Source organism: Pseudomonas sp. NPDC089422 (assembly GCF_044749405.1).
Taxonomy (GTDB): domain Bacteria; phylum Pseudomonadota; class Gammaproteobacteria; order Pseudomonadales; family Pseudomonadaceae; genus Aquipseudomonas.
In genome coordinates this window covers 55,096-109,633 of sequence record NZ_JBIVHW010000007.1, presented here as the reverse complement: position 1 = coordinate 109,633, position 54,538 = coordinate 55,096, and the positions used below count along the sequence as shown (strand labels likewise).

The following is a 54,538-nucleotide window of genomic DNA, read 5'->3' as shown; positions in this document are numbered from 1 at the left end:
CCGCCTGCAGGCGCCGGTCGCGGGTGTACTCGACCGGCGTCTGCTGGCAGGCAAATACCGCCAGCTGGCAGCCACGCACAAAGCCTTGCGGGTTTATTGCGGTTCAATCACAGATGCAAACACTCACAACCTGTGCGAGAGCCAGATGTTCAAGATCACCCTGCTCATCCTGTCACTGGCCAGCACCACAGTCCTGGCAAACTCCGACATGACCTCAAGTCCCAATCGCCAATCCTTCAACGACACTCTGCAAAAGGAACTGACCAACCGCGCAACGGCACGCCAGGCCATCGAGGCCATCGCGGCCCAGAGCCTGGAACCGGACGCACGCCTGTTCTGGGAGAGCTACGCAAGGCTTGAAGTACTGAACCTGCAATGGTACACCCCGGTTGCAACTGAACTGCGGCTTGAGCCGAGCGCCTTTTCGGCCTGGCTAAAAGGGCGCTCGGCAGCGCTTTATTACCGCATCACGCCTGAACACATGCTCAAGACCATGGCCAAGGCCACAATCAGCTACTATCAGGCGCTGGAGTACACGACAGCCAAGGTTGCCGCCGACTACCGGCCCTTCTACCAATACGTGCTCGACCAGGAGCGAGCCCAGGTCAAAGCTTTCACACTGGCTGCAGCGGGCGATTACCGTAATGCCAGCGTGCATCTGGACGCCTTCGTGACAACCCACCAACCTGCGCCATGACACAAGCTCGCCGGGGTATACCTGGCGAGCTTTGCTGGGTAACGCGATGTGCATTTCAGCGTTGGTAAGGCAAGCGTAAATCAGCACCACCACCGCGCAGTCGTAACACCTGATCGCAGCCATCCCCTCCGCGCCGAACCGACAGGCATACACGCGCAAGGCTACCAGGCGCCCCGACAGGTCAAACTCAACCATCGCGCCGTAGGTGTAGGCCGACATGAGGCTGAACGAGGCCCGGCCGAGCAACCAAACCCAGGCCCATGCTGCTGGCCAGGCTGTCCAACTGCTGCTCGCCGTAGCCGAAGTACTCGACTACGGCGTCAAACACTGAGTAGCAGTGCCCATCAGCGGAAACCAGGCTTGAGCAATGTAGACGTACAGCGGTGTGACGCGACTTTCCCTAACTCCGGTGGCGCGCCTCAGCGGCGCCCCACCCGGTACGCGTTGAGCTGACGGGCCACTTTGCCGAAACTGCAGATAAGCGCCCGGAAGCGATCCTTGCCGGGGATACGACGGCGCGGTATGGAGCTCATGGCACGCCAAGCAGCTGAGCCACCGGTCATACCGTCGACGATTACTTTGGCGATCACCTGGCTGGGCGTCACGCCAAAGCCTGAATAACCCTGAACATAGAACACATTGTCATGTCCCTCCAGCGTACCGACCTGGGGGAATAGGTTCAGCGTGCAGTCCATCGGACCACCCCAGGCCAAGTCGATACGGGTATCGGCCAGGTACGGAAATAGCCGCAGCAGCTTGTTATGGTTCCATGCCTTGAGGTCGCTCGGGACGTACTCCAGCAGCATGCCGGCGGTGCCATACATCAAGCGATTGTCGGGAGTGATGCGGTAATAGTCGATGATCGGTGTGATGTCGCTGAAGGCGCCGCGGATGGGGCTGATACGCTGAATTAGCTCGTCCGACAACGGCTCGGTCACAGTATTGAACGCATACACATTGATCGCGGTGCTGTCGAGCGAACGATCGAGTTTCTTGAGGAAGGCACCGCAACTGAGTAACAGTTTATCGGCCTTGACCGTGCCCTTGGCCGTGCGCACAGTGACCTTCGGCCCGTACTGAATCTGCAGCACCGGTGACTGTTCATAGATGCGCCCGCCATACAGCTCGGTGAAGGCCTTGGCCTGGCCTAGCAGCAGGTTGAGCGAATGCACCTGGCCATTGCCCATGTGCTTGAGGCCGCAGGTGTAGATGTCGGCGCCGACAATATTACGCACCTCAGCGCCTTCCAGGTAGGTGATCTCCTGGTCTGGATTCAGACTCTGGAAGTCTTTCTCCCAAGCCTGCAGCAGCTTGCCTTGCCGCTTGTTGAAGCCCATATAGCCATAGCCGTGACGAAAATCTGCCTGGATGTCGTATCGGGCGATGCGCTGCTTTATCAGGCTGGCGCCCAGATCGCTGATCTCGAAAATCGCCTTCAAGCCCTCGGGACCGACGTCCTTTTCGATAGTTTCTAGGTCATGTCCAATACCGGCCATGACGTGCCCGCCATTGCGACCGGAGCCGCCGAAGCCCAGGGTGTTCGCCTCGAGCACCACGACGTCGGTAATACCGCGCTCGGCCAGTTCTAGGGCAGTGTTGATACCTGAGAAGCCACCGCCGATGATCACCACCTGCGCTTCGATATCACCTTCTAGGTCACCATAATGAAGATCGTACTTGCGGGTCATGGAGTAGTACGAAGTTGGGTTTTCCAACGAAAGAGACATACAGGCCTACCTTATTGTTGTTGGATACACACCCGCGAGTCTTCAGTTGCGCGCTCGTTGCCTGGTTAGCCGGGTGCCCTTTTGCAAATACAGTGTGCAACGCCCGGCGCGCATCCGGCATGTCTCGGATTGCCGGGCTTTTGGTCGTGGTTGCCAGCACCCATACGACCCGTTCTTTAATGAAGCCCCGCAAAGCCCCGCGGTAGAGGCCGTAAGCCGGTATGATCGTCCTTCTCTGTCGATGAAGACCAGGAAAGCAGACCACGTCAGCCAGACCTCATCCAGCGATGTACCGATCAGGTGCAAGTAACGGAGGCGATACAGTTGGCAAACATCTAACCCAATCCACATTGTAACAACCCCTCGCCTTTCGATCAGGCTTCAGTGGTGTTAGCGACTATCGTTTAGTACCCGGCCCTCATCGAGTACATTCATGTCCTCACCGTGCTCTTGCACGACAAATAGAGGAATGCGCTCGCAAGGCTGTGTTTGTTCATGTGGAGGATTCACGGAGGCTGTCGAGCATCCAGATGAGCACGAGCCACATCCGTCACCACAGGCTCCTGCGCTCGCGGGTTTCAGACGAAGCCAAAGCCTGTGAGCTGCGAAAGCAACAATTAGCGCAACGGTAAGGTATTGCACTATAAGGCTCATGAAGCTGCTCGCATGACATGGTAGGTAACCCAGGCCATCACGTAAGCCACCACAAACATGTATCCGAAAGCCAAGCCAACCTGTCGCCAACTGGCCGTTTCCTTGCGGATCACCGCCAAGGTCGACATGCACTGCGGTGCGAAAGCGAACCACACCATCAATGAAAGCGCGCTGGCTATCGAGACCTGCGCCGAAAGCGCGTGGCTCAGCGATGTCACATCATCAGGATTGGCCACAGCATACACAGTCGCCAATGTGGCCACTGCAGTCTCACGCGCTGCGAATGCAGGAATCAAAGCCAATGTAATTTGCCAATTGAAACCGAGTGGAGAAAACAACGGTTCCAGCGCCTGGCCAAGGTATCCGGCAATGCTGTAATCGATCGAAGCCCCTGAAGCGCCCGCCGGCGGACCAGGAAACACGGAGATGAACCACATGATGATCGTGAGCGCGAGAATGACACCGGTGAGTTTCCTCAGGAACAGATGACTTCGCTCCCATAACCGCAGCGCCAGATCACGAAGCCGTGGCAAGCGATAGGCCGGCAATTCCATCAACAACAGCGGCTGCTCGATGGCCGTTGGACGCAGATATTTGCATACCCAGCCTACGGCCATGGCACCGCAGATACCCAACAAATACAGCCCAAGCAGCACTAACCCCTGCAGAGTAAATACGCCTGCGACGGTTGCGTCCGGAATAACCGCACTGATGAGTAACGCATAGACCGGCAGACGCGCCGAACAGGTCATCAACGGGGCAACCAGAATGGTCGTCAGGCGGTCATAGCGATCGCCGATGCTGCGAGCCCCGATAATTCCCGGAATGGCGCAAGCGAAGCTCGACAACAGCGGAATGAAAGAACGGCCGGTCAGCCCTACCCCACGCATCAACCGGTCGAGGATAAACGCGGCTCGCGGCAGATAGCCCGACTCCTCCAGCACGAATATGAAGAAAAACAGGACGAGGATTTGAGGCATGAAGCCGAGCACTGTCCCCAACCCGCCGATCAAACCGTCGCATAGCAGGCCCTGTAGCGGGCCTGCTGGAAACAATCCGGCCACCAAACTGGCCAATCCATCAGCACCCTCTGCAATTGCATCCGTAATGGGCTTGCCGATCAGGTACACACCTTGGAACACCATGAACATGATGGTGATCAACGCCACCGGGCCCACGATAGGATGGAGCAACCAACGATCAACCGCATCAACTCCCGCATCTGAAAGCTGCAGGTTCTGTACGCATGCTTCAAGTATTTGGCGCACCTGACCGTGCAGATCAGTGTCAGTGGTAAAAGAGGGCGCAGTGTCAGAGGGCGCTGTGGGTGCGTCGTCGAGCATCTTGAGCAATGCCTGGGCGCCATCGCGGTGAACAGCGACAGTCTCGACTACTGGCATGCCCAGCCAAGCCGATAGTTTGAACTTGTCGATGGAAACTCCACGTTTACGCGCAGCATCCGCCATGTTGAGGACGAGGATTATCGGAATGCCAAAACGCCTGACTTCCAGTACCAAGCGCAGTTGAAGTCGGAGATTTGTGGCATCTACGACGCATAGCAAAAGGTCAGGCGAGCGTTCACCTGGGTAAGCACCCTGAAGAACGCGAAGGGTCACGCGCTCATCCTCGCTCATGCTCGATAACCCATAGGTGCCTGGCAGATCGATAACCTGGCAAGTACCTCCCGAAGGCATTCGCAGGGTGCCCTCCTTGCGCTCAACCGTGGCACCTGCGAAATTCGCAACTCTTTGCTTCGCGCCGGTTAACAAATTGAATAATGCTGTCTTTCCGCAGTTGGGCGTACCGACCAGTGCTATACGATTGCCCGCCATCACCCTGCCACCTCAACCAAGACCATCATTGCCTCGCTTTTGCGCAAGGCGAAACGGGTAGCCCCAACCTGAACCAGAATGGGATCCCCGCCCCATGGCGCATGCGCTACCACCGACACAGGTTCACCAGGGACGAGGCCGATGTCCTGAAGCCTCTGGGCAAGTCTTCTCGTGCATTCCGATTGCATGATTTTGCAGACCACCGCTGGTTGTTGACGCTTAAGATCGGATAGATACATTTCGCCCCAAAATGATAATTATTTGGATTTGCGCAAAATGCTAGGCGGGCGGCTTGATCGATGCAATATAAGTGAAGATATCTTCATTTACCGTCATTTTCCTGCGGGAAGACGGCACACTTCTTACTCGCACATTAATCACTGAAGATACGAGAGCATATTAACGCCTGCGCTCGAACGGATTCGCTAGCCGTCCTCCGCTGCCCGCTGTTTCACCCCCATCGGATAGCACAGCAACATCAACACATTCATAAAGCTCATTAATAGAGGGCGAAATATCCGTTTGTAGTGCAGCCTGAGCTCACTGATCATTGATGTACTCGCTGCCTGCCTTCTCACACATTCATGCCGAGGCAGCAAGCTTCAAGCATTTCCGTGATCAGTTTTTTATAAGAGGCCATCCCCCGATGATCGCCCAGCTTCCGACCCGCGCACCTACAGCCGATTACTCCGCTTTCCTCGACGCCCTGCGTACCGCCGGCTTCCGTGGACAATTCAGCGCCGATTACGCCACCCGCACGGTGCTCGCGACCGACAACTCGATCTACCAGCGCCTGCCCCAAGCGGCAGTATTCCCGCTAGACGCAGACGACGTCGCGCGCGTGGCGACGCTGATGGCCGAACCGCGGTTTCGCCAGATCAAGCTGACCCCGCGCGGCGGTGGCACCGGAACCAACGGCCAGTCGCTGACCGACGGTATCGTCGTCGACTTGTCACGGCACATGAACTCCATCCTTGAAATCAACGTCGAGGAGCGATGGGTGCGTGTCCAAGCCGGCGTGGTCAAGGATCAGCTGAACGCAGCGCTCAAACCTCATGGTCTGTTCTTTGCCCCCGAACTCTCGACATCCAACCGAGCTACCGTCGGTGGCATGATCAATACCGACGCCAGCGGCCAAGGCAGTTGCACATACGGCAAGACCCGTGACCATGTATTGGAGCTGGACACCGTGCTGCTCGGTGGCGAGCGCCTTCACACCCAACCGATCGACGACATTGCGCTGGATCATGCGTGTGCCCGTTCCGATCGCGTCGGCGCAATCTACCGCATGGCCCGGGAGATCCAGGAAACCAAGGCTGAGCTCATCGAGTCGATATTCCCTAAACTCAACCGTTGCCTTACTGGGTATGACCTGGCGCACCTGCGGGACGAGCAAGGCCGCTTCAACCTCAACAGTGTGCTGTGCGGTGCCGAGGGGTCGCTGGGCTATGTGGTCGAGGCCAAGCTCAACGTGCTGCCGATCCCCAAGTACGCCGTGCTGGTGAACGTGCGCTACACAAGCTTCATGGATGCGCTGCGCGACGCCAATGCGCTGATGGCGAAGAAGCCGCTGTCAATCGAGACCGTAGACTCGCGCGTATTGATGCTGGCGATGAAGGACATCGTCTGGCACAGCGTTGCCGAATACTTCCCTGCTGACGCCGCCCGTCCGACCTTGGGTATCAATCTAGTGGAGTTTTGCGGTGACGAGCCGGCAGAGGTCAATGCCCGAGTACAGGCTTTCGTCGAGCATTTACAGGCTGACACCAGCGTGGAGCGCCTGGGGCACACCCTGGCCGAAGGTGCCGAAGCGGTAACCCGCGTCTACGTGATGCGCAAGCGCTCGGTGGGCCTGCTCGGCAACGTCGAAGGCGAAGTTCGCCCGCAGCCGTTCGTTGAGGATACCGCGGTGCCGCCAGAGCAACTGGCAGACTACATCGCCGAGTTCCGCGCGCTGCTGGACAGCTACGGGCTGACCTACGGGATGTTCGGGCACGTCGATGCCGGCGTGCTGCACGTGCGCCCAGCCCTGGACATGAAGGACCCGGCCCAGGCAGCCCTGGTGAAACCGATTTCCGACGCGGTGGCGGCGTTGACCCACAAGTACGGTGGCTTACTTTGGGGAGAACATGGTAAGGGCCTGCGCTCGGAATACGTGCCGGACTTCTTCGGTAAGCTGTACCCGTCGCTGCAGGCACTCAAAGGTGCTTTCGACCCTCACAACCAGCTCAACCCCGGCAAGATCTGCACGCCACCGGACAGTGCCGAAGACCTTATCAAGGTTGACGGTGTGACCCTGCGCGGCGATTTGGACCGAACCATCGACGAGCGCGTGTGGCAGGACTTCCCGAGCGCCGTGCATTGCAACGGTAACGGTGCCTGCTACAACTACGACCCCAACGACGCAATGTGCCCGTCCTGGAAGGCCACCCGCGAGCGCCAGCATTCACCCAAAGGCCGTGCCTCGTTGATGCGCGAATGGCTGCGCCTGCAGGGTGAAGCGAACATCGACGTACTGGAGTCTGCCCGCAAGAAAGTGTCCTGGCTCAAGGGGCTGCCGACCCGGTTGCGCAATAACCGTGCTCGTAATCTGGGCCAAGAGGATTTCTCCCACGAAGTCTATGACGCCATGGCTGGCTGCCTGGCGTGCAAATCGTGCGCAGGGCAGTGCCCGATCAAGGTCAACGTACCAGACTTCCGCTCGCGGTTCCTACAGCTGTACCACGGCCGCTACCAGCGCCCGCTGCGCGACTACCTGATTGGTTCGCTTGAGTTCACCATTCCCTACATGGCCTATACGCCTGGGTTGTACAACGCGGTGATGGGTTCGCGTTTGGTCAGCAGGCTGTTGGAAAAACAGGTGGGCATGGTGGACAGCCCGCTGATCAGCCGTTTCAACTTCCAGGCTACCCTCAGCCGTTGCGGTGTCCGTGCCGCAAGTGTAAAGGCGCTGCGCGAGCTGACCCCGGCACAGCGCGAACACAGCATCGTATTAGTGCAGGATGCATTTACCCGTTACTTCGAAACACCACTGCTGGCCGCGTTTATCGAACTGGCCCATCGCCTCGGCCATCGTGTTTTCCTGGCTCCTTATAGTGCCAATGGTAAGCCGCTGCATGTACAAGGTTTCCTGGGCGCGTTCGCCAAGGCAGCAATCCGCAACGCCACTCAGCTCAAGGCACTGGCCGATTGCGGGGCTCCACTGGTGGGGCTGGACCCGGCGATGACTCTGGTGTACCGCCAGGAATACCAGAAGGTGCCGGGCCTTGAAGACTGCCCAAAAGTACTGCTGCCTCAGGAATGGCTGATGGATGTGCTGCCGGAGCAGGCCAGTGTACGCAAGGGGTCGTTCCGCCTGATGGCGCACTGCACCGAGAAGACCAACGTGCCAGCCAGCACCAAGCAGTGGGAACAGGTTTTTGCCCGACTGGGGCTGAAGCTGGTGACTGAGGCAACCGGTTGCTGCGGCATGTCAGGTACCTATGGGCACGAAGCGCGCAATCAGGAAACCTCAAAAATTATTTTTGATCAGTCCTGGGCGACCAAGCTGGACAAGGAAGGTGAAGCGCTGGCGACGGGTTATTCTTGCCGCAGCCAGGTGAAGCGGATGGCGGACAAGAGGCTGCGACATCCACTGGAGGTGGTGCTGGAGTGCGCTAAGGTCTGACGAGCGCCTTGGCGCAGAGTGGCTTGCCTGGTCCACGCGAGCCACGGCCAATTGTCCGCCGTGGACAAGCGCTCATGGCCTGTGACATCGCGGCTTTGCACTGAGCCTCGGACGACGTCGAGTACACCCGTTTCAATTGCAAGGTCACCAGCGGAGAAGCCGACCGGCTGATCCGTGAGCACCTGGAAGACGTCCGCGCAATGCGCAAGGACCTCATCGCGTTTCGCATCGGTGATCCTTGGGTTGATCCGTTCCTGTACGAGATAGGCGAAAGCAAGGGGCAACCCGGCGCCAGCCTCAAAGGCCGTCTGATCTTCATCGAATGGATCAAGGTCGATGGCCAGTTCAGCTAACGTGCGCCCACCCGCGCTGACGGTGACTTCGATCAAGATCAGCCGACTCCGATCGCCTCGCGTAAATCTAACGCAGCCCATCAGTCTGCTTGAGACCGTTTGACTCCAAGTGCAGGCTCTCTCTCGAGCGCCTGCACTCACCTATGTCGGAGGTCGCCATGGAAAGGTTCTGGCTTTGTAGGGGCTGCCTGCTGGCAGTCGCCTACGACGATATCAGCGCACTGTCGCTCTACTACAGCGAGACTGAAGTCGACCAGCGGATCGCCCTGATGCGCACGCAACTGCAAGACCTGCTCTCCCTGAGCGCCGATTTCGATCCCCATACCGGCGCAGGTATCCAGGCCTTCTCTACAACCGTGCGAGGGCTGCCACAGCCCGCTGCACGGTGCGCGTCATCGTTTTACAGGCCTGTAATTCAACTTTCTCATCTGCGTGGGGCACTCCTCCAGGGGGCGCTCCATCTTGTACAGGGGAATTGCCCATGAACACTGCCCAGAACCGGGTCGAGCGTCTCTACCCAGCACGCCGCCACCGGTGCCCATCCCTGCACCACTCGCCCTCGTCCCGGCCTCAGTGGCCAAGTCAAAGTCCCCGGTACCCGCCTGGGTCTTACAGGACCGCTACACCTTAGCCAGCACCCGGCCAACGCTGGAGCAGCGACACCGCTGTATCAGCTGATCGACGTCCAGATCGCCCCCTCGCTGCACGCGACGGTCGGTGAGGCACTGCACCACGTGCTGCAGTGCTCCGGCTACTCGCTCTGCACAGAAAGTCCCGCCGTGGCGCGGTTGTTCCGCCGCACCTTGCCTGCCGTGAATCACGACCTCGGACCAATGTCGCTGCTGGATGCCTTGACCGTCATCGACGGCCCTGCTTGGCGACTCGATATTGATCGGGTCGAGCGGAGTATGTGCTACGCATTGCGCCAGCCAACATCCAAACCACCTTTATCGACACTGGAGACCGCACCATCAAGGCTCATCATTTTCAAGCCTTGGTAATTGGCGCCCTGTGCCTAGAAGCTGCTGTCCTCGCGGCCGAAACCTACAGCTAACACCACCAACTGACTGAACTGCAGACCGCCGAAAGCAATGCGCCGGTCGAGTCTAGCCCCTCCTGCGCCGCGACTTAGGCGAGTTGTGCACCGCGCTTACCACGCTAGGGGGGCACCTCTCCCGCCGGGAAGATCTGCGGGGCGCAGGTGGCGCAGGCGCTATCGATGAGGATGTCATCCTCGACCTGAAAGCCGCAGGTCTGGGCGAGTTCCGCGTTAGTCTGCATCCGGATTTTGAGGAGCGGACCAGGCTTGATCGTCGTCAACTGCACCTGCAACTGGACATACACGCCGTTGGCGGCATGCAGCGCTTGGCCCAATAGCTCAGCGACGCGCACCCGTACGCGCCAGCAGCTGCGCTTGCGCTTCGATGAGCGTCACCCAGCAGCCACGCTGGCTGACGGCTCCGGCAACTTCAAGACAGGTTTGAACCGTAGGCCATCAGGTAACCCGCCCCACCCCAGTTCAAAGTGCTCGATGGCCTGGGCGTAGCGGCACGCAGTATTGGCCCGACGCGCCGCCTGCTGATACAGCCCTACTTCGCTCACCTGACCTCCCATGTACCGCGTTCAGGCGTAAATTCGGTCAGGAGGCCTGTCACGTTCGAAAAATCCGTATTCTCGTGCTTCATTTCATTGCCCAGATATAACCGATTCATGCATAAACGATATCTGTGAGCTCATATCCGCACTACGGTACGAAATAGTCGGAGCAAAAGCCTTGTCGTTCCGGCTTCAACAATGCACTGGTGCAAGGGATGCGGGATACCCATGCACGCATGGGACGAGCACCCGGTAGGTGAGGTTAAAACTGGGCAACAGATTCGATAACGAAGTGTGGCGATTCATCGTTAGGCTGGGCCCGCGCCAGCTTATCCGCAGCGGAAAGTCAGATCCTAGCAACGTCATTACCTGCAGAATTCCCCTTGAACCGCGCCACGCTACGAAACTTGGAGTTGAGTGTCGCCTGACGCCCGCCGCTCGATTGCGCCGAATAATTTATTGACAAATACTGTCAGAATCTACCGAGTACTTTGTACGAAAAAAAGCCCTTCAGCAATTCAGAAAATCACTACCACATACATAAATCTATCGGCCGCTCATCAATTTTTTCCAAATAAAACAATACACTATAGAACTGGAGTAGAATTGGCCTACTCCTTAACCTGCAAGTACCCTATTCTTTCCGACCCAATGAAATCTTAAAGCCCCACCATACCATTTGCTTTGTCCAGCGCGAAAAAACTGAGCATCTAAAGATAAATGCCATTCTTTCTGCTACCAATATATTCAGCAAAATTATCCAATCCGGACATGTGCTTATTCGTATTTCCTGCAGCCCAATAGCGACGAATGGAGCTGAATGCCAGGCACAACTCAGTAGACGCCAGCAGACGTCAAGGAGACTCAAATGGTACAGCCGCCACAGACCGTCATTTACGACACCGAGCATCGCATCCTTCGCCGGCCCGACGTGGAGCGCAAGACTGGCTTCAAGCGTGCGCATATCTATGCGCTGATCGCCCAAGGCAAGTTCCCCAAACCTATCAAGCTCGGTGCACGTGCGGTCGGCTGGGACTCCCAGGAGGTCGAACGTTGGCTGATCGACCGTGTTTCACCGCGCGACTGAGGGCCGCCGCTATGCATGTGACCGCAATCATCTCGACCAAGGGCGGGGTGGGCAAGACCACGACTGCCGCCAACATCGGCGGCTTGGCTGCCGATGCCGGGCTGCGGGTTCTGCTGCTCGACCTTGATGTGCAGCCCACTCTGTCCAGTTACTACACCCTTCCAGTTCGGGCCCCGGCCGGATGCTATGAATTGCTGGCGTACAACGAATGTAGGCCGTCGCAACTGATTTGCAAGACTGCCATCAGGGGGTTGGACCTTGTGGTATCGAATGATGCACAAGGCCAGTTGAATACTCTGCTCCTGCATGCGCCCGATGGGCGACTCCGCCTTCGCAACCTGCTACCCCTTTTCCGGCCTCACTACGATTTGTTGTTGATCGATACCCAGGGCGCCCGCAGTGTGCTGCTGGAAATGGCGACGCTGGCGGCCGACCAGTTACTGTCGCCAGTCACCCCTGAAGTCCTTGCAGCCCGAGAGTTGCGCCGAGGCACAATACAGCTGCTCAAGGACCTCGCCCCGTACAGTCATCTCGGCATCGTTCCGCCGCCCATGCAGCTGCTCATTAACCGCGTCCATCCAGTATCCAGTAACGCCCGCGCCGTACAGGGTGCACTGCGCCAGGTTCTGGCCGGTGAGCCCGGCATCAGCGTGCTCGACACCAGCGTGCCCGCCATCGAAGCCTACCCACGCGCGGCAACGGCGGCCTTGCCCGTACATCGGGAGGAGTATCGTCGTCCTTCGGGCCGACAAGCACCCGCTGCATTGGACACCATGCGCGCTCTGGCCAGTGAACTGTACCCTCAATGGCGTGATCGCTTCGCCCTTGTGAATGGGAGGCTAACTGATGCCACCTGCTGACGACCTGGCCAACAAACTTTTAGCCGATGCATTTCCCCGGTCCGGGCCAGCAGCTGATTCGTTGAGCGATCCGCTGGTAGACACGCCGATGGTTGTCACCTTGGACCAACTGCGCCCTTACGAACTGAATCCAAGGGTGACGCGAAACCCACTATTCGATGAGATCAAAACCTCAATCCGGCAGCGTGGACTGGATACACCGCCGTCCATCACCCGCCGTCCGGGTGATCCGCACTTCATCATCCGCAACGGCGGCAACACACGCCTGACAATCTTGGGTGAGCTGTGGCGCGAGACCAAGGACGATCGTTTCTTCCGCGTGGCGTGCCTGTTCCGACCTTGGCCTTCACGTGGGGAAATCGTGGCATTGACGGGCCACCTGGCTGAAAACGAACTCCGAGGTGGCCTTACTTTTATCGAGCGGGCGCTCGGTATAGAGAAAGCACGAGAGCTTTACGAGCAGGAAGGCGGCTCGCTCACTCAGGCGGAACTGGCCAGGCGCCTCAGTCTCGACGGCTATCCGGTGCAGCAGTCACATATCAGCCGGATGCGTGATGCTGTGCAGTTTCTTTTGCCGGCAATTCCAGCCGTGCTCTTCGGCGGTCTCGGCCGCCATCAGGTGGAGCGGCTGGCCGTCCTGCGCAAAGCCGCTGAACGCGCGTGGGACCAACATCTCGCTGATCAAACAGTCGGCACCGACTACGCCACCTTGTTTCAAGAGGTCCTGCAGGGCTTCGATGGCGAAACAGCCGCATTCTCGCTGTCGAGAGTGCAAGATGAGCTGATCGGCCAGATGAGCGAGCTGCTGGATGTTAACTACGACTCCCTGACGCTACACATCGATGTCACCGCGCAACGACAGGTCGCACTGACGCGCGCGCCCGCGCCGAAAAAATCACCTTCCACTCCGCCGCAGCCATCACCAAATCCGTCCATCCTAGCCCCCTCAAGAGTGCAAGTGGCCAACCTTGCTGCAGAATCATCGCCAGCAACGTCGCGATCCGAGCTTGATGCTCTCAATCCTGCAAGACGCGTCCAGGAGATTCATCGGTTGATCGCCGACCAGATAGACGGCCTGCCCGATGGCGAAGGTCGGTTCCCCGTGGCCGATCTCTGGCACGTCGATGATTCGGTGGACTCACCGCCCTGCCTGCGCCAGCTCATTGCCCAGTTTGCCGCCGAGATTGCCGCCGAGTCGGATCTGGAATCGGTGATTGAGCCCACGGACCAAGGTATCGGTTTCACGTGCCGGGCCCAAGATGATGCAGGAACTGGGGTTCTACAGCTTTTGAATAGCGACCATGAGGTCAGCACGTTGCTGTTGGCACCAGAGCGGGTGAGTGATGCCAGCCTAATAAAGCTGTTTCGCCTTATGCGCCTGATTCGCCGACTGAATGAACTGGAAGCCGAGAGTGGTCTGGCTTCCTCCACCTCAAATTGAACACACGCCAGGGAGGCTGCCATGCCGATGCCGCACCCATTGAACCAGGCTGTGATCGCTCAGGCCCTGCACGATCTGCGCACTGGCCAGCTGCGCCGCTGCAAGTCCATGGGTTTCGAGGATCAAGACCTTGCTGCCTTGAAACAACCCAACCTGGTGAGCGTCCTGCTTAACGCTCGCGTATCGTGGTGCACGGTCAGTATCAACCATGAGGTGCTGCAGCGCTTGCTCAGCCAGGCAGAGGATGTGGACGCTGAAATCGCGATGGTGGACCGCATGCTGTTTCTCGGGGCCAGTACCGAGATGGTCAGCGACTTCTACGGCTTGACGCACCAGGAAGTAGCCCTGCGCCGCGACATACTAGGCCTGCCCAAACGCAAAGGGCGCCATCCGGTACTCAGCGAGTCCGAAGATACTGCGCTATGGCACCACTGGAATAAGCATCAGCAATCCCGTCCGATCAACCTTTCTGACGATACTGAGCTGCTTCATCTCACCCTAGAACTGGCCGAGGAACTTGGTCTTCCCGCATCGGTGATCTGGTCCACCCTGCGGGGTTGGATCACGCAGGGCCTGGTATGAGCCATGTCACACTACCCCTCCGAGGCTTTGTCGGATTTGCTCGACAAAGCCGTGCAATCGCTGCAACCAACACAGGTCAACCCTGTCGTTGGTGACACCTACCTCTACAGTGGCAACCGCCACGAAACCGTGCCCAGACGGCTGTTCCTCGACAACCGCCTGACCCCGTTGGAGCGCAACACCTGGCAGATCTTTCGCCTTCTACTCAATGATCGCGGGCAAACCGCCTTCCCTACCTACGAACAACTTCGCCCGTTCCTGAGTTCCACACCCTGCGGTGCCAAGGCATCCCACGAGTCCGTGGCCAAAGCATTGACCCAATTGCGCCTGGCACGCTGGCTCAGTCTGGTGCGTCGACGCCGTGACCCAAAAAGCGGTTACCTACTCGGCAACATCTACGTGCTGCACGACGCGCCCCTCACACCTTACGAAGCCATGCAACTCGACCCTGAATATCTGGGGCTAGTCAGCCGTGCCTTAAATCATGCCAACAAAGGCATCCAACGCGTCGTCGTGCAGGTGCTCAAGGATTTCACCGAAGATCCGCACCTGAAAAACAAAACCCTGCCCAGCCGGCTGCAGGTGCTCTTGGAGCGCGTGGTTATGGGAGATCCGACTAAGCCAGACCCAAGTTCTCAAAAAGGCGATCACGATTCCGAAGAAGGTGAAAGTCACCCTCTTCGGAATGAGTCTGACTCGACTTCGGAATCCGAAGCGAAGCTGGACGCCTTCAAATCCGGCGTTCTTCGGAATCCGAAGCGCTTAAGTACTTCAAGAAAAAAACAGAAAAAGAACGTACGTACTGCATTGCGCAAGGAACTGCGCTTGCCAACGGAATTCACCGCACTCAGTAACGCTCAACAGACGGCAGCCTTGCTCGCATTGGAGCGCGTCGACAAGGTATTGCGCCAGCCCGTATTGGACGAGTGGGAGGCGCGCTGCAAAGACAAGAGTGTACGCAGCCGCGAAGGCTACCTGTTCGGCATTATTCAACGGGCAGCGCAGGGCCAGTTCAAACCGTGGGCGGGTCGGAGCAAAGACGAGGAGACACCGCCCGCACCTGCAGCACCTCAATCCAAACCGCCTGACCCGAGACCGCGGAAGCCGCCGAAACCCGAAGACCGCATCAAAGCACTTCGCTACATTGATGAGCTCAAGTCCATTCTTCATATCCGCTGATCTGGATCGGCAGATTATCCCCAGGGGATAATTCTGGAGCAGACCATGGAGGTCCAGTCAGTTGCTAAGGGCAGCCCAGGCGCTGGGCCAACTGGCCAGGCTGCTGCTTCAAGCGGGCTTGGGAGTCAGCAGGGAGTGCCGACCACAGCGTCAAACCTGAGCGCTTTTCAATTTCATCGACCGTGACCTGTTGGGCGCAGAAGTCGGCGTTGCGCGGCATATCCTGATCCATCACGAATGAAGCGTAGAGCCCTTGCTCCGGGCTACTGCCGATGAAGACGACCTTCCAGTAACCGCTCGGAATGGTGTGCTCTTTGGTCGCCCTCGGTAATGAGCCCATATCGCGTTCGTAAAGGGGCCCGGTGACCACGTAGACACCCTCGACATCCGGGTCATTGCGTAATCTGCGCTCACGGTTTTCAAGCACTGCCCACGGTCCCCGGTTCAAGGCAGCCTTTTGCGGTGTGATATTGGAGAGATAGTTCAGTGCTTGCCAGTTGGGAACCGCGCCCATTGAGGCCAGATTGACTTGATGACCTCGATCCATCGACAGCGAACTCACGCCGTCGTAATCCTTGGGTTCAAGGGTTTCCTCAACCGCGATGTCTGGGTCTTTCGCCCAGTTCCGCCCTCGTCCGCTCGCGTAGGTGTCCTTTGTGATGCGATAGGCCGCCCAGTCTGCGAATTTGGTCGTGGCGTTGTTGCTAAGCGTGTACGCCTCGCGACTCAACACTTGGCCCGCGCCACCGGTTGGGCAACCCACACCGCAGTGTTCCTCCACAACCGCAGTACGCACGGTTGGCGGTGGCACCCGACTTGTCGAACAGCTCGCCACTGTTGCAGCCAGCAACAACATGCATCCTTTCATCCAGTTCGCATTGAACATGACCTTCCTTCTCCGCTTCTTGCCAGTCCAGGTCGGAACATAGCTGCGCGAGCAAGCAGCTTGAAGCAGTGAATGCTGATAACCCCTCGAAAAAAGCCCTTAGCTGTCTGGTGAAATCCATCTGCTCGCGCTCTGCAATCAGGCCATAACCACCTGCGGTTTCTTCACTGACATCCTTCCCGCACACCCGCAAAGCTGCCCACTCCCCCACTTGAGTGGTATTCCCATGAGCAACGATCTACAGCTCAACCTCGGTGCCTTGCGCAGCACCATGCAACTCACCCTGCACACCCACCACGCCTCGCGTATCTGGCACGGGCGCGCCCGCAGCGACGGCCACTCCGGCATCATCGGCCTCAGTGGCTTCGTGGCGATCATGAACAAGATGAAGCGCGGCGCGGAACAAGACGACCCTTACTCCGATGCCTGGATGCTGCGCATCGAGGATAAGTTGGACAGCACCAAGGCCGTTCTCCAAGCCCTGCGTGACCAGGTTGATCTGGTGTTGACCGACGTGCCTGCGGCTTTGAGCCTGGGCGAAAACCTCAACTTGCAACCAGTCAACTTGCCGCTGTTCGTAAACGCCCAGCTCGGCTTCATGGCCGTGTACCTCTTGGCCGACTATGACGATTTGGCTCGTCGCCTGATCCTCGCGCATCACACCGCGCTAATCGACCGCGCAACACAAGACCGCTGGCTCAACGAAGGTGCCCATGCACTGCGCAGCCTGTTCAGCCTGGCCCAGCAGTACAAGTTCTCAGGTGCCCAGCGCGGTGATTTTGCTGCCAACAATGCCGTGGCACGCATGGCACGGGAGCGCTTTGGCGAACTGCCTCAGGACGTGATGGAAGGCACGCGCCGCTCACGGTTCGCCCCGCCGGTTGTTACCCGGACACCACTGAACGGCAGGCGCAGTCGATCTGGTGAGCCCGACTCAGCATCGGCTGCGGATCCAGAGGACAACGGCACAGATGACAGCGCACCAGTCGATGAGGACGAGTTGCCATGAGCTCGCCCTACTTCATCCCGCTGGCACAGGCTGACTATCAGGCGCTGGCACAGAGTGCCTACCTAAAGGGCCTTTTACAGCCTTTTAAAGGTAAGGGGAGTTTGGCGACCTGGGCCAACCAATGCCTGGCTCTGCGTGATGGGCTGATCGAGGTGGCCAGCAGTCGAGTATTGGCGCAGGCCCGTGCCTACCCGTTCAATCGACTGCCCGTGCAGCTCTATCCACAAGCCACTGGCGCAGGGACGACCTTTCTGCGCTGGCGCAACGTTTCGCGAACGTCGATGGGCGTGATGTTGTGGGAGAAGCTTGTGGCTGACCCGACCACACCTGCCGTCCTGCTCGAGGACTTATTGGCACTGGAACAGCAGCGCATCGTGCTCAACCTGCAGATCAGCCTGACCCATAGCCTCGGGCGCCAGGCCGTGGACTGCGCCAGCAAATGGGCCCATGCCGAAGCCATCTATCAGCAACACACCCACCGACAAACCTGCACCCTTGAGGACAACCAACCATGAGTACCCATTTTTATGGCGAGGGCAACATCGGTTCTGCGCCCGAATATCGCGCCTTCAACAACGGCAACGACGAGCCACGCCGACTGCTGCGACTGAATGTCTACTTCGACAATCCGGTGCCGACCCGCGAGGGCTATGAGGATCGTGGCGGCTTCTGGGCCCCGGTCGAGATATGGCATCGAGATGCCGAGCACTGGAGCGAGCTGTATCAGAAAGGTATGCGAGTGCTGGTTGATGGCCGATACGTACGCGATGAGTGGGAGGACGAAGAGGAGAACACACGGGTGACATTCAAGGTCGAGGCGCGTCGTGTGGGCATTCTGCCTTACCGACTGGAAGCAGTCTCATTGAGCGCCAAATCGGCAGCATCGCCGTCACCGGCCGCTGCGCCAAGTGAAGCCGAAGAATGAGTCGAAGCTAGCGAGCGGCTGCGCCAGCTGTTTGCCGCTCGCCTTGCGCCAGCAAGGCCGTTTAGTGCTGGCGCAAATTATCCCCAGGGGATAAGTCCACCAACGTCCATACCGGTCTGCACGCGAGCCATCAGGAAGTTGCAGCAGCATTCGCTTCTGCCCCCTCTCAGGGTTGTTCGCCAATCCAAGCCCACAAATCCGGGTAGCTCCTCGTTCGGCTTGTTCTGCGACATCCCTTCTCACGCTGCGCACCCTTGGACCAGGTATCGCTGACTCACGTCAGTACCTTCCCAGGCAGCCGAGGCCTTCAAGGCTGCGACACGACACCTCGTGTTGACCACGCCTCTCCGACCTGAAATCCGACACTGAGACAGCACCATTGCCTCTGGCTTTACGGTCGGCCCTATCCTCTTTACCAGGAGCCACTCCATGCTGATGGCACTCCGTCCACTTGAACTGTGTAAGGGAAGTCCTTACACTCAAATCTCATGATCATCAGCTTCAGGCACAAAGGCCTGAAAGCGCTGCACCAGCGAGGTGATGCCTCGGGAGTGCGCGCTGATCATACCGAGCGTTTGTGTCGCCTTCTGGCTTATCTAGATGAGGCTCAAACACCAGCCGACATGGCATTGCCCGGGCTGCGCCTGCATGCATTACAGGGCCAGCGTTCTGGTTACTGGGCCGTCAATGTCTCTGCCAACTGGCGATTGGTATTCCGTTTCTACGGTACCGATGTCGAGCTGGTGGACTACCTCGATTATCATTAGGAGGCCTTCAATGCCAATGTATGACCCTCCCCACCCCGGCGAATCGCTCCGAGAGGATATTCTGCCGGCCATCAACATGAACATCAGTTCGTTGGCCGAACACCTGGGCTATTCCCGTGGTCAGCTGTCTACCGTCATCAATGGTCACGCCGGTATTTCTGCAGACCTTGCACATCGTCTGGAGATGGCGGGACTGGGCAATGCCCGTATGTGGTTGGCCCTCCAGGCCGCCTATGACCTCTGGCAAGCTGAACATCGTGAACACCCGCCCATTACGCGTCTGTATCATGGTGATCTTATCGTGCCCTGCGCCAGTTGATCCTTACAGCCCTGCTTGCAGGGCTGTTCTCGTTATGTCCCACGTCCACTGACGTCCATAGCGTTCCGCACGCGGCACATTGCGGGACTTCTGATGCAGATGCCCCTCCTCTCTCGTTTGCTGCAGCATGTACGTCGCTGCTGAGCGGCTGCACCAGCCCTTTGACCGCTCACCTGCGCCAGTCAGCTTGCTGATCCTCTGCTATTTGCCAATCCGCTGGGCCTCCTGACGCCATGCCGCCGCGTGCCGTGAGGAGACCCTTCAGGTCGGCAGTAATCGCCGCCGGAGCCCGCCGGCGAACCCTGGGCGCCTTTTGTGCGCGGATGTGTGCCTGTAACTGCCGACCCTCGCCACGACACGGGTCGGGTGAGCCTGTTACGCCAGCCTGGACATGACGACATCCAGCGCTGCTGACGTCGCCACGGTGGCGCCGCTGTCCCAGCCGACGAATCATCGCTCGGCACCTTGATCGCCTTTCTCCATTGCGCCGTTCCGGCCCGCCAGACAAGCGCCTGATCAAGGTCCCTCCCTATGACGATCCCAACTTCTGCGTTGCGCTACGGTAGCGTCTGTAGCGGCATCGAAGCGGTCAGCGTGGCCTGGCGCCCCCTTGGCCTTGAACCAGCCTGGTTCGCGGAAATAGACCGCTTCGCCTGTGCCCTGCTGGCCCACCACTATCCGCGTGTCCCCAACCTTGGTGATTTGTTGCATCTACCCGCCCGCATGCTCGCCGGCGAGCTGTTCGCACCCGACATCCTGGTAGGTGGTACGCCCTGCCAGGCCTTCAGCCTCGCAGGGCTGCGTCAGGGTATGGCCGACCCACGCGGAGCACTGACCCTTTGTTACGTGGAGCTTGCCGATGCCATCGATCACATCCGCGCCTGTGGACGGCGCCAGCCTGCCGTGTTCGTCTGGGAGAATGTGCCCGGTGTGCTCAGCGACAGCGCAAACGCGTTCGGATGCCTGCTTGCCGCCCTGGCTGGCGAAGATACTCCGCTATGCCCGCCACGCCAGCGTTGGTCGCACGCAGGTGAGGTGCTGGGCCCCCGCCGAACAGTCGCGTGGCGAGTGCTCGATGCCCAATATTTCGGCGTGGCCCAACGACGCCAGCGTGTGTTTGTTGTCGCAAGTGCTCGAGCAGGATTCGATCCCGCAGAAGTACTGTTTGAGCGCGAGGGCTTGCGCCGGGATTCTGCGCCGCAGCGCACGCAACAGCAGGACATTGCCTGCACCCTTACGACACGCAATGCTGGCGGTGATCTGGGGTGTCTGCAGCCGGTGATGTCGCCGCTGTGCCTGGCCAATGGTCAGGGCAGCGCCGAACTGTTGCAGGATGGCGCACCGACGCTGACCTGCAATCATGAAGCTCCGATCCTGGTGCAAACCATGGCCGTACGCCGGTTGATGCCAGTGGAGTGCGAAGCCCTTCAGGGGTTTGGACGCGACTACACCCGGATACCTTGGCGCAACAAGCCTGCAGAGTGCTGCCCGGATGCACCTCGCTACAAAGTACTGGGGAACAGCATGGCTGTGCCGTGTATGGTGTGGATCGGGCGGAGACTGCTGCGGGCTCTGGGACAAACGGGTTGAGATGGTCTGCGGATTGAGCGCTGACCAAGGCTCCGTGTGGGGAGAGCCTGATGGTCTGTGTCGCTGACCTCGGTCAGCACCTGCCCAGACGGCCCCGGACTTCAAGACCGTGCCACGTCGATGACGAGGTGTCCTCACTATTAGCAGCCCATCAGGAGCACTCCATGTCCCAGTCCATAGAGACATCTCAATCCCTTTACGACCAACTGGTCCACCTGCAGCACGCGCCTACGGCGTTCTTCATCACCTGGCGCCAGGGCGTGAAGCTGGCCGGCATCTACTACTTCGGCGACGGTACGGCTGAGAGCTTTGACGATGCCAACTGTCTCGACGATTTGACCCCGAACCTTGTGCGGATCCGCAACGCCCTGGATGTACTCAGTTCTGGGGAGCGCACCTTCCTGGCAGCCTTGACCAGTTTCTACAACGCTCACGATGGCGGCAAGCTGCTGAGTGAAGTCGGTTTCGAGGGGTTGGCAGACTTGTGCGAACTTGACCTCAAACGCCGGCAAATAATCGCCACGCTACTGCTCAACTATCAGGGGTGGTAGCCGCCCTTGCTTCATCCAACAGAGCCCCACAGCGGGGCTCTTTCATTGCTGCAAGCTGAGCCGAGCATCCATTGAAAACAGGTCGGCATCAAATTCGGATTCAGCCGCGACGCTGATTGTGCAACCGCTCACGCTGAGTGCCATGTCCGCTGGCGTTGCCAGCAAACATGCCCAGGTAGCCTCGGTCTTCAAGGCTACGGCGCGGTGCTTACCGCACTGACCCTCTTTATCCACCGCTGTTCCAACCACCCTGCGGGAGTCAACCTCCCCAAGCGGGCGGCTGTCTCTGCGCATCAATGTTCGGAGACATCTATGTCCAGTTCTTCCCACGAAACCAACTACTTCGACCTGCACATTACCGGGTTGGGTTACCTCAACCGCATCCGCGAAGTAGCTCCCAAAAAGGGGGATGCTTTTCTTGCGTGCGACATTGCCGCACTCAACGGGCCCTGCGACAACGCCGAGTACCGACGCTTCGACGTTCGTGTGTCGGGTAGCAAGGCTCAGCTCCTCGTTCGCCGCTGTATTAAGTCGGTTGATGCCAAACGCAAAGTCTTGATCGGCTTCCGCCTAGGCGACTTGTATGCCGATACCTTTCTTTATGAAAAGGGGCGAAATGCCGGCAAGCACGGTGTCAGCCTGAAAGCGAGGCTGCTGTTCATCAGCTGGATCAAGGTCGAAGGCGAGACGGTGTACAAAGCCGAGCCATCCAGCACCGCGTCCAGTACAAGTGATCTCGATGGCTACGCACAAGGCGAAGCTGACAGCAGTGCGCTCATCGATGCGCAGGCCGGCTGACCAGGTAACGTGATTGCTTTCTCTGTGAGGCCCATGCTTCACATATTCATCCACCCACCGGGGCTCTCCCCGCTGGGGTGCAGGGCCCCGGTTCATGGAGATTTCCACATGGATTGGAAAACACTCTGCAAGACCACCAAGCCCAAGTTCCCGCTGGGCGTCCTGCTCTTCTCAGCCTCTGTCAATCGTCTGGTCCACGAAGACAAGATCGACCCAGTTCCCCTGCTGCATCGCCACGTTCGGGGTGACTGGGGTGACATGGACGATGAGGACAAACAGCTGAACGACGCTGCATTGGAAGCGAAAAGTCGCTTGTTCTCAGCCTACGAGGTACCGCCACATTATCGCGTCTGGGTCATCACCGAGGCAGATCGGAGCACCACCACGATACTGCTTCCTGAAGATTATTGACTGCTCATCACGGCCTCTTCAGAGGCCGTTTTTATTGAAATGTTCCGCATCTGGATGACAACTCCTGCACTGCAAACTTTCTACGTAGGCTATGAGAATGATAATTTAAAGCATCTTTCTCCTGCCGAGCTGCGCCACTAGTCGCACAATCACCCCTCATCTTTTCCTACAAGGGAATTTGCCTCGACGATAAAAAAACTATGCGACCCCAAATGCATGTCGTAATATTTCAATCCTTGCACAACTCGACAATGCATTGCGACACTGAGGCTCCCCTACAGATGGAGCCACCCATGCCTATTCTCGCTGAATACCGTAAAATTGAGCGACAGCTCGCTAGCAAGCTTACTGAACTAGAAGCACTGATATCGCACCCACAGTTTCAGCGCGAGCCAGGAAATTAATCTACTCACTACTACTTTACAACTTAACCCCAACATGTCCTATATGAACACCATTTACTGAGATGTCAATACAACTCAAGGCTTTTACCTCAGAGACTTTTATATTTAAAGGAATAGTGATGGCCTCCCCGCTCGGATGATCGCCAACATTATGCGCTGCTGCTTCAAGAATCACCCTTGCGAGAGACTGCCCAAACTCTTGCGGCAAGCCTTCAATAAACTTCATGTGATCTTCAATGTACTTTTTAGTCAGCATCTCACTAGCCCTCAACAATATAATTAAGTCGCTTTACCAATAAACCAAATACAAACTAAATCAATGCTATTTTGGTGTTTTTTGACGTCAGTTTTCCTGAGCACATTCAGCAACTTCGGCACTCAGCGCTCATTGCCAGCAACCTCATTTTTTTGGAGCGACCTTTAGAGCAGACAGATAACCTCCACTTGATGTTGGAAAGCGCAGAGAAACGCTTCTTAGATTAATTGCCGGCCACCCGAGAGCAATGACTCAGCATAAACCACTGAGAAATTCACCTTTTGCTCAACAGAACGCCTATTAGCCGGTGACCACCTTGGCACGCACTCCGCAGATTAATTGCGCAACCAAAATCAACTTACCAGGGAAGCTATAATATTAGCAGGCACAACCACTTCGACCATATACGCAACATCCGTTGCTATTGCATGCACAACAATTTAGAGGCTTGACTTCGGCATCCTTGTACACCGGAATCACCGTCATATGTCCTGTACAAATCATTACATTAACTAAAACTATATCTTTACCTTCGCCCATTCGAGGCCGATGGCCAATATCACTAAGATCAATCTCAAGCGCCCCCTCTTCATTTATCAATATCGAGGGATTGATCACCCCAGCATACCCTCCTTGAAAAGTCCCACCCAATAGCGAGACCTCTTGGACATCTTTACAAACACTCAAATGAACTTTTAGCTCGCTCACGATAAGATCTCCACCATATATTTCACGAAATAATGCACGACCAGAATCCGCATTATAAATTCAAAATACACCTTAAAAAATCAACCCGAGCGCTAAATGCCAGCGCACCAATACCTTAAATAAAAACATCATCGGAGCCATTTAATATTAAACGCTCGTTGCCTCCAGGCCTAGCTTCACGACAGAAACTTCGTGCTTCAGCTATCTTCCTGCCATTCGAACTCAATTAGAAAATTTGGACAGGCATTGTTCGGGACGCACCCATACCGGAGTGTTATTTCAGCACTTCTCCCAGCGCCGCTAACTTTGAAATTAACCTCCTTGACCGTACAAACCTGCAGGGGAAAAGTAACACCGACGTAATCTTCTTGGAGTACCCTATATGAAAAAGATGATGGAACAATCATAGCATTTTCTTGAGCCCATATTTCATAGGTGTGAGCCACGTACCCCTGAGCTCTTACGTGCATTACTGGCATTTATATTTCCTCCTCGCAGCCAACCAGATAAAAATTAACCACGTGCTAAATGACTATTTAATATCACTCAGTTGATGCAGGCTCACTAACCAGGAATAGAAATTTTCTGCTCACAGCAAAGCTCACCCCAAGCAGCGCTAACAAGAACTCGTGCAAATTGCAAAGTTTCTTGAGACGCAACTACCATTACTCTGACAATAGCGATCTTGATAATCCAACAAAACTATCGGCCCGATACCAAAATATGAAAACACCATTTGTATTTCAGTCAAAGTCAACTCCCTCATTAAGGATGAGTAGACAGCATGACCAAGCCCACCACCTTTAAACTCAATGCTATTTAAAAACTCGTAAAAATTTTCATCGGAAATTTTCGACAGTGATGTTTCATTCGAAGCTCGCAAAGCTGTTAGATCATCATTACTCCGGACAAACCAGTCGGCCTCGCTAGACAGCAATGCTAAATACTCTTCTTTTGTGTTTGCCAATAGTGATTTGTTGAAATTTTTAAAATTCATTTTTCGACCTCCTACAAGATTTAAAAATCTACTTTAAGGATGACCTTCGCACTCCTGGGAGTCACAAAACGAATTAGGACGGGAAAAACACACTCCACCAACACAACTCGAATTCTCGTAAAGATCAAATACATCACTTGGAACACCGAGACTTGAAAACACTTTTTTTACACCGTCCCTACCTATTGTCGAAATCAAACTGTCGTAAGCAGCATGTACGAGTCTGCCGTCTTTAAATATCAACCCCGCACAAAATCTTTCAACATCTTCTTTCGGGCAAGCACCAACAAGGTCTTTTATTACGCGCCTAACATCAGAGCCGTCCATAAATTGCACCAAATTAATATGCCAGTCTTTTATCTAGCAAAATCAAAACACAGTCATCGCGACATTCATCACCCACAACACTCAACTCCAGGACACTTCCACCAACATATCTTAAGCCATATACCAAATGTAATTTAACAACTTTCAGTAGAGCTGAGATTTTTAAAATTGCAAAACCATTGGTCGGATCTATGGCATGTAATGACATCAAAACAAAGCTTATCAAAACGCAATAATTAGACGGCTTCATTATAGCTATTCACTATAAATGCAATCACGCTAAAGCGTTCAGGGTGTCGAAAACTCAAATCTAATTATCGGAATAGGCAAAACCTGAAAAACTCTCGAAACCTAATTAGATTTCAATTTCATAGCATCTTCCTTAAGGCACACACAATAATGCTTCTGTACGAAAAGACTTGTCGCAAACGCGGCACGAAGGAAGCCAGTGAGACTATGGCGGCATAGCTTTTAGCAAGCTTGTCGAAACGTGTACTGTTCGAGGCCCTTGCCAAGGGCGGTCGCGCCTGAGAAACCGCCTCATGCTCGATGGCCTGCTCTGAATGCGTTGCTGGGCTGCTACGTGGCGAGATATGCCGGAACGTTTTGGCCAATGCCCGTTATGTCAGCGGTTTGCCCGTAATTTCCCACGGAAACATCGGTCTGACCGAAGACTACCGCAGAGGTTATTTCAGGGCGAACGAACACGGCCCTACTGACCTTGTTCATAATAAACTGCGCTACTTGCAGTACACCGTCCAGAGCTCATCGACCCGTGTCGTGAAGCTTTGGCTCATCATCTCTCTGCGCATGCCCCAGCTTGGATCAATCGGCACGCTGGCCAACCGCATCGTCCCCCTTCCCCACCTTCCGTTAACAGCATCGAGCACACCCATCAGCTTATCGCTTGCTACCGGCTGAGCAGCCGCGAACAGGTCATCCGTGATTTCGTTAGGTTGGCTCAGGTCGAGCAGGAGCACCTCCGCCTTGCTGTAGCGGAAGCCCTCTCTGAACACCCTTTCCACGCCCTCCTGCGCGGCCTTTGTCAGCATTCGTGTGTCATCAGTCGGGTATGGCAGTTCGACCAGAACGCCGTTGGCGTACTTGGCCTCATCCGGATTGAACATCCCTGTACGGATACTCACACGTAGCCGCTTGCAAAGAGACTTCTGGGCGCGGAGCTTCTCGGCGGCCCTGGATGTGTAGGTGGCAACTGCCTCTTTGATAGGCGCCAGCTCCGTCAGCCGTGTACCGAACATGCGGCTGCAGCAGATTTCTTTCTTTGGCGGGTCAGGCTCGTCCAGTTCAAGGCATGTGGTGCCGGCCAGCTCTCTGGCTGTCTTTTCCACCACCACGCTGAACTGCTTTCGCAGCGACCACGCGTCGGCATGAGCAAGCTCCCAGGCGGTGCGGATATCCATAGCCGCCAGATGGGCGGAAAGGCGCCGGCCAATGCCCCAGACGTCTCCCGCATCGCACTTCTTGAGCACCCAGTTGCGCTTTACCTCATCGCGCAGATCAACAACCCCACCGGTGTGGTTCTGCCATTTCTTCGCAGCATGGTTGGCCAGCTTCGCCAGGGTCTTTGTCGAGGCAATGCCAACGCCGACAGGGATACCCGTTCGCCGATAGACCTCGGCCCGGATTATCCGGCCCAAGCGCTCGAGGTCGCCGGGCATGCCCGTGAGCTCAGCAAAGGCCTCGTCAATGCTGTACACCTCCGCCGCCGGCACCATCGACTCGATGACAGTCATGACCCTTTCACTCATGTCGCCGTAGAGTTCGTAGTTCGACGAGCAAGCCACGATGCCATGCTTGCGAAGCTTGTCCTTGATCTGGAAGTACGGCTCGCCCATTTTGATCCAGGGCTTGGCATCCGCCGAACGCGCGATCACGCAGCCATCGTTGTTGCTCAGCACGACGACCGGTTTGCTCCGAAGATCCAGACGGAAAACCCGCTCGCAACTGGCGTAGAAGCTGTTGCAATCGATCAGGGCAAAAACGCGCTCAGGCTTTGTCATGACTGCGCACGCTGTAGGTCACCACGCCCCAAACCTGCAGTTCCTCCCCTTCGAGAAGGTACCGGGACGGGTAACGCGGATTTTCCGATTTGAGCACCACCTGGCTACCGTCTCGGGCCAGGCGCTTGCAAAGCGGTTCGCAGTTCACAGCAGCGATGACGATATGGCCAGGCTCAGCCTCAATGGAGCGGTCTACGATCACCAGATCACCTGGATAAATACCGGCGCCGATCATGCTGTCCCCTTCGACGCGCACCAGGTAAATGTGTGGCGCTCGAACGTCGAGCAACTCGTCGAGGGAAATGCGCTTTTCCACGTGATCGGCTGCAGGCGAAGGAAATCCTGCAGGAACATGGAAGGAAAACAGCGGAAGCTTTGCTCCGCTGGGCTCAAGGGGGCCGAGGATGGTGACCATGACGAAAACGCCTATACTGTATATTCGTACAGTTAAGCGTTTTGTAAGTGCCTGGTCAATCCACTCGAGAATTAACGTGATGACCGGCGATGAGTGAAACAGCGCGCGGTGCGGCTGCAAGATAGCGATCGACATCTGCGGAACGACCTTCCCTCCCATGCAGTCTGGCCAGCTCCGGGCTACCGGTGACTCCAACCGCAGGTTACTCAGCGATCGTCTTGTTCTCTCAGCTTCAATGCCTTAAGACCCTGCCAGAGCCCAATCTTCAGGGTTCGCGCCATGTCCGGTTTCATTGCTGAATCCCCCCAGAAAGCTTGCAAATACTGACACCCGTTTTTCACGGGAGTTGTGCCATGCGACTTTCAGTTACCTACTTCCTTCTCGCATTCGCCCTTGGTGGATGCTCATCACCGCCAGGCCCGTCTGCACCGCAGTCGGTTGCAGTAAAGGTAGCTCCAACTGCCCCGCAACCCGTCTGGGTAGCCCGGCAGTCACGTTACACCCTGGTCGAACTCTCGCCGGAGCTGGCACAGCAAGATCTGCTGTTGCAGGTCATAGATCTTCGGCTGCCCAACGGCTCATCGACCACCGTAGGAGATGCGCTGCGCTATGTGCTGCGGCACTCGGGCTATCAGCTCTGTGCAGGCAGTTCGGATGCACAGGGGCTCTTTGCTTTGCCGTTACCGGCTGCGCATTTGCAGTTAGGCCCGATGGTGCTGCGTAGTGCATTGCTTACACTGGCGGGTCCCGGCTGGACGCTGCAGGTAGACGACCTCTCTCGGCATCTGTGCTTCATCAAAGACAGTGCGCCAGAACAGGAGCCCCACCATGAAGCCCCTTGATCTGATCCGGGCGCGCCCTGCATGGCTGATACCTACGCTGGCGGGGTTGTTGGTTGTCGGTGTGTTGGTTTATCAACAGCGATCACTGGAGCAACTGGCCGAGTCAATACAACAGTGCTCTACCGCCACCCAGGCGGAGTTCCTGGACGAACGTCTTTCAGCGCTCGAGCATTTCAAGAGCGAAGAGCAAAAGTGGCCGCAGACCGTTACGCCGGAACAGCTTTCCGAACTGCGCAACGCGTTGGAGCAGCGACTGGCGACACAAGAAGCCCAGATCACAGAGCGGGCGTCTACTAACGAGCTACAGGCTGTGCGAGACGCTGTAGCCACGCTGGGCGATTCGATTCAAAAACTCGAAATCGAGAAGCCGCCGAAACAGCCTGCCAAACACCCATCCTTCAAATCATTGGCCACGGCCCCACCTTTCAAGCTGCTGGGAATCGAAGTACGAGGTGGCCATCGTTTTGTCGCCGTCAGCCCTCTCGGCAATGCAGCGCTTGAGCACATCCAGCTGCTACGCGTCGGTGACCAATACCAGGGCTGGCAGCTTGAGTCACTTGAGCCCCAGGCGGCTGTCTTTCAGGTCAACGCTCAAACCCGCCGTTTGGACGTGAGGCAGAGATGATCATGAAAATCGCTCTACTGTCCCTCGCACTGGCGCTACCTTCTTGGGGGTCGGCGGCCCCCACCCAAGAAACACGTAGTACGAAACAGGCCTCGTCTGTTGTGCCACTTACGGGTGAGCGAGCCGCCCGCGATTGGGGCCTGAATCCCGAAGAGTGGAGCCGCTATCAACAACTGATGCAGGGGCCGCTGGGCACCTACTCGCCGACCCTCGACCCGCTGAGCGCGCTGGGTATCGAAGCGCAGTCGGACAGCGAACGACAACGCTATGCCGCGCTGCAGGTGCAGGCCGAGGCGCGTCGCGTGGAAAAGCTGCTGGCATATCAGCGGGCCTATGATGCAGCGTGGAAGAAGCAGTTTCCCAACATACTGCCGGTCAGGCTTATCGGTACCTCATCGCCGTTCCCCAAGGTCTCCTTGCCTGCTGGTGGTGGTCGACTGGCGCTCTTCGTGAAAGCAGCGTGCGCACGCTGCACCGCCCAGGCTCAACGCCTGCAAGCTGAAGGCACGTCATTCGATCTTTACCTGGTGGGCAGCCGCCAGGATGACGCCCTCCTCCGCCAATGGGCTCGTACCGCCAACATCTCTGCTGACAGGGTCCGCGATCGCAGCATCACTCTCAACCATGACGGTGGCCGTTGGCTGTCTCTGGGGCTCTCCGGCGATCTGCCAGCCCTGGTTCGTGAGGCGGATGGGCAATGGCAGCGTCAGTGAACGTGGGACATGGATTGAGCGTGCTGCTTGCCTTGGTGCCCATGGCGCTCTGGGCCCAGATCCCCGAAGCCTACCAGCGAGTGGCACGACACAGTGGCGTGCCAGCAAACGTGCTCTTCGCCGTGGCTCTGCAGGAAAGCGGCATTTCACTGCGAAAGCGGCGTCTGCCATGGCCCTGGACCTTGAACATCGCCGGTAGGGGCCGCTACTACGCTTCCAGCGGTGAAGCCTGCCGAGCACTGCTAAAGGCCCAACTGCACACCCGAACCGAGCGCATTGATGTGGGGCTGATGCAGCTCAACTTGGGGTACCAGCAGCGTCACTATCAGCAGCCCTGCGAGCTGCTGGATCCTGCACGCAACCTGACCGTGGCTGCCACGATCCTGCGTCAGCACCGACGTATTGGCGAAAGCTGGATACCAGCCATTGGACGTTATCACCGACCTGCAGGAGGCGCCGCTGCTGTCCGGTACCGCCGTAGCGTGGCTAAGCATCTTGATCAGCTCGCTGTCGAGAGATTATCGCCGTGAAGCACCTGCTGCTGCTTGCCTTTATGCTGCCTATCTCTGCGTCTGCCGAGGATCCCCAATTGCGCAGAAAGAGCTACGGCGAAGCCGACATGCTACCGGTTCAATCGGTTTCTCTCTCCCCGGGTCACGTTACCTCTCGTAGGCAGGCCATGTCAGGTATGCCGGCATTGTTTCTGATCGGGGATGACCCCCTATCGCATGCCTGGCTGAAGCGGCGTTTGCCTGCACTGCAACAGCTCAAGGCAGTAGGCTTGATCGTGCAGGTCAAAACTGCTGACGATCTGCAGCACCTCCGCGGGTTGGCACCGGGACTGAAGCTTTACCCTGTCTCCGCTGATGATTTTGCCCAACGGCTGAAGCTGTCGCACTACCCCGTCCTGATCACGGCAACCGCCATCGAGCAGTAGCATGAGCCAGGCCCATGCTATCGAAGTGTTGTTGCGGCCTGCAGTTGAACTCTACAGCGCCACCGTGTGTTTTGTGGCGGCTTATCTGTGTCTGTTCGCGCCTTGGTCGCTGGCGCTGAACGATGCCTTGGGGCTCGCCGCCGCCTTCGCTTTTGTCACGTTTGGCGCGCTACGCCTCCGCCAGGCATGGGCCATCTTGCGTTACCAACGCAACCTACGCCGGCTGCCGCGCTATACCCTGACCAGCCGCCAGGTACCGGTCAGCCAGCAACGGCTGTTCCTGGGCCGGGGCTTTCGCTGGGACCAACGACACACTCACCGACTGCTGCAAACCTACCGCCCCGAGTTTCGCCGTTATGTCGAGATGCCCGCCTGGGTGCAGGCCGTGCGCCAGATGGAAGTCCGTCTGGAGTTTGCGCCCTATCCACTGCGTAGCCTGCCCAGACTTACCCGTTGGGATCACCCTCTCAACCCGGTCCGGCCATTGCCAGCCGTGGGCGGCCTTCCCCGCCTGCATGGTGTCGAGCCCAACGAGGTGGATGCCACCTTGCCGCTCGCGGAGCGCGTCGGGCACACCCTGGTCCTGGGTACGACTCGAGTCGGCAAGACGCGGTTGGCCGAATTGCTGATCACCCAGGACATCCGCCGAAAGATCGCCGGCCAACACGAGGTGGTGATCGTCTTCGATCCCAAGGGCGATGCCGACCTGCTCAAGCGTATGTACCTGGAAGCCAAGCGTGCTGGCCGCGAGGGCGAATTCTATATGTTCCACCTGGGGCAGCCCGATACCTCCGCACGTTACAACGCCATCGGCCGCTTTGGCCGCATCACCGAAGTAGCCTCGCGCATTGCCGGTCAGCTCTCCGGCGAAGGCAATTCTGCGGCCTTCCGAGAGTTCGCCTGGCGCTTCGTCAACATCATTGCCCGAGCCCTGGTCGAATTGGGCCGACGCCCGGACTACCTGTTGATCCAGCGTCACGTGGTCAACATCGATCCACTGTTCGTCGAGTATGCCGCGCACTTCTTCGCCAAACACGACCCCAAGGCCTGGGAGACCATCGTGCAGATCGAGGCCAAGCTCAACGAGAAGAACACGCCACGTCATATGGCCGGCCGGGACAAGCGCGTGGTGGCGATCGAGCTTTACCTGAACCGTACCAAGCTCTATGACCCGGTGCTCGAAGGCCTGCGTTCAGCCGTTCGCTACGATCGCACCTACTTCGACAAGATCGTAGCGTCGCTGCTGCCGCTGCTGGAAAAGCTCACCACCGGCAAGATCGCCCAGTTGCTCGCCCCCGACTACAACGACCTGAACGACCCACGGCCGATCTTCGACTGGATGCAGATCATCCGCAAACGGGCGATCGTATACGTCGGTCTGGATGCCTTGTCCGACCCTGAGGTGGCTGCCGCCGTGGGCAACTCCATGTTCGCCGATCTCGTGTCAGTCGCCGGCCACATTTACAAGTTCGGTGTCGATGATGGACTGCCTGGCAGCGAGACCGGCGCCAAGCTACCGATCAACGTCCACGCTGACGAGTTCAACGAGCTGATGGGCGATGAGTTCATTCCGCTGATCAACAAGGGCGGCGGGGCCGGCATGCAAGTCACCGCCTATACCCAGACCCTTAGCGACATCGAAGCCCGCCTGGGTAACCGGGCAAAAGCCGGACAGGTGATCGGTAACTTCAACAACCTGATCATGTTGCGAGTACGTGAGACAGCTACGGCTGAGCTACTGACCAAGCAGCTGCCGACGGTCGACGTATACAGCACCTCGGTGGTCAGCGGGGCTACCGACAGCTCCGATCCCCGAGGCGCCACTGCATTCACGTCCAACACCCAGGACCGCATCAACACCCACAGCGTGCCGATGATAGAACCGGCGCACATCGTGGCACTGCCGAAGGGCCAGGCCTTTGCCCTGATCGAGGGCGGGCAGTTGTGGAAAATCCGCATGCCACTCCCTGCGCCGGATCCTGACGAGGTGATACCGGCGGACCTTCAGGTGCTTACCCGCTATATGCAGCAGGAATCCGGAGATGAGTTGTGGACGCAAGCTGCGCAAGAACCAGGCCCAGATCTACCGACTGATCTAAAGGAGGAAGGCTCGCCATGAAAGACCCCGCTGCCACGGCACAACGTCAACAGGCGCAGCAGCAGAGCAAACTGATCAGCCTGATCACCTTGCCCTTTCGCTTTATCGGCGTGCTGGGTGGCTCGCTGTTTCTGTGCATCCTAATCGAATGCGTGGGTATGCATCTGTTCTGGCCTGAACAGGGGTGGCGGCACGCACAGGGCATGCTGGCTTACGAACTGGACCAGTTACCCAAAAACTTCACACGCAGTGTTTTGGTGCAAGAGCCGGGACGGACGGCGCAGCAGATCGTGGGGTTCGCCTACGAGGGATTGTTCGTGAAGTCTGGGCTGATTGAGTGGGTTGAAGATGCGGCCAGCCAAACACGCGGGGAACGCCTGCCGGCCAAGCCGGACTTTGGTTACTACCTGAAGCAGGCGTATGACTTTCTGGAAAGCTACCTGCTAGCCAGTGCGTATACCGTGCTGGTATTTCTGGTGCGACTATTGGTGCTGTGCCTGAGCCTGCCGCTGTTCGCCATGGCCGCCTTCATCGGATTGGTGGACGGACTGGTACGCCGGGATATCCGACGTTTCGAGGCAGGTTGCGAATCAGGGTTTGTCTATCACCGCGCCAAAGCCTGCCTCATGCCCTTGGCTGTTTTGCCATGGGCCGCCTACCTGACACTACCGGTCAGCGTTACACCTGTACTCATCTTGCTACCGGCAGCAGTCCTGCTGACAGTACTGGTAGACATCTCGGCATCGAGTTTCAAAAAACATCTCTAAACTACCACCCCAGCAGCTGCATCTGAGCACACTTGAATGTTGGCATCTCATCGAGTCATCAGCCACCCGCACAAATGCTGAAAATAGCTCCTGGCCTACAGTGAATACCAGCTAATTCAGCCTCCCCCTTCGATCAGGTGAATGGCAAATCAGATCTGATTTGCAGAGGTTTTTGTAATGTCAGTTCTGGACCTTCATGATCGAACTCACTAGTATGTGTTCAGGTCTAGGCTAGCTTATGATCACTCAGCCTTTCCTTGCTCCGGCAGCTCTAGGAGTCTAGCCAGAGCTCCTCGTCAAAAGGTGAAGACCCTACTGATGCTGCGTTCTCTGTGTTGATGCTGGGCACATCGCGCCCGCTAACGTAGTGACGCCAGCAACGATTAAGCCGGCTTGAAGCGGAAACGAACAGGGATTTTTATGATTAATGGAGAATTTTGACTTGTCACAAAGCACTTACTACATCTTCGCGATTGCCTTTTCATTATTGACCACCCTGATTGCTTATTCTGCTTTCCGCATGGGCAAGAGATCGGCTAAAAACTCTGGTCGATCTGCCACGCAGGCTGAAAGAGCGAATGCCAACAAATACAAAGTCTTACTCCACTCCAAATTCGAACTTAAGGAATACTCTGACATTGACCAGGCCTATAGGAGCACGGTAACTATTCAAAATTCCGGGGAGGTAACCATCACTGTTAAAGTGCACTACGAGGGAACGGTAGAATTCTTAGAGAGCGACAACTCGTACAAAGTTGACACAATCAAACATACAGCCGTAATCAAACCCGGAGAATCTGCACCCATCAATATCGACATAATCACAGGCGGGATAGGGGGGCGTGCAAAACTACAGATACATTGCCTAGCGACAAATACTCAAGGCAATTCCTTACTCATACTAGGCAGCATCAACGAAATTCTTCGCGCGCCTAAAGCTTGCTGAAACCATAGCTATCGATCTCAAACTTAACCAGACTTTTCAGCTGCCTGCTCATACACAAACCAGCTCAATAAACCACTTCGATTAGTTGACTAGCCAGGCCAACATCACACCATTGATGTAGGTTTTGGTGAATGGACAAACTGCTGATCTTCGAGACCGACGACTACAATAGACGTTCACGTTAATAGTGAACTTCGCATGCACTTGACAGATTTTTACGACCGCAAGCATGTCACTGCGTACAAGACTCGGTGCTGAAACCATCGTAGAAGACCACCTTGAACAGAGCACCTTAGGCCCAATCTTTAAATTAGGTCAGCACTACTAGCGCATTGATTACTGAAGTCCTGTCCCGGTAGGTACATGCTCGCGCAACTCCCAAAAACTGGATGGCGCGAGCATGTTCAAGTATCTGATTAGAGTGACGGGCGCTTTAGGGCTCGGTCTGACGTTGACCCAGCAAGCTAGGGCGATTTCCATCGAGCACGACATGGAGCGCGCCCAGCTGGCAACCGTACTCCGCCAGCTCGACGCAATAGAGCGGCACGCCGAAAGCAGCGCTGCCCTCTCCCATCAGATTGCCGCCCGTTACCACTTCGACTACCTGCGCCTGCGCGAGGACATCCAGCGTATCCGCACCGGCGTGCAGGACTACCTGACGCCCCAGCGCGCCCAACCCCGCGACCCTGCGGCCATGCTCGGCGAGTATATCGGCGAGGTCGACACGCCATGACCGCCGCCCAGCAATCCGCGTTCCAAGCCCACAGCGGCATCACCCCTTCGCAAATGTCCGTCCTGGTCCTCTCACTGGTCTTTGCCGTAATGCTGCTCTGGGGTGCCTGGGCCATTCGTACCGCCTACACCGGCTGGGCAGAGCAGCGCCTTAGCAACCGCCAGTTCGTCGGTGTCGTGATCCGCTTCGTCGCGCTGTACCTGGTGCTGACGTACTTTTTTCTGTCCTGATGGAGTCGCTGTGATGAACCGTTGCCTTCCTCTGATCCGCCGCACTGTGATCGTCAGTGCCCTTTTCAGTCCGACCGTGGTTGTTGCCGAAGGTCGACTGCCAACCTTGGAAGATCCCTCGCGAGGTGCCGGCAACGGAATTGTCCAGACCATCCAGAACTATGGCTACGACATGGTGCTGCTGATCGCCCTACTGGTGGTCGCTGGGATGTTCATTGGCGTCTGCTACCACGCCTACACCCGCTACTCGGAAATCCACACCGGGCGTGCCACCTGGGGCCAATTCGGCTTGACGATCGCTGTCGGCGCCATGCTGCTGGTGGTGGGCATCTGGCTGCTGACCAAGGCCACCACCATTCTGTGAGGCGCCGTCATGCCCACTTCGACAATCAGCCCGGCCGACGGCACCGTGACCTTTCTGCCGCATCGACTCAACCGTCAACCGGCGATAGTACGCGGGCTAACGGCGGATGAACTGTGGATTTGCGCCGGCCTGTCGGGCCTTGCGGGCTTTCTACTTGGCTTACTGCTGGCCTGGTTAGCACACAGCATTGCCCTACTCCCAACCTGCATTGTCGCAGGTGTGGCGGTGGGAGTTTTCACCGGTGGCGGGCTGATGCGTCGACTGAAGCGGGGACGTCCGGAAACCTGGCTGCACCGCCGCTTGCACAACTGGGGATCTCAGCACTACCCGGGGCTGGCTCAGCGCCTGGGCTTTCCGAACCTGGTCCAGCGGTCCGGGTTCTGGGCAACTCGCAGAGGTGCGCGATGAGCCGCTTCAAGAACGAGGTGTTGTACTTGCAGGCGCACGTCCGGACCTTGCGAGTAGGTACCGGGGGACTATTCCTGCTTGCCCTTGTGTTGGGCGCTGGCTGGTGGACCGCTCCGCGCGACCTCACCCTGCACATCCCGCCTGATTTGCGCTCAGGCAGCACCCGTAAGTGGTGGGATATACCTCCCGAGTCGGTATATGCCTTCAGCTTCTACATCTTCCAGCAACTCAACCGTTGGCCCACTGATGGCGAGCAGGACTATGCCCGCAACGTGCGGGCGTTGTCGTCCTACCTGACACCCTCCTGCAAGGCATTCCTGCAGCAGGATTACGACTACCGGCGCAGCACTGGTGAATTAAGAGAACGTGTACGTGGTGTCTACGAGATTCCGGGGCGTGGCTATGGCGATGACCCCACCAGTCGCGTGAAAGCGATCGGCCGGGACGACTGGCGCATAACCCTTGACCTCAGCGCGGACGAATACTTCGGCGCCGAGCAAGTCAAGCGAGCCCTAGTGCGGTACTCGCTGAAGGTCGTGCGCCTGGATATCGACCCAGAGCGCAATCCCTTTGGCCTGGCCTTGGACTGTTACAGCCAGGCGCCGCAGCGCATCACAACGCCGACAGCGACCACTCCTGCTGCCCCTGCCCTTGGAGAGTCCGAATGAAACGTGTCTTGAGGCTTGGCCTCATTGGCATGGTGCTTGGCTGGAACGCCGGTAACCATGCCACCGAAATCATGCACTGGGAACGGCTACCGCTGAGCGTGCCACTGGTGATCGGCCAAGAGCGCATCATTTTTGTGGATCGAAATGTACGAATCGGTCTGCCCTCTTCGCTGGAAGGCTCCCTGCGGGCCCAAAGCACAGGTGGTGGCGTGTACCTGCAAGCCTTGGGCGAATTTACATCCAGTCGGATGCAGTTGCAGGATATCGAGACGGGTGAGCTTGTTCTGTTGGACGTTTCGGCCACGCCATCAGAAAACGGCCAAGGCGTGCTGGAGCCCATTAAAATCATCAGCGCTCCCACTGGCTCAGCTGAGCAGAGCATACCTAGCTCGGCTCAAACGCCGGCAACACCTGTACCAGTTGTTCTAACTCGTTACGCCGCCCAAAACTTGTACGCCCCACTGAGAACGGTCGAGGCTCTGCCGGGCGTACGCCGGGCCAAGCTGCCAGCGGACCTGCTATTGCACTCACTCCTGCCAAACCAGCTGATCGACGCCCGACCCTTGGCAGCCTGGCGATTGGGGCAGTACTGGATCACCGCTATCCAGCTACGCAATCAGTCTTCAGCCTGGATAGAACTCGACCCGCGGGAACTACAAGGAGACTTAGCGGCGGCCACCTTCCAGCACGCCAACCTGGGCCCGCGTGGCCAGTCTACTGATGCTACGGTGCTGTACCTGGTCACTCAGGGCCGCGAGCTGAGCAAGGCACTCCTACCCAGCATCAGTCCCATCGATGCCGCCCTCAATCTGCCAACGCCGAGCGACACTGAGGAGAGGCCCGATGAAGAGTAATGGCCTGCTCAAATGGCTGATGCTGCCATTGGTACTGGTGGTTGGTTTTGTCTTCCTCAAGATGTTGAGCCCCAATCGCACCGCCCCTGAGCTAGAAAGTCGCCCCGAAGCGCTGTCCCCTGAAGAGATGAAGGCCTTGGGGATTGAGGGCGACACACCACGCGATACAGTGGCCACCCTGGTGGCCCAGGTCAAGCAGCTGCGTAACGAGCTGCAAACCGCCTTGAACGACAACAAGAACCACAAGGCCGACAACGAGCGCCTGCGCCAGCGCGAGCAAGCGATTGATCAGCGGGTTCAACAGGCATTGGACAGTGAGCGAGTTCGACTGCGAGAAGAACGCAGCACCATCGCCAGTGACCAACAGCAGACGCAAGGCTTGCTCAACGAACTGCAGCGTCGATTGGATTCGATGGGTCAACCGGGTGGAAGCGTTGAACTGCCGATTGGCCTTGGCTTGCGAGACGGTGATGGCGAGGCCTTCAAGCGTGATCCGATACGCTGGATCGAGCCGGATGACCGCAAGCTCGATAAGCATGGAAACGTGAGCGTTACGAGCAGCAATACTGGTGCCGGGCTCAGCCTATCCAAGCTGGAGGTGGCCGCTGACACGCTGACCACCTCGGGCGCCAAGGCCATCGGTGCGTCCAACCACAAGCCGTTCTATACCGTCCCCGCCAACAGCACCTTGATGGGCTCGATTGCAATGACAGCATTGATCGGTCGCGTGCCGGTCGATGGCACGGTCAATGATCCCTACCCATTCAAGGTGGTCATCGGGGCAGAGAACCTCACGGCCAATGGAATCGATCTGCCGGAAGTCACCGGCGCCGTCGTCAGTGGCAGCGCTTCCGGTGACTGGACGCTGTCCTGCGTGCGTGGACAGATCCGCTCAATCACCTTCGTGTTTCAGGACGGCACAATTCGCACCCTGCCGGAGGAAGCGCAAGGCCAGAGTCTCGCCGCCTCCACTGACGGCGGGCTCGGCTGGATCAGCGATCCTTACGGTATCCCCTGCGTGGCCGGTGAGCGCCGCAGCAATGCCCAACAATACCTGGGCACCCAAGCCCTCATTACCGCGGCCGGCGCCGGCGCGGCCTCATTGATCAAGTCCGACAATGGCACCGCCTTCATCAGCAACGGCAACAACACCCTCGGCACGGTCGGCATCTCCGGCAACGAGGCCATGGGCCGCATCCTCAGCAGTGGCGTTCAGGACATGTCGCAGTGGGTGAACAAACTGTACGGCCAGGCTTTCGCGGCGGTGTACGTCGAGCCAGGCGCCAATGTCGCCGTGCATATCGAACAGCCGCTCACTCTCGACTACGACCCCGTTGGCCGCAAGGTCGATCACTCCCTGGAGAACCGTCATGTCACGCCGCTCGACTAACGCCTTGGCATTACTGCTCCTGGCCAGTGTGGCGGGGTGCACAACCAACTCGCAAAAGCTGCTGACCCACGATGGGCGCAGTATGGACCAGATCTGGCGAGTAGAGACCGGAGGCGATCCCTCCCAGCGCCAATTACTCGATGCCCGGCAAGCACTGCGTCGACCACTTGATGAGCCCGAAAGCGGTCGCGCAGCATCCAGCTATAGCCGCACGGCCCAGAACGAGATCTACCGCCAGTTTCACAGGCTGCCCAACCCCGACTTGGTGATGTACGTGTTTCCGCATCTGGCCGGTAGTGACCCGGTGCCGGTGCCGGGCTACAGCACCGTCTTCCCGCTCTACCAACGCGTGCAGTACGCCCTACCGGGCGAGCGTGTCGAGGACTACTGACCATGCGCTGGCCCTGGAAGCGACAGCCCGTTGAGAATGAAACTGACGCGCCAGACACCTGGGATCGCTACCTGGCAAGGTTGGCGAAACACGGTATTCCAGTGCCCGGTAGCTTTCCGCGATGCCCTGCAACTGAAAGTGACGAGCAAGCCCTGTACGAGGCTGCTCCGTCCTTTGTAGACCTGCTGCCGTGGGTCGAATACTTACCTGATTCACAGTGCATGCTGCTGGAAGACGGCCAGTCCGTCGCCGCGTTCTTCGAACTGAAGCCTGTAGGCACCGAAGGCCGAGAACCCGACTGGCTGTTGCAGGCCCGCGATGCCGTCGAGAACGCCCTGCAGGACAGCTTCGATGAGCTGGATCAACACCCTTGGGTGGTCCAGTTCTATGCGCAGGACGACACAGACTGGGACAGATATCTGCACACCTTGCGCAACTACCTGCAGCCTCGTACCGAGGGCTGCAGGTTCAGTGCGTTCTACCTACAGAGCTTCGTCCATCATCTGCATGCCATCGCCAAACCAGGCGGGCTGTTTGATGACACCACTCTCACCCGCCTTCCCTGGCGCGGGCAGAACCGTCGCGTGCGAATGGTGGTGTACCGGCGGGTCAGCGATATTGAGCCTGGACGCCGTCAGCAGTCACCTGAGGAAGCGCTCAACACGGTATGCGAGCGCCTGATCGGCGGGCTCGCCAATGCAGGTGTCGGGGCCAAGCGCATGGAGGGTGCCGATATCCACGCCTGGCTGCTGCGCTGGTTCAATCCTCATCCCGGTCATCTGGGCGCGGAGCTTTCGGACCGAGAACGCTTCTACCGTTTGACCGCCTATCCCGAACCGTCTGCGGATGATGAGCTGGAGCTGGCCAACGGCACAGACTTCGCCCAACGATTATTTTTCAGCCAACCGCATTCGGATGCTGAGTCAGGTACCTGGCACTTCGACGACCGCCCCCATCGTGTCGTCGTACTCGACCGCCTGCGTTCTGCTCCGCACACCGGTCACCTGACCGGTGAGACGAAAAAGGGCGATGCGATCAACAGTCTGTTCGACCAACTGCCCGAAGGCACGGTGATGTGTCTGACCTTGATCGTCACCCCACAGGACACCCTGGAAGCCCATTTAAAGCACCTGAGCCGAAAATCTGTAGGCGATACCCTTGCATCAGAACAGACCCGGGCCGACGTGCACGAAGCTCGTGCGCTGATTGGCAGTGCGCACAAGCTGTATCGCGGCAGCCTCGCGTTCTACCTGCAGGGCGAATCGCTGGAGGATCTGGAGGCCAGAGGCGTGCAGCTCGCCAACGTGCTGCTCAACGCTGGCCTGCAGCCGGTGAGAGAGGAGGACGAAGTGGGGCCACTCAGCAGCTACCTGCGCTGGTTACCCTGCGTATTCGATCCCGCGCTGGACAAGCGTCAGTGGTACAGCCAGCTGATGTTCGCTCAGCACCTCGCCAATCTTTCGCCCGTGTGGGGTCGCAGCCACGGCACTGGCCACCCCGGTATAACCCTCTTCAACCGCGGCGGCGGCCTGGTCACCTTCGATCCGTTGAATCGCCTGGATCGGCAGATGAACGCTCACCTCTTTCTGTTCGGTCCGACTGGCGCGGGCAAGTCGGCGACCCTCAATACTCTGCTCAACCAGGTCACTGCAATCTACCGTCCTCGGCTGTTCATCGTCGAAGCGGGCAATTCTTTCGGCCTGTTCGGTGACTTCGCCAAGCGCCTGGGCCTAAGCGTGCACAAGGTCAAACTGTCCGCCGGATCTGGCATCTCACTGGCGCCCTTCGCCGATGCACGACGACTCGTCGAGACGCCTGGTCAAGTGCAGACCCTTGACGCTGATAGCATGGAAAATACCCTGCCTCCTGATGGGGGTGACGAACAACGCGATGTCCTCGGCGAACTGGAAATTACTGCCCGCCTGATGATCACCGGCGGTGAGGACAAAGAGGAAGCACGACTGACCCGGGCTGACCGTAGCCTGATACGCCAGTGCATTCTGGATGCCGCGCAGCGATGCTCCAGCGAACAACGCCCCGTACTCACACAGGATGTTCGTGACGCATTGCGTGATCGTGGTGGTGACGCGGGCCTTCCCGAAACCCGCCGCAATCGCCTGCAGGAAATGGCCGAGGCCATGGACCTTTTCTGCCAAGGCCTGGATGGCGAGCTGTTCAACCGTCCCGGTACGCCCTGGCCCGAAGCGGACATCACCATCGTCGACCTGGCGACCTTCGCCCGCGAGGGCTACAACGCACAACTGTCGATCGCCTACCTGTCCCTGCTCAACACGGTTAACAACATCGCCGAGCGCGACCAGATGCTCGGCCGGCCGATCATCAACGTCACCGACGAAGGCCACGTCATCACCAAGAACCCGCTACTCGCGCCCTACGTGGTCAAGATCACCAAGATGTGGCGCAAGCTCGGCGCCTGGTTCTGGCTGGCCACCCAGAATCTCGACGACCTGCCCAAGGCCGCCGAGCCCATGCTCAACATGATTGAGTGGTGGATCTGCCTGAGCATGCCCCCTGATGAGGTGGAAAAGATCGCCCGCTTCCGCGAGCTGAGCCCTGCACAGAAAGCCTTGATGCTTTCGGCACGCAAGGAGTCCGGCAAGTACTGCGAGGGCGTGATTCTGTCCAAGTCGATGGAGCTGCTTTTTCGCGCCGTGCCCCCGAGCCTGTATCTGGCGCTGGCAATGACCGAGCCCGAGGAAAAAGCCGCTCGCCACACCCTCATGCAGCAATACGGCACAAGCGAGCTCGACGCGGCGATCCGCATGGCACATGACATCGACCGCTCTCGCGGCATCGAGCCGTTGCAAACGGATCTGCCAGGAGAGGATTCATGCGCAAATGGTTAAATGCGAACAGCGCGAAGTGGGTCATCGGCTGGCTGGCCCTGGCTGGATTGGCTCTCAGCGGGTGGCCACCTTTTCGCTCGGCTGGTGGCAACAGCCAGCCCTGGATTTACGGCAGCCCTGAAGCTCGCTTCACCATAATTCTCTATGCGGACCTTGAATGCCCGCATTGCCAGTCCTACCTGCCCCAGTTACAGCGCTGGATCCTCACCAATGATCACGTCAACCTGGTCTGGCGCCACCTGCCATTGCCCCAGCACGAAACAGCGGCCAGCAGCGAGGCGCGACTGATCGAATGAGTGGGTCAGGTCGAAGGCCAGGAGAGCTTCTGGGGCGCGGTGGTCTGGGTGTATCTGCATACACAGGGAAATGGGCGCGGCCTCGCCCCGGGAACCACCTACCCTGGCACATCCACATCGTTACAACGCTGCCTGGCAGGTGAACGGGTCTCCCAAGTAATCGCCACTCAGAAAGCGGAAGCCAATCAGAACAGATTGAGCGCCACACCGACCTTGCGCCTGATCGACAATCGCACCCAGCGCACCCTCACCCTACAAGGCCCCATCGAAACTGATGCCCTGCTTTCAGCAGTGGACCTGCTGAGCGCGACCGATTTTTCCGAGATGCCAGCTGACGTGATCAGCGACATGCCCAGGTAGCCCACGTTCGTCACGGCTACGACGCCGCAATGTGGTGTTGAACGCACTCGTCCTGCCCGCCCGGGTCAGGTCTTCCTTTCCCAACGGGGTTTCAGCCCCTTGGGGTGGAGCCTCCCTCTCATCCTTGGAGGTTCCATGTCACGGTCCTACCCGAGCAGCGAATGCCTGGTCTCGGCCCTGTCCGTCAACGAGGAGCGCCTGGTGCGCCGAGCCATCAACGTGCTGGAAAAGCGTCTGTTCCAGCGCGGCCCGCATTTGTACAGTCCACCTGTGACCAAGCGCTATCTGCAGTTGCAGCTGGCCAGTCACAAGAACGAGGTGTTCGCCGTTATCTTCCTCGATAATCTCAATCGACTGCTGGCCTTCGAAATCATGTTCGAGGGCACCATCAACGCTGCCGTAGTTCCACCTCGACGAGTCTTGCAGCGCTGCCTGGAGATCAACAGTGCGGCTGTGATCCTGGCTCACAATCACCCATCGGGCGACGTGATGCCCAGTGAGCCCGACAGGTACCTAACAAAGACCTTGAAGCAATTGCTCCATCAAGTCGATGTGACGGTGCTTGACCACATCATCGTTGGCAGTGGCGACGCCTACTCCTTCGCAGAAGCTGGTTTTCTGTAGCTTTGCTCCTGTTGGCACAAAGCACATACCTTGCGCTAACTGTGCCTCTCAAAGTCATAGGCGATCCACAATGTGCAGTTTTACTCCTTGAGGTATCGCTTGATAGCGAAAAGGGCCCCGTGGGGCCCTTGTCTTTGCGGTTAAGCAGTCTTACCGAGCCAGCCAGCTCTCAACCACATCAGCACCGTGTTCGGCTTTCCACTCTTTCAACTGCCTGTGATTGCCACCCTTGGTTTCGATGACTTCACCAGTATGTGGGTTTTTGTACTGTTTAACCTGGCGTGGCTTGCGATTGCCCTTGGTCTCATTGGCGACCGGTGCGCGGGGAGTTGCTGCTTGCGGATCGAGGATGGCGATGACATTACGCAGGCTGTAGCCGTACTCACCCAGCAAATCGCGAAGCTTCTTCTCGAACTCGATTTCGCGCTTCAGGCCATCATCATTTTTGAGAGACTCAAGCTCAGCCAGCTGAGCAGCCAGCTGCTGCTCCAGGGCACGGAATTCTGCGAGACGGGACATGTGATACCTCGTATTTAGGATGCGCAAAGATTAGCTCAAGTAATGGGCAATCAACAAGAATCAAGCGCCAAAGTCAGGCGGGTTTTGATTGATGCTGTAAACAACGCTCACGATTCCAAACAGGGCTCCGGCAAAAACAATGACCATCAGATATTGAGACTGATAGACAGAGTAAATGCCACCTGCAACGCACATCAGCCCAAGTATCGTGGCCAAGATCACGCTGATGATGAGCTTTCCTTGTGGTGCCACCCATGCTGCGACCCATATCAGGACTGAACAACCGATGCAGCTCACGAGAGCTTCCCCGAGCGAGCCGAAAAATGTGAGTTGGCCAGGATCACTGCTCGCCCAAATGTTGTTTATGAAGCGCACGGCAAACACAGCAATTACTGCCGCCAAGACAGCAGCCGGGAGCATAACGATCCAGCGAACTGCCGGTATTCTCAAAAAGTTCATCTCTACGGTCCCTGTGTACGGAGGGCCATGATTATGCCATGCAGCAAATGTCTAGGAATCAGGCTAGCGCAACAGAAAGACGATCTGCATTTTTCGGCCAGGCTGATATCGTTTCTCGCAGTCCACGGCGCTTGAGTTCCTACAGTCCTCATTATCATGCAATGAGGCATCCGCAGAGCGCCATTCTTGTTCAAGGATCTCTTTCCCTTTCACTCAATACGGGAAGAGTTTCGGACTTATTGTTTGAGGTTCTGCGCTTTCTCGCCTGATCCAATCGCCAGCATCCACGCTTGCAGGATTCGATCATGGCCGCGCTTCGACTTCTCGCCCTTCGCCGCAGCCTGCTGGCATGTCTTCTGGGCTTTCCAGCCGCATCCATGGCACTCAACTCCGTCAACATCACCACTTCGACAGCCTCTCCAGACTGCTTGAACTACCGTGTCGTTGGTATCTGCTACTGGCTCTTCTGTACGCCGTTCGGCTGCAAAGTGCGCACCACCACCAAGGTGCGTCACTACATTCCCGATGCCGTAGTCTCCAGCTACACCAACACCGGCGGGAACCCTTGGCGTGATGTGAGCGCATTGAGTCCACGCAATGAAACGGCCCAAAGCGGCGCGAACAACAGTGCGGGCAACAGCCATGAATCCCCTGCCCTGCGCTTCAAAAACGCCGACGTAGTCGGTCACCCTGGTGGCTTGGCCTTCAGCCGATTTGCCGGCCGGTCCGGCTACACCTGTGCCGGCGCTGGTAAGGCCTTCATGCCCTACCTGCTCAGCACGCTCGATACCCTGGCCTGGCGGTACGGCATTCCTGAAGCGGTGTACCCCGAGTCATTGACACCGGGCGTTCGGGAAGTCGGCAGCCGTGCAGCCTCTGACCTGTGGGGCAACGTCTATCCGAGAAGTGGCTTCCTCCAACAGACCGACGACTACAAGGCCGCTGCAGTAATTGCACAACGAGCCGGCGACATCGTGACTCGCCGAGGGCAAGTGCACGTGTATCAGCCGCTATTGGCGAACAAGCGGGACGGATACTGGCCTGCTGGCGAGCTGAAGGAAGCCGATCCCTCAACAGGGAAATGGCAGGAGCTGACCCCATTGCCCTCTTCAACCTGCGCAGTGTTTCCGCATCATGGAAAGCGAGAGCAGGCAAAACAAGGCGACTTTGCCTGGGCACTCTGGAGGCCCTACAGCTGCTGCAAGCGGGCTGGCCAGACCTTTCTGGGTAGCGTCGATACTGAGGGGGGCGAACGATGAACGCCCCCTTACGCACCTTCCTGGTTGCCCTACTTACGGTTGCCAACACCGTCCACTCAGCCGAGATATCAACGACAAAAAACACCTACCAGACCCAAGGCAGCGTGTTGGGTGATGACGTGCTGTACAGCATCGGCGGCGGTAGCGCGGTATCTATGAGTGGAGCAGCGGATATGCGCAGCATCGGGGTGGGGGTTGGCTGGAACAGCAACCTGATCTGCGGAAACATGGACCTGAGCGCCACTCTGCAGAACCAGCTCAACGGCGTGACCAACGGCTTTCGCTCGATCATGAGTTCAGTGATCCAGAACGCCACCAGCGCCGTGGCCTCGCTGCCAGCCATGATCATTCAGCGGGCCGACCCCGCGCTCTACAACCTGCTGAGCAACGGCATCCTCCAGGCCCGCCTGGATTTCGACCGCTCCAAGTCCAGCTGTCAGGCAATGGCCAACCGTATGGCCGACATGGCCGGGGCACAATTGGGCTGGGATCAACTGGCGCAGGGTCAGGCGCTAAGCCAATCGACGGCAGGCCGGAACACCGATGCTGTAGCAGCCATCGAGCAATCGGAAAAAGAACGTGGCAACAGCGGCGTGCCCTGGGTGGGCGGTCAGCAAGCTGGTGGACGGGGTCAGGTGCCCATCAAGCTGATCAGCGATGTCAGCCGTGCCGGCTACAACCTGCTCAATGGCCGCGGGGTCAGCGATCGCTCCAGCATTGGGCGGGACAGTTGTGGCAACCGCCTGAGTTGCCAGACCTGGAACTCACCGCAGGCAGCGGAGGACTTTGCCACCCGCGTTCTCGGCGAGCGCGAACAGAGTACCTGCGATGGTTGCATCAAAACTCAAACCACAGCAGGTGTCGGACTGACACCGCTGATTCAGGAGGAATACGAGCAAAAGCTGAAGGCCTTGCAGGCGTTGGTCAGTGGCGACATAGAGACAACTCCCGAGCAGTTGGCCGAAGCTGGCAGCCAGTCCCTGCCCATTACTCGCGGAGTGATCGAAGCCCTGCGCGATGAACCCGACAGCAATCTGCTGACCCAGCGTCTGGCGTCCGAAGTGGCGCTTGCAAGCGTCCTGGAAAAAGCCCTCCTGCTGCAGCGCACCCTGTTAACCGGGCGCAAGGAACCCAACGTCGCCATCAACGACTTGGCTCAGCAAGCGATCAGCACTGAAAGCGACACCTTGGCTCAGGAAATCAACACCCTCAAGAGCGAGCTGGAGCTGCGTCGAACCCTGGCCGGGAACTCGCCTATGGTGCTAGTCCAGCGCCATACCGCCAGGAGCGGCGGATCTCGCGGCGTCTACGAAGGCGACCCTACCCGCAACCGCCTGGATGAGATCGAGAAGGCACCTCAAACCGGTACCCGACCATGATCTTGCAACGGCTGGTGAAGCGTGTGGCAGTTGTGGTCTGCACGTCGCTGCTAGTGCTTGCAACGGGCACAGCCGTCAGCCTGCTCGGGATCGAGCTATGTGGTGGAGTGATCGAGTGGCGCCGTTGGCTCGCTGACAACACCGGCGCCCTTCGCATTTGGCGGTTTGCCCTGTATGCCGCAATGGCAGCGGTCTGGGTTCATATTCGTCGCACCCACCCACTTCAATCAGTACAACACCAACGCCTGCTGCGTCTCGAGTTCACGGTCGTCGCCCTGCTGATGCTGCTCGAACTGCCACCGTCCGGAGGCACGTCGTGACGCTCTACACCAACGATTACCTGGAGTACTACCTCACCCTGGTCGGCTGGATCGTAGGCAATGGCATTTGGGAGGTCCTGGTTGCCAGTGGGATCGTCGCCCTGCCCTTCGTTGTAATGATTGTGCAGGAATGGCTCAGGGCTCGCAGCGAGGGCGCGGACGAAGGCAACAAGGGACTGCTCTCCACGTTGCGCATCGAAGGGCGCATCTACGTCGCTATAGCCGTGGTGTACTTCGCTTGCATACCGGCGATCCCCATCGACCTCAGCACCTTGGAATACGACACCTCACGCTCAACCCAGTGCCAGGTGCAAGTGGCTACACCGCAACAGACGCGATGGTCCAACAGTTTCACCACGCTCAACAACCAGAGCGCTCAGGTACCCATCTGGTGGTTCCTGGTTCACGCGGCTTCCAAGGCCATCACAGGAGCTGCCGTAGCAGCCATCCCTTGCGGCACGGATTTACGCCAAATGCGCATCGACATCGATGCCACGCGCATCCGCGATCCACTGTTGGCTCAAGAGGTCGCTGATTTCAGTCACGCCTGCTACGGCCCTGCACGGGCTCGGCTATTCATGACACGGCCGAGCCTCAGTGAAGTCGAAATGAGTGACGTGAACTGGATCGGTTCAAAGTTCTTCTTAAGCACCTCGGGCTACTACGACTACTATCACGCCAAGAGCCCAATGAAGGCCTGGCCATATGAGCCGAAGCGCGATGCCGGTCTCGCCCAGATTGGCGGTGCAGGTGGATATCCCACCTGTTTCCAGTGGTGGAACGACGCTGGCAGAGGATTACGTGCTCGCCTGATCGAGCAGGTAGATCCTGGTCTACTGTCGCGCCTTGGAAAATGGGCGGGCTTCCTTAGCCAATCCGAAGCCGATGATGCGATGATCCGCGCCCTTGCCTCTCCCCGTCAGCAAGCGTTGAACCATGGCCCGGTGTACACCGATTACGGGGGCCAGGTTGCCATGACCACCCCCAACATCGCCACGCGCGCAGCAAGTGACCTGGGACTGACGATTGGATCACTCGGCTACTTTCCAGCGATGGATGTTGCTCGCCAAGCATTGCCAATGGTGCTGTCCTTCCTGAAGATGGCACTCGTGATCTGCATCCCGCTGGTCATGCTGTTCGGCACCTACGACTTGAAATCGTTGATGACCGCTACGAGTGTACAGTTCGCGATTTTCTTCGTTGAGTTTTGGTTTCAGTTAGCACGCTGGATCGACAGCACCATCCTCGACGCGCTTTACGGATGGGACTCGCCTCACAGCAACTTCAATCTGCTCATGGGGCTGAACAACTCATTCGGCGACATGCTGCTGAATTTCGTTATGGCAACGATGTTTATGGTTCTTCCCGGCGTGTGGATGGCGGCCCTATCTTGGGTGGGAATACGGGCTGCAGGAGCGATTCAAGGGCTTACAGATGGAACGCGAGCGGCAGGCCAGGCAGGTTCAAAAGGCGTAGATCTTGTTTCCAAAAGGCTTTGAGCAGATAGAGCCTTTATTCATCTTCGTATCGAGGATCAGTAGTGTCGTTGTGTGCAACTGGATCATAGAACATGCTGTCCTTATGGTCCCGCTGCTCACCAATAGCCCACCCATCTTCGGCTCCCCATCTATTAACCGTGGCAATTCGAACCACAATCAGAACGGAGACTGTGAGCAGAGCAAGCCAAAACGATGCATACGATAGTGCACCGAGAACAGCGAGTTTTATTAGCCACAGGAAAATCCTAGTCAACAAAACTGGAGCGCCCTTCGACTGTAGCCATTGATGGGCCTTGGCTTCACGGCCGACGTAGCCACGCCAAGCTCGGCCAGTCCACCGTCCAAGTCGCTCAGTAATACTCATTCGTTTGCGCTGTTTCATGTGCTGACTCCCACCTCTGAAAGGGTTCATCGGCCTCCAACTGCATCCAGACGTTGATCGCCGTGCCACTCTGAGCAAAGCCACTGACGCCTGCTCACGTTCAAACGGTAAACAGCAAATGGAAGGGCTGCACGGGAAATAGGCATAAGGGGAAGGGCCCTACCCATAAAAGGGAAAAGGACTACTTCCATGCACCTCGCGAGGTCCATCATGCTTTCCTGGTTCAAGCGAAAAGCGCCAACTTTTGTTGCGTCTGATCCCCATATCCCGAGCGGCTTCACTGTTCCACAATCTGCAGTCGAACTGTTGAACACGCCACGACGACAGAAACTGCTGGAGAGCATCTGGCAGCGCACCTCACTTTCCCGATCGCAATTCAAAGAGCTGTATCTGATCCCCCTGCATCGCTACGCCGAATTGGTCCAGCTGTTGCCCGCATCCGAAAGCCATCATCACGCTCACCCAGGCGGTATGCTTGACCACGGACTGGAAACTGTTGCCTTTGCCCTCAAACTACGACAGTCCCATCTGCTACCAATTGGCGCACCACCCGAAGCGCAAGCTGCTGAAGCCGAAGCCTGGACTGCCGCAGTCGCCTACTCAGCTCTTTTACACGACCTCGGCAAGATCGCCGTGGATCTCCACGTCGAACTTGCCGACGGGACTACCTGGCACCCGTGGCATGGAGCGCTGACACAGCCCTACCGACTACGCTACCGCACCGACCGCCAATATCGCTTGCATAACGCAGCCTCAGGCCTTCTGTACAACCGCGTGCTCACGCGTGGCTGCCTTGACTGGCTCAGCGCCTTCCCAGAACTATGGTCTTCTATGCTGTACGCGCTCGCAGGCCAGCATGAACAGGCCGGCGTCCTTGGCGAGTTGGTAGCCCGCGCAGATCAGGCCTCGGCCTCGCAGGCGCTTGGCGGGGATCCCAGTAAGGCAATCAAAGCCCCCAAGCAAGCGCTTCAGCGCAAGTTGATCGAGGGCCTACGCCACCTGCTTAAAGAAGAGCTCAAGATCAATCAGTCCGAAGCCTCGGATGCATGGCTAACTGACGATGCCCTCTGGCTGGTCAGCAAGACCGTTTGCGACAAGTTGCGTGCACACCTGCTGAGACATGGCATCGAAGGCATACCGGAACGCAATACCGCCGTGTTCAACGTCCTGCAGGATCATGGCATTGCTCTGGAAAGCGCTGCCGGCAAGGCCATCTGGAAGGCCACCGTCACCAGCGATAGCGGTTGGTCTCAAAGCCTAACCTTCCTGAAGCTTTCGCCACTACTCATCTGGAACAACGATGAGCGTCCCGCGCCCTTTGGAGGGACTGTCACAGTCGATCTCGATACTGAGGAAACGCCATCTTCCAGTGAGCAAGTGCCCCCCACTCAAGCTGAGTTGCAGCCTCCGTGGGCAAATCTCGATGAAGACTTGGTGGAGTTCCAGCCGGTTTTTCTAGACAAGCCACTACCTCAGAAACAAGCAGCTGAAGAAGCTTCCACCGGCGAAGCTTTCTTGCAGTGGCTCGAACATGGAATCCGCTCGCACCTGTTGATCATCAATGACGCAAAAGCCCTAGTACACACCGTAGCCGACACACTCTTCTTAGTGAGCCCAAGCATCTTTCAACGTTACTGTCGTGAGCACCCTAATGTCGCGCGCCTGGCCAAGCAGGAACAGCAGCAGGATTGGGAATGGCTGCAGCGCGAGTTCGAGCGACAGAGAGCCCATCGTAAGCAGCCTAATGGGCTGAATATCTGGACTTGCCAAGTTACCGGCCCTCGCAAAACCAGACGCTTGCATGGCTACCTGCTCAATGATCCCAAGGGTTTGATGGGAGATATCCCGCTGAACAACCCTTACCTTCAGTTGCAGCCTAAGGTAGACCAGCAAACATGATCGCGTAGTTTTGGGGCGTCAATCCAAGAGAGACAACCACAGCCAAGCTGGTTGTGCTGACGCGTAACACGCTATGCTTGGGGCTCACAAAAACCCCGCCAAGTGGCGGGGCAGTGATCATTACGCGTGGTGATCGTCGCTCCAGCAGTCCAGCAGCCAGGCAACCGCCCGAAGCACACTGACCGCCTTTGCCACAACACAAGCGCCGCGCCAAATCTGGCGCAACAGCTCAAGCCAATCCATGCGGATCGTTCCTGTGCAAAGGAACGTTGGCGCAGCCTGCCCTTACCGGCCAGAGCAAGCGGCTACTGAAAGATTGAGTGCTTCAGTACGCCAATGTTCGGGTGGACCCACCTTGTGTTGCCGGCCACGTTTCTCAGGCGTGGATACAAGGGCCCAAGCAGACGCAAGCGCCCGCGTGTCTATTATTACCATGCGCGCTAAGTGCCTCGCGCAACTTTCTTGAAGTACTTTTCACAAGCCGACGAACGGTATCCAACTAAGCGCATATCCCCATCAACGAGTTCCGCACTACCGCAGAAGCCATCAAAGAAGTTTACCGATAGCGGTTAACACCTCACAAAAGCCCCTGAATTCAATGGTTTCGCTTCGAACGTCGAAAAACGTCCATTTCGCGGACACATTCCGGCCGATTCGCAATGATTCCGCATGATTCATCGTAAAGTTGCTTGAATCAGCGTTATTCAAATTTGAATAAGCGTCGGCGGCCGGCCGCGCATATTGCGCGCAATCGGGTGCCACCTTATAGTCCTACCTGAGTGCTTCAGTACGCCGTCGGCCGGGCCTCTCATCCCGCCGGCCAGATAGCCGCCTTTTCAGGGCGGCTTTTTTGTGCCCGGCGTTTACCGCCACTGCCCGGCAGCATACCCGATCTTTCGCCAGAGCAAGCCCAACAGCCTCCTGGCCGAGGGGAAGCTTTTCGACCAGTTTGGCGGCTATCCATCCAACGCCAGAATAACCGCCTTTTCGGCGCGTTGCTGACCGGGATCAGTGCATAAAATGAGATGCGCCACAGGCGTCGATAAAAACGCCCACGCCCACCGCCGAAAATCCCCGGCCGGCCGGGCCGGCACAGTGTCAGCCACGTCGGTGCCGACCCGTTCAATGTTGCGCGATACCGGGGAGAGAATACCACGGTGTCAATCACCAGTCCGCGCAAGGCGTCAGCTCATTGCCAGAAGAACACTTCCGCCCGCCCACCCTGGGTCATGGGTTGCACGTAACTCTACCCGTTACAGGTCCGCCAAAATCATCGTCGGCGCAGACTCGGCCCGCCGGCCGAGGCAAGACGCAGCTAACCGTCCGCAATGTAGCAAGGGCGGACGCCGTCACCATGATTGATTGTGACTATGGTTTTCGCCTACAGCTCGATGCCAGCGCGTGCGGTCGTCGGCGTCGCGGCCGGCCACGGCGTCGCGCACCTGGCGGGTGCTGGCCAGCACGCGCAGGGTGTTGCTGTCGATGGCTTGGCCGATCATTGCCCACCCTCGCGCTGCAACACCACCAGGCGCGCCGTGCTGGCGTCGATCACCAGCCGATACAGACGCTCGATGCGCCCGCTATCCAGCGCCTGCATCACTTCCAGGTCCTCCACCAGGCCTTCGGCGCGGGTCTGGGTGATGAGGCAGTTTACCGCCGTATCAGCGCTGCTGACATCGCCCAGGCGCCGGCGCAGCAGTTCCTGTAAATGGTCGGCAGGATCAGTCCCGGCAGCAGTTCGCCGTTACGGTCACGCGGGCTCATCCCGGCAGCTCACTGTAACGTCGCTCCGCCGACCGGTTGAACAGGCGCTGCAGCACACACTGCACTCATCCAGGGTGATGACCTTGGCCAGGCGCAGGCCATCGGCAAAGTCCATGCCCTGACCCTCGAAGCTCGGCACGGCATCACGGTGCTCGGCCTTGGCCATGCCGGCCAGGTAGATAGCGGCTATGTGCTCGTAGTGATCGAGCAGCATCAACGTGCGCATCTGGTCCAGGTTGGCGGCGAAAATGCCGTGGCCGAGCCAGTGAAGTGCCAATATTCAAAGTCGAGATGTGCCAGGAGGGTGGTGTGCATGGGTGTGGTTCCTTGAGCAGGGGTGGGCAGCAGCGGACGCAACGGACGCGCCGCCAATGCCGATCACGTTATCAGTGCCCCTCTGTCCACCAGCCAGGCCGGCGCTGGCCAGATTGCTTACGCTGCATAAATACCCAAGGGATACCCTTGAGGTATCTTTTGGGGTCTTTATTGATATTCCATTGCTTTATTCAGGCCAAAAAAAACCCCACCAGAAGGCGGGGTCGTGATCTTTAGGATTTGTCGTCGTCATTCCAGCGGTCGAGCAGCCATGCAATTGCCCGGAGCACACCAACCACTTTCGCAACCACACATCCAAAACGCCAGATCAGGCGCATCAGCTCAAACCAATCCATGGGATGGTTCCTGTGCAGATGAACCTTGGCGCAGCCTGCCCTTACCGGCGAAAGCAGGCGGCTACTGAAAGAGTGAGTGCTCCAGTACGCCAATGTTCGGGTGGACCCACCTTGTGTTGCCGGCCACGTTTCTCAGGCGTGGATACAAGGGCCCAAGCAGACGCAAGCGTCCGCGTGTCTATTATTACCATGCGCGCTAAGTGCCTCGCGCAACT

General features: G+C 57.7%; 58 protein-coding genes and 3 pseudogenes (1 of these 61 cut by a window edge). 44 read left to right on the top strand and 17 right to left on the bottom strand.

What is annotated here, in order from left to right; all coding sequences use genetic code 11:
* Positions 1-697: the 3' portion of a hypothetical protein gene (locus tag ACIPZ8_RS14965; protein WP_400724391.1), read on the top strand. 191 nt of this gene lie to the left of the window's left edge; 697 of the gene's 888 nt are visible here — the last part of the coding sequence; its start codon lies off the left edge, out of view; the stop codon is at positions 695-697.
* Between the two features lie 419 nt (positions 698-1,116).
* Here ACIPZ8_RS14965 and ACIPZ8_RS14960 read toward each other — a convergent pair whose 3' ends face one another.
* The 3 genes from ACIPZ8_RS14960 to ACIPZ8_RS14950 all read right to left on the bottom strand — a co-directional run bounded on the left by ACIPZ8_RS14960 (position 1,117) and on the right by ACIPZ8_RS14950 (position 5,149).
* Entirely contained in the window at positions 1,117-2,424 is a 1,308-nt protein-coding gene (locus tag ACIPZ8_RS14960; protein ID WP_400724388.1) for an NAD(P)/FAD-dependent oxidoreductase, read from the bottom strand.
* A 650-nt stretch (positions 2,425-3,074) separates the two neighbouring features.
* Positions 3,075-4,910, bottom strand: coding sequence for a ferrous iron transporter B (locus ACIPZ8_RS14955; RefSeq protein ID WP_400724386.1), 1,836 nt, complete (start codon positions 4,908-4,910; stop codon positions 3,075-3,077).
* The gene (locus ACIPZ8_RS14950) at positions 4,910-5,149 is read right to left on the bottom strand and encodes a ferrous iron transport protein A (RefSeq protein WP_400724383.1); all 240 of its coding nucleotides are present in this window, start codon (positions 5,147-5,149) and stop codon (positions 4,910-4,912) included. The genes ACIPZ8_RS14955 and ACIPZ8_RS14950 overlap by 1 nt, the downstream gene beginning before the upstream one ends.
* 407 nt (positions 5,150-5,556) lie before the next feature.
* Here ACIPZ8_RS14950 and ACIPZ8_RS14945 point away from each other — a divergent pair, with 407 nt between their 5' ends.
* The 4 genes and pseudogenes from ACIPZ8_RS14945 (at position 5,557) to ACIPZ8_RS14930 (ending at position 9,931) form a co-directional block, all read left to right on the top strand.
* Complete coding sequence (locus tag ACIPZ8_RS14945) at positions 5,557-8,577, top strand: FAD-binding and (Fe-S)-binding domain-containing protein (protein ID WP_400724380.1); 3,021 nt, start codon at positions 5,557-5,559, stop codon at positions 8,575-8,577.
* A gap of 53 nt (positions 8,578-8,630) precedes the next feature.
* Positions 8,631-9,023: pseudogene (locus ACIPZ8_RS14940) on the top strand (DUF3577 domain-containing protein); the annotation flags it as partial.
* Between the two features lie 65 nt (positions 9,024-9,088).
* Positions 9,089-9,415: a hypothetical protein gene (locus ACIPZ8_RS14935; protein ID WP_400724377.1), complete on the top strand. Its 327-nt coding sequence runs from the start codon at positions 9,089-9,091 to the stop codon at positions 9,413-9,415.
* Between the two features lie 3 nt (positions 9,416-9,418).
* Entirely contained in the window at positions 9,419-9,931 is a 513-nt protein-coding gene (locus tag ACIPZ8_RS14930; RefSeq protein WP_400725020.1) for a pili assembly chaperone, read from the top strand.
* Between the two features lie 157 nt (positions 9,932-10,088).
* Here the strand turns inward: ACIPZ8_RS14930 and ACIPZ8_RS14925 are convergent, their stop codons facing one another.
* Complete coding sequence (locus tag ACIPZ8_RS14925; protein ID WP_400724375.1) at positions 10,089-10,322, bottom strand: hypothetical protein; 234 nt, start codon at positions 10,320-10,322, stop codon at positions 10,089-10,091.
* A gap of 1,072 nt (positions 10,323-11,394) precedes the next feature.
* On the opposite strand from ACIPZ8_RS14925, the gene ACIPZ8_RS14920 reads away from it, so the two are divergent.
* From ACIPZ8_RS14920 to ACIPZ8_RS14900, 5 genes are read left to right on the top strand one after another with little or no spacing between them, the layout of a single operon-like run.
* Positions 11,395-11,613 (top strand): AlpA family transcriptional regulator, encoded by a 219-nt coding sequence (locus ACIPZ8_RS14920; protein WP_400724372.1) that lies wholly within the window; start codon positions 11,395-11,397, stop codon positions 11,611-11,613.
* Between the two features lie 11 nt (positions 11,614-11,624).
* Complete coding sequence (locus tag ACIPZ8_RS14915; protein WP_400724369.1) at positions 11,625-12,473, top strand: ParA family protein; 849 nt, start codon at positions 11,625-11,627, stop codon at positions 12,471-12,473.
* Positions 12,460-13,914, top strand: a complete 1,455-nt coding sequence (locus ACIPZ8_RS14910) for a ParB family protein (protein ID WP_400724366.1) — start codon at positions 12,460-12,462, stop codon at positions 13,912-13,914. Before ACIPZ8_RS14915 ends, ACIPZ8_RS14910 begins: the two co-directional genes overlap by 14 nt.
* A gap of 21 nt (positions 13,915-13,935) precedes the next feature.
* Positions 13,936-14,496, top strand: coding sequence for a DUF2857 domain-containing protein (locus ACIPZ8_RS14905; RefSeq protein ID WP_400724363.1), 561 nt, complete (start codon positions 13,936-13,938; stop codon positions 14,494-14,496).
* A gap of 3 nt (positions 14,497-14,499) precedes the next feature.
* Positions 14,500-15,675, top strand: a complete 1,176-nt coding sequence (locus tag ACIPZ8_RS14900; RefSeq protein ID WP_400724361.1) for an STY4528 family pathogenicity island replication protein — start codon at positions 14,500-14,502, stop codon at positions 15,673-15,675.
* A gap of 64 nt (positions 15,676-15,739) precedes the next feature.
* Here the strand turns inward: ACIPZ8_RS14900 and ACIPZ8_RS14895 are convergent, their stop codons facing one another.
* On the bottom strand, positions 15,740-16,561 hold the full coding sequence (locus ACIPZ8_RS14895) for a DNA/RNA non-specific endonuclease (protein ID WP_400724358.1): 822 nt from the start codon (positions 16,559-16,561) through the stop codon (positions 15,740-15,742).
* A 226-nt stretch (positions 16,562-16,787) separates the two neighbouring features.
* Between ACIPZ8_RS14895 and ACIPZ8_RS14890 the strand changes: the two genes are divergently transcribed.
* The 9 genes from ACIPZ8_RS14890 to ACIPZ8_RS14850 all read left to right on the top strand — a co-directional run bounded on the left by ACIPZ8_RS14890 (position 16,788) and on the right by ACIPZ8_RS14850 (position 22,931).
* Complete coding sequence (locus tag ACIPZ8_RS14890; RefSeq protein WP_400724355.1) at positions 16,788-17,570, top strand: PFL_4669 family integrating conjugative element protein; 783 nt, start codon at positions 16,788-16,790, stop codon at positions 17,568-17,570.
* Entirely contained in the window at positions 17,567-18,085 is a 519-nt protein-coding gene (locus tag ACIPZ8_RS14885) for a DUF3158 family protein (RefSeq protein WP_400724353.1), read from the top strand. The genes ACIPZ8_RS14890 and ACIPZ8_RS14885 overlap by 4 nt, the downstream gene beginning before the upstream one ends.
* Positions 18,082-18,495, top strand: a complete 414-nt coding sequence (locus tag ACIPZ8_RS14880) for a single-stranded DNA-binding protein (protein WP_400724350.1) — start codon at positions 18,082-18,084, stop codon at positions 18,493-18,495. The genes ACIPZ8_RS14885 and ACIPZ8_RS14880 overlap by 4 nt, the downstream gene beginning before the upstream one ends.
* Positions 18,496-18,983: 488 nt before the next feature.
* Positions 18,984-19,262 (top strand): type II toxin-antitoxin system RelE/ParE family toxin, encoded by a 279-nt coding sequence (locus ACIPZ8_RS14875; protein ID WP_400724347.1) that lies wholly within the window; start codon positions 18,984-18,986, stop codon positions 19,260-19,262.
* A 10-nt stretch (positions 19,263-19,272) separates the two neighbouring features.
* Positions 19,273-19,581, top strand: a complete 309-nt coding sequence (locus tag ACIPZ8_RS14870) for a HigA family addiction module antitoxin (protein ID WP_400724344.1) — start codon at positions 19,273-19,275, stop codon at positions 19,579-19,581.
* A gap of 531 nt (positions 19,582-20,112) precedes the next feature.
* On the top strand, positions 20,113-21,171 hold the full coding sequence (locus ACIPZ8_RS14865; RefSeq protein ID WP_400724341.1) for a DNA cytosine methyltransferase: 1,059 nt from the start codon (positions 20,113-20,115) through the stop codon (positions 21,169-21,171).
* Between the two features lie 164 nt (positions 21,172-21,335).
* On the top strand, positions 21,336-21,722 hold the full coding sequence (locus tag ACIPZ8_RS14860) for a hypothetical protein (RefSeq protein WP_400724339.1): 387 nt from the start codon (positions 21,336-21,338) through the stop codon (positions 21,720-21,722).
* A gap of 312 nt (positions 21,723-22,034) precedes the next feature.
* Positions 22,035-22,520, top strand: a complete 486-nt coding sequence (locus ACIPZ8_RS14855; RefSeq protein WP_400724336.1) for an STY4534 family ICE replication protein — start codon at positions 22,035-22,037, stop codon at positions 22,518-22,520.
* A 108-nt stretch (positions 22,521-22,628) separates the two neighbouring features.
* A complete protein-coding gene (locus tag ACIPZ8_RS14850) occupies positions 22,629-22,931 on the top strand; it encodes a plasmid related protein (protein WP_400724333.1) in 303 nt (100 codons plus the stop codon).
* 420 nt (positions 22,932-23,351) lie between these two features.
* Here the strand turns inward: ACIPZ8_RS14850 and ACIPZ8_RS14845 are convergent, their stop codons facing one another.
* The 4 genes from ACIPZ8_RS14845 to ACIPZ8_RS14830 all read right to left on the bottom strand — a co-directional run bounded on the left by ACIPZ8_RS14845 (position 23,352) and on the right by ACIPZ8_RS14830 (position 25,296).
* Positions 23,352-23,561, bottom strand: coding sequence for a hypothetical protein (locus ACIPZ8_RS14845; protein WP_400724331.1), 210 nt, complete (start codon positions 23,559-23,561; stop codon positions 23,352-23,354).
* 408 nt (positions 23,562-23,969) lie between these two features.
* On the bottom strand, positions 23,970-24,299 hold the full coding sequence (locus ACIPZ8_RS14840; RefSeq protein ID WP_400724328.1) for a hypothetical protein: 330 nt from the start codon (positions 24,297-24,299) through the stop codon (positions 23,970-23,972).
* A 197-nt stretch (positions 24,300-24,496) separates the two neighbouring features.
* Complete coding sequence (locus tag ACIPZ8_RS14835; protein WP_400724325.1) at positions 24,497-24,778, bottom strand: hypothetical protein; 282 nt, start codon at positions 24,776-24,778, stop codon at positions 24,497-24,499.
* A gap of 137 nt (positions 24,779-24,915) precedes the next feature.
* Entirely contained in the window at positions 24,916-25,296 is a 381-nt protein-coding gene (locus tag ACIPZ8_RS14830) for a hypothetical protein (protein ID WP_400724322.1), read from the bottom strand.
* A gap of 842 nt (positions 25,297-26,138) precedes the next feature.
* Here ACIPZ8_RS14830 and ACIPZ8_RS14825 point away from each other — a divergent pair.
* Positions 26,139-26,234: pseudogene (locus ACIPZ8_RS14825) on the top strand (IS5/IS1182 family transposase); the annotation flags it as partial.
* A gap of 129 nt (positions 26,235-26,363) precedes the next feature.
* Here ACIPZ8_RS14825 and umuC read toward each other — a convergent pair.
* Both umuC and ACIPZ8_RS14815 read right to left on the bottom strand, forming a co-directional pair.
* On the bottom strand, positions 26,364-27,644 hold the full coding sequence (gene umuC / locus ACIPZ8_RS14820; RefSeq protein ID WP_400724320.1) for a translesion error-prone DNA polymerase V subunit UmuC: 1,281 nt from the start codon (positions 27,642-27,644) through the stop codon (positions 26,364-26,366).
* On the bottom strand, positions 27,631-28,059 hold the full coding sequence (locus ACIPZ8_RS14815; RefSeq protein WP_400725017.1) for a LexA family protein: 429 nt from the start codon (positions 28,057-28,059) through the stop codon (positions 27,631-27,633). Before ACIPZ8_RS14815 ends, umuC begins: the two co-directional genes overlap by 14 nt.
* Before the next feature lie 353 nt (positions 28,060-28,412).
* Here ACIPZ8_RS14815 and ACIPZ8_RS14810 point away from each other — a divergent pair, with 353 nt between their 5' ends.
* The 19 genes and pseudogenes from ACIPZ8_RS14810 to ACIPZ8_RS14720 all read left to right on the top strand — a co-directional run bounded on the left by ACIPZ8_RS14810 (position 28,413) and on the right by ACIPZ8_RS14720 (position 44,172).
* The gene (locus ACIPZ8_RS14810; protein ID WP_400724317.1) at positions 28,413-28,901 is read left to right on the top strand and encodes a PilL N-terminal domain-containing protein; all 489 of its coding nucleotides are present in this window, start codon (positions 28,413-28,415) and stop codon (positions 28,899-28,901) included.
* Complete coding sequence (locus ACIPZ8_RS14805) at positions 28,888-29,526, top strand: hypothetical protein (RefSeq protein ID WP_400724314.1); 639 nt, start codon at positions 28,888-28,890, stop codon at positions 29,524-29,526. Before ACIPZ8_RS14810 ends, ACIPZ8_RS14805 begins: the two co-directional genes overlap by 14 nt.
* Entirely contained in the window at positions 29,523-30,239 is a 717-nt protein-coding gene (locus tag ACIPZ8_RS14800; protein ID WP_400724311.1) for a TIGR03759 family integrating conjugative element protein, read from the top strand. Before ACIPZ8_RS14805 ends, ACIPZ8_RS14800 begins: the two co-directional genes overlap by 4 nt.
* Positions 30,224-30,769 carry a transglycosylase SLT domain-containing protein gene (locus ACIPZ8_RS14795; protein ID WP_400724308.1) on the top strand — a complete coding sequence of 182 codons (546 nt, stop codon included), beginning with the start codon at positions 30,224-30,226 and terminating at the stop codon, positions 30,767-30,769. The genes ACIPZ8_RS14800 and ACIPZ8_RS14795 overlap by 16 nt, the downstream gene beginning before the upstream one ends.
* Positions 30,766-31,176, top strand: a complete 411-nt coding sequence (locus ACIPZ8_RS14790; protein ID WP_400724306.1) for an integrating conjugative element protein — start codon at positions 30,766-30,768, stop codon at positions 31,174-31,176. Before ACIPZ8_RS14795 ends, ACIPZ8_RS14790 begins: the two co-directional genes overlap by 4 nt.
* Before the next feature lies 1 nt (position 31,177).
* The gene (traD, locus tag ACIPZ8_RS14785) at positions 31,178-33,295 is read left to right on the top strand and encodes a type IV conjugative transfer system coupling protein TraD (RefSeq protein WP_400724304.1); all 2,118 of its coding nucleotides are present in this window, start codon (positions 31,178-31,180) and stop codon (positions 33,293-33,295) included.
* The gene (locus tag ACIPZ8_RS14780; protein WP_400724301.1) at positions 33,292-34,041 is read left to right on the top strand and encodes a TIGR03747 family integrating conjugative element membrane protein; all 750 of its coding nucleotides are present in this window, start codon (positions 33,292-33,294) and stop codon (positions 34,039-34,041) included. The genes traD and ACIPZ8_RS14780 overlap by 4 nt, the downstream gene beginning before the upstream one ends.
* A gap of 427 nt (positions 34,042-34,468) precedes the next feature.
* Positions 34,469-34,987 carry a hypothetical protein gene (locus tag ACIPZ8_RS14775; RefSeq protein ID WP_400724299.1) on the top strand — a complete coding sequence of 173 codons (519 nt, stop codon included), beginning with the start codon at positions 34,469-34,471 and terminating at the stop codon, positions 34,985-34,987.
* Between the two features lie 400 nt (positions 34,988-35,387).
* A complete protein-coding gene (locus tag ACIPZ8_RS14770) occupies positions 35,388-35,720 on the top strand; it encodes an RAQPRD family integrative conjugative element protein (RefSeq protein WP_400724296.1) in 333 nt (110 codons plus the stop codon).
* A complete protein-coding gene (locus ACIPZ8_RS14765; protein ID WP_400724293.1) occupies positions 35,717-35,950 on the top strand; it encodes a TIGR03758 family integrating conjugative element protein in 234 nt (77 codons plus the stop codon). The genes ACIPZ8_RS14770 and ACIPZ8_RS14765 overlap by 4 nt, the downstream gene beginning before the upstream one ends.
* 10 nt (positions 35,951-35,960) lie before the next feature.
* The gene (locus ACIPZ8_RS14760) at positions 35,961-36,314 is read left to right on the top strand and encodes a TIGR03745 family integrating conjugative element membrane protein (protein ID WP_400724291.1); all 354 of its coding nucleotides are present in this window, start codon (positions 35,961-35,963) and stop codon (positions 36,312-36,314) included.
* Between the two features lie 9 nt (positions 36,315-36,323).
* Entirely contained in the window at positions 36,324-36,722 is a 399-nt protein-coding gene (locus tag ACIPZ8_RS14755) for a TIGR03750 family conjugal transfer protein (protein ID WP_400724288.1), read from the top strand.
* The gene (locus ACIPZ8_RS14750) at positions 36,719-37,390 is read left to right on the top strand and encodes a PFL_4703 family integrating conjugative element protein (RefSeq protein WP_400724285.1); all 672 of its coding nucleotides are present in this window, start codon (positions 36,719-36,721) and stop codon (positions 37,388-37,390) included. The genes ACIPZ8_RS14755 and ACIPZ8_RS14750 overlap by 4 nt, the downstream gene beginning before the upstream one ends.
* Positions 37,387-38,244, top strand: coding sequence for a TIGR03749 family integrating conjugative element protein (locus ACIPZ8_RS14745; protein ID WP_400724282.1), 858 nt, complete (start codon positions 37,387-37,389; stop codon positions 38,242-38,244). Before ACIPZ8_RS14750 ends, ACIPZ8_RS14745 begins: the two co-directional genes overlap by 4 nt.
* Complete coding sequence (locus tag ACIPZ8_RS14740) at positions 38,234-39,634, top strand: TIGR03752 family integrating conjugative element protein (RefSeq protein WP_400724279.1); 1,401 nt, start codon at positions 38,234-38,236, stop codon at positions 39,632-39,634. The genes ACIPZ8_RS14745 and ACIPZ8_RS14740 overlap by 11 nt, the downstream gene beginning before the upstream one ends.
* Positions 39,615-40,025, top strand: a complete 411-nt coding sequence (locus ACIPZ8_RS14735; RefSeq protein ID WP_400724276.1) for a TIGR03751 family conjugal transfer lipoprotein — start codon at positions 39,615-39,617, stop codon at positions 40,023-40,025. The genes ACIPZ8_RS14740 and ACIPZ8_RS14735 overlap by 20 nt, the downstream gene beginning before the upstream one ends.
* 2 nt (positions 40,026-40,027) lie before the next feature.
* Positions 40,028-42,892, top strand: a complete 2,865-nt coding sequence (locus ACIPZ8_RS14730; protein WP_400724274.1) for a conjugative transfer ATPase — start codon at positions 40,028-40,030, stop codon at positions 42,890-42,892.
* A pseudogene (locus ACIPZ8_RS14725) lies at positions 42,877-43,548 on the top strand (DsbA family protein). Before ACIPZ8_RS14730 ends, ACIPZ8_RS14725 begins: the two are co-directional and overlap by 16 nt.
* 135 nt (positions 43,549-43,683) lie before the next feature.
* Positions 43,684-44,172 carry a RadC family protein gene (locus ACIPZ8_RS14720; protein WP_400724271.1) on the top strand — a complete coding sequence of 163 codons (489 nt, stop codon included), beginning with the start codon at positions 43,684-43,686 and terminating at the stop codon, positions 44,170-44,172.
* A gap of 150 nt (positions 44,173-44,322) precedes the next feature.
* On the opposite strand, the gene ACIPZ8_RS14715 is transcribed toward ACIPZ8_RS14720, so the two are convergent.
* Entirely contained in the window at positions 44,323-44,691 is a 369-nt protein-coding gene (locus tag ACIPZ8_RS14715) for a histone-like nucleoid-structuring protein, MvaT/MvaU family (RefSeq protein ID WP_400724268.1), read from the bottom strand.
* 60 nt (positions 44,692-44,751) lie between these two features.
* A complete protein-coding gene (locus tag ACIPZ8_RS14710; RefSeq protein WP_400724265.1) occupies positions 44,752-45,150 on the bottom strand; it encodes a hypothetical protein in 399 nt (132 codons plus the stop codon).
* Positions 45,151-45,455: 305 nt separating this feature from the next.
* On the opposite strand from ACIPZ8_RS14710, the gene ACIPZ8_RS14705 reads away from it, so the two are divergent.
* From ACIPZ8_RS14705 to ACIPZ8_RS14690, 4 genes are read left to right on the top strand one after another with little or no spacing between them, the layout of a single operon-like run.
* Complete coding sequence (locus tag ACIPZ8_RS14705) at positions 45,456-46,409, top strand: TIGR03756 family integrating conjugative element protein (protein WP_400724262.1); 954 nt, start codon at positions 45,456-45,458, stop codon at positions 46,407-46,409.
* A complete protein-coding gene (locus ACIPZ8_RS14700; RefSeq protein WP_400724260.1) occupies positions 46,406-47,788 on the top strand; it encodes an integrating conjugative element protein in 1,383 nt (460 codons plus the stop codon). The genes ACIPZ8_RS14705 and ACIPZ8_RS14700 overlap by 4 nt, the downstream gene beginning before the upstream one ends.
* Positions 47,785-48,108, top strand: coding sequence for a hypothetical protein (locus ACIPZ8_RS14695; RefSeq protein ID WP_400724257.1), 324 nt, complete (start codon positions 47,785-47,787; stop codon positions 48,106-48,108). Before ACIPZ8_RS14700 ends, ACIPZ8_RS14695 begins: the two co-directional genes overlap by 4 nt.
* A complete protein-coding gene (locus ACIPZ8_RS14690) occupies positions 48,105-49,607 on the top strand; it encodes a conjugal transfer protein TraG N-terminal domain-containing protein (protein WP_400724254.1) in 1,503 nt (500 codons plus the stop codon). Before ACIPZ8_RS14695 ends, ACIPZ8_RS14690 begins: the two co-directional genes overlap by 4 nt.
* A 13-nt stretch (positions 49,608-49,620) precedes the next feature.
* Here ACIPZ8_RS14690 and ACIPZ8_RS14685 read toward each other — a convergent pair whose 3' ends face one another.
* A complete protein-coding gene (locus tag ACIPZ8_RS14685; RefSeq protein WP_400724251.1) occupies positions 49,621-49,989 on the bottom strand; it encodes a DUF3742 family protein in 369 nt (122 codons plus the stop codon).
* A 210-nt stretch (positions 49,990-50,199) separates the two neighbouring features.
* On the opposite strand from ACIPZ8_RS14685, the gene mobH reads away from it, so the two are divergent.
* Positions 50,200-51,888 carry a MobH family relaxase gene (gene mobH, locus ACIPZ8_RS14680; RefSeq protein WP_400724249.1) on the top strand — a complete coding sequence of 563 codons (1,689 nt, stop codon included), beginning with the start codon at positions 50,200-50,202 and terminating at the stop codon, positions 51,886-51,888.
* A gap of 1,349 nt (positions 51,889-53,237) precedes the next feature.
* Here mobH and ACIPZ8_RS14675 read toward each other — a convergent pair.
* The 3 genes from ACIPZ8_RS14675 to ACIPZ8_RS14665 form a co-directional block, all read right to left on the bottom strand.
* The gene (locus ACIPZ8_RS14675; protein ID WP_400724247.1) at positions 53,238-53,387 is read right to left on the bottom strand and encodes a hypothetical protein; all 150 of its coding nucleotides are present in this window, start codon (positions 53,385-53,387) and stop codon (positions 53,238-53,240) included.
* A 251-nt stretch (positions 53,388-53,638) separates the two neighbouring features.
* Entirely contained in the window at positions 53,639-53,929 is a 291-nt protein-coding gene (locus ACIPZ8_RS14670) for a hypothetical protein (protein WP_400724244.1), read from the bottom strand.
* A 271-nt stretch (positions 53,930-54,200) separates the two neighbouring features.
* Positions 54,201-54,323, bottom strand: a complete 123-nt coding sequence (locus tag ACIPZ8_RS14665; RefSeq protein WP_400724241.1) for a hypothetical protein — start codon at positions 54,321-54,323, stop codon at positions 54,201-54,203.
* Positions 54,324-54,538 lie beyond the last annotated feature (215 nt).

Bases quoted from the DNA above. Each gene is read 5' to 3' on its own strand.
- ACIPZ8_RS14955 (WP_400724386.1), bottom strand. From the start codon at position 4,910: ATGGCGGGCAATCGTATAGCACTGGTCGGTACGCCCAACTGCGGAAAG.
- ACIPZ8_RS14770 (WP_400724296.1), top strand. From the start codon at position 35,388: ATGTTCAAGTATCTGATTAGAGTGACGGGCGCTTTAGGGCTCGGTCTG.
- ACIPZ8_RS14700 (WP_400724260.1), top strand. From the start codon at position 46,406: ATGAACGCCCCCTTACGCACCTTCCTGGTTGCCCTACTTACGGTTGCC.
- ACIPZ8_RS14890 (WP_400724355.1), top strand. From the start codon at position 16,788: ATGAGCAACGATCTACAGCTCAACCTCGGTGCCTTGCGCAGCACCATG.
- ACIPZ8_RS14675 (WP_400724247.1), bottom strand. From the start codon at position 53,387: ATGATCGGCCAAGCCATCGACAGCAACACCCTGCGCGTGCTGGCCAGC.
- ACIPZ8_RS14870 (WP_400724344.1), top strand. From the start codon at position 19,273: ATGCCAATGTATGACCCTCCCCACCCCGGCGAATCGCTCCGAGAGGAT.
- ACIPZ8_RS14850 (WP_400724333.1), top strand. From the start codon at position 22,629: ATGGATTGGAAAACACTCTGCAAGACCACCAAGCCCAAGTTCCCGCTG.
- ACIPZ8_RS14780 (WP_400724301.1), top strand. From the start codon at position 33,292: ATGAAAGACCCCGCTGCCACGGCACAACGTCAACAGGCGCAGCAGCAG.
- ACIPZ8_RS14745 (WP_400724282.1), top strand. From the start codon at position 37,387: ATGAAACGTGTCTTGAGGCTTGGCCTCATTGGCATGGTGCTTGGCTGG.
- ACIPZ8_RS14710 (WP_400724265.1), bottom strand. From the start codon at position 45,150: ATGAACTTTTTGAGAATACCGGCAGTTCGCTGGATCGTTATGCTCCCG.
- ACIPZ8_RS14935 (WP_400724377.1), top strand. From the start codon at position 9,089: ATGGAAAGGTTCTGGCTTTGTAGGGGCTGCCTGCTGGCAGTCGCCTAC.
- ACIPZ8_RS14695 (WP_400724257.1), top strand. From the start codon at position 47,785: ATGATCTTGCAACGGCTGGTGAAGCGTGTGGCAGTTGTGGTCTGCACG.
- ACIPZ8_RS14860 (WP_400724339.1), top strand. From the start codon at position 21,336: ATGTCCCAGTCCATAGAGACATCTCAATCCCTTTACGACCAACTGGTC.
- ACIPZ8_RS14945 (WP_400724380.1), top strand. From the start codon at position 5,557: ATGATCGCCCAGCTTCCGACCCGCGCACCTACAGCCGATTACTCCGCT.
- mobH (WP_400724249.1), top strand. From the start codon at position 50,200: ATGCTTTCCTGGTTCAAGCGAAAAGCGCCAACTTTTGTTGCGTCTGAT.
- ACIPZ8_RS14960 (WP_400724388.1), bottom strand. From the start codon at position 2,424: ATGTCTCTTTCGTTGGAAAACCCAACTTCGTACTACTCCATGACCCGC.
- ACIPZ8_RS14880 (WP_400724350.1), top strand. From the start codon at position 18,082: ATGAGTACCCATTTTTATGGCGAGGGCAACATCGGTTCTGCGCCCGAA.
- ACIPZ8_RS14735 (WP_400724276.1), top strand. From the start codon at position 39,615: ATGTCACGCCGCTCGACTAACGCCTTGGCATTACTGCTCCTGGCCAGT.
- ACIPZ8_RS14855 (WP_400724336.1), top strand. From the start codon at position 22,035: ATGTCCAGTTCTTCCCACGAAACCAACTACTTCGACCTGCACATTACC.
- ACIPZ8_RS14910 (WP_400724366.1), top strand. From the start codon at position 12,460: ATGCCACCTGCTGACGACCTGGCCAACAAACTTTTAGCCGATGCATTT.
- ACIPZ8_RS14885 (WP_400724353.1), top strand. From the start codon at position 17,567: ATGAGCTCGCCCTACTTCATCCCGCTGGCACAGGCTGACTATCAGGCG.
- umuC (WP_400724320.1), bottom strand. From the start codon at position 27,644: ATGACAAAGCCTGAGCGCGTTTTTGCCCTGATCGATTGCAACAGCTTC.
- ACIPZ8_RS14715 (WP_400724268.1), bottom strand. From the start codon at position 44,691: ATGTCCCGTCTCGCAGAATTCCGTGCCCTGGAGCAGCAGCTGGCTGCT.
- ACIPZ8_RS14795 (WP_400724308.1), top strand. From the start codon at position 30,224: ATGGCAGCGTCAGTGAACGTGGGACATGGATTGAGCGTGCTGCTTGCC.
- ACIPZ8_RS14920 (WP_400724372.1), top strand. From the start codon at position 11,395: ATGGTACAGCCGCCACAGACCGTCATTTACGACACCGAGCATCGCATC.
- ACIPZ8_RS14845 (WP_400724331.1), bottom strand. From the start codon at position 23,561: ATGAAGTTTATTGAAGGCTTGCCGCAAGAGTTTGGGCAGTCTCTCGCA.
- ACIPZ8_RS14730 (WP_400724274.1), top strand. From the start codon at position 40,028: ATGCGCTGGCCCTGGAAGCGACAGCCCGTTGAGAATGAAACTGACGCG.
- ACIPZ8_RS14865 (WP_400724341.1), top strand. From the start codon at position 20,113: ATGACGATCCCAACTTCTGCGTTGCGCTACGGTAGCGTCTGTAGCGGC.
- ACIPZ8_RS14900 (WP_400724361.1), top strand. From the start codon at position 14,500: ATGTCACACTACCCCTCCGAGGCTTTGTCGGATTTGCTCGACAAAGCC.
- ACIPZ8_RS14765 (WP_400724293.1), top strand. From the start codon at position 35,717: ATGACCGCCGCCCAGCAATCCGCGTTCCAAGCCCACAGCGGCATCACC.
- traD (WP_400724304.1), top strand. From the start codon at position 31,178: ATGAGCCAGGCCCATGCTATCGAAGTGTTGTTGCGGCCTGCAGTTGAA.
- ACIPZ8_RS14705 (WP_400724262.1), top strand. From the start codon at position 45,456: ATGGCCGCGCTTCGACTTCTCGCCCTTCGCCGCAGCCTGCTGGCATGT.
- ACIPZ8_RS14720 (WP_400724271.1), top strand. From the start codon at position 43,684: ATGTCACGGTCCTACCCGAGCAGCGAATGCCTGGTCTCGGCCCTGTCC.
- ACIPZ8_RS14805 (WP_400724314.1), top strand. From the start codon at position 28,888: ATGAAGCCCCTTGATCTGATCCGGGCGCGCCCTGCATGGCTGATACCT.
- ACIPZ8_RS14875 (WP_400724347.1), top strand. From the start codon at position 18,984: ATGATCATCAGCTTCAGGCACAAAGGCCTGAAAGCGCTGCACCAGCGA.
- ACIPZ8_RS14915 (WP_400724369.1), top strand. From the start codon at position 11,625: ATGCATGTGACCGCAATCATCTCGACCAAGGGCGGGGTGGGCAAGACC.
- ACIPZ8_RS14830 (WP_400724322.1), bottom strand. From the start codon at position 25,296: ATGAATTTTAAAAATTTCAACAAATCACTATTGGCAAACACAAAAGAA.
- ACIPZ8_RS14810 (WP_400724317.1), top strand. From the start codon at position 28,413: ATGCGACTTTCAGTTACCTACTTCCTTCTCGCATTCGCCCTTGGTGGA.
- ACIPZ8_RS14740 (WP_400724279.1), top strand. From the start codon at position 38,234: ATGAAGAGTAATGGCCTGCTCAAATGGCTGATGCTGCCATTGGTACTG.
- ACIPZ8_RS14755 (WP_400724288.1), top strand. From the start codon at position 36,324: ATGCCCACTTCGACAATCAGCCCGGCCGACGGCACCGTGACCTTTCTG.
- ACIPZ8_RS14750 (WP_400724285.1), top strand. From the start codon at position 36,719: ATGAGCCGCTTCAAGAACGAGGTGTTGTACTTGCAGGCGCACGTCCGG.
- ACIPZ8_RS14835 (WP_400724325.1), bottom strand. From the start codon at position 24,778: ATGCCAGTAATGCACGTAAGAGCTCAGGGGTACGTGGCTCACACCTAT.
- ACIPZ8_RS14800 (WP_400724311.1), top strand. From the start codon at position 29,523: ATGATCATGAAAATCGCTCTACTGTCCCTCGCACTGGCGCTACCTTCT.
- ACIPZ8_RS14815 (WP_400725017.1), bottom strand. From the start codon at position 28,059: ATGGTCACCATCCTCGGCCCCCTTGAGCCCAGCGGAGCAAAGCTTCCG.
- ACIPZ8_RS14775 (WP_400724299.1), top strand. From the start codon at position 34,469: ATGGAGAATTTTGACTTGTCACAAAGCACTTACTACATCTTCGCGATT.
- ACIPZ8_RS14895 (WP_400724358.1), bottom strand. From the start codon at position 16,561: ATGTTCAATGCGAACTGGATGAAAGGATGCATGTTGTTGCTGGCTGCA.
- ACIPZ8_RS14950 (WP_400724383.1), bottom strand. From the start codon at position 5,149: ATGTATCTATCCGATCTTAAGCGTCAACAACCAGCGGTGGTCTGCAAA.
- ACIPZ8_RS14905 (WP_400724363.1), top strand. From the start codon at position 13,936: ATGCCGATGCCGCACCCATTGAACCAGGCTGTGATCGCTCAGGCCCTG.
- ACIPZ8_RS14685 (WP_400724251.1), bottom strand. From the start codon at position 49,989: ATGAAACAGCGCAAACGAATGAGTATTACTGAGCGACTTGGACGGTGG.
- ACIPZ8_RS14665 (WP_400724241.1), bottom strand. From the start codon at position 54,323: ATGGATTGGTTTGAGCTGATGCGCCTGATCTGGCGTTTTGGATGTGTG.